Here is a 46,923-nt window from a genome sequence, read left to right on the forward strand (position 1 = left end):
CTCCGCACCGCGGCCGTCCTGGGCCACACCCCGACCCCGGACCGGGCCGTACTCCGGACGTACGTCGACGATCTGGGCCCCTGGCTCGCGGACGAGTACACGCGCGTGCACGGCACGAAGACCCCTAGATGAGCCCGTGCTCCTCCAGGTACTCCAGCTGAGCCCGCACCGACAGCTCGGCGGCGGGCCACAGGGAGCGGTCCACGTCCGCGTACACATGTTCTACGACGGCCTCGGGCGTCCGGTATCCGTTCTCCACGGCCGTCTCGACCTGGGCGAGCCGGTGGGCCCGGTGGGCGAGATAGAACTCGACGGCACCCTGGGCGTCCTCCAGGACGGGCCCGTGGCCGGGCAGGACGGTGTGGACGCCGTCGTCCACGGTCAGGGACCTCAGCCGTCGCAGGGAGTCCAGATAGTCGCCCAGGCGGCCGTCGGGATGGGCCACCACGGTCGTTCCGCGCCCCAGGACGGTGTCACCGGTCAGGACGGCCTGATCGGCCGGGAGATGGAAGCACAGCGAGTCGGCGGTGTGCCCCGGAGTCGGCACGACCCTCAGCTCCAGCCCGCCGACGCGCACCACGTCCCCGGCACCGAGCCCCTCCTCCCCCAGCCGCAGCGCCGGGTCGAGGGCCCGCACCTTGGTGCCGGTCAGCCCGGCGAAACGGACGGCGCCCTCGGCGTGGTCGGGGTGGCCGTGGGTGAGCAGTGTGAGCGCGACGCGCTTTCCGGCGGCCGCGGCGGTGTCGACGACGGCACGCAGATGCCCCTCGTCGAGCGGACCGGGATCGACCACGACCGCCAGCTCCGAGTCCGGCTCGGACAGGATCCAGGTGTTGGTCCCGTCCAGGGTCATCGCGGAGGCGTTGGGCGCGAGGACGTTGACGGCCCGTGCGGTGGCGGGGCCCGAGAGGGCTCCGCCCCGTGGCTGGCCGGGGAGGGCTGCGGCGTCGGTCATGCGGGGGCTCCACCGGTCGGGATGTGTTTGGTGAACTCGTCGTGCCCCGGCCAGGAGAGCACGATCTCGCCGTCCTCCAGCCGGGCCTGCGCGAGCACCGGGGTCAGGTCACACGCGGGCGCGGCGGCGAGCGCGTCGGAGGCGGTGCCGTACGCGGTGAGCTGCCTCAGCGTGGCAATGGTGGGCGGCATCATCAGCAGCTCGCCCTTGTCATAGCCGTCCGCCGCGTCCTGGGGCCGGATCCACACCGTACGGTCGGCCTCCGTGGAGGCGTTACGGGTGCGCTGCCCCTCCGGGAGGGCGGCGACGAAGAACCATGTGTCGTATCGCCGGGGTTCGAACTCGGGTGTGATCCAGCGTGTCCAGGCCCCGAGCAGATCCGACCGCAGCACGAGACCCCGGCGCTCCAGGAACTCCGCGAAGGACAGATCCCGCGCGACGAGAGCGGCACGGTCGGCCTCCCACTCCGCGCCCGTGGTGTCCCCGACCACCGACTCGGCCGTCGGCCCGGCGAGCAGCACGCCGGCCTCCTCGTACGTCTCCCGCACGGCCGCGCACACGATCGCCTGAGCCGTCGTCTCGTCCACGCCGAGCCTCTCGGCCCACCACGCGCGCGTGGGGCCCGCCCAGTGGATCTGGTGCTCGTCGTCACGGGGGTCGACGCCGCCGCCGGGGTAGGCGTACGCCCCTCCCGCGAACGCCATGGAGGCACGTCTGCGCAACATGTGCACGACGGTCCCGGTCGCCGTGTCCTTCAACAGCATCACGGTGGCGGCGCGTCTGGGCTCCGCGGGCTGCAGTGTGCCGTCCGCGAGCGCGCGGATACGGTCCGGCCATTCCGCTGGGTACCACTGCCCGTTTGCCATGGGCGGAGGCTAACTCGTGTGCTGCGGATGTTCGAGAGCCGGGCGCGTCAGGGGGTGCCGGGTGGGGTTGTCGGGCGGGTGCGGGTCGGTGAGGGCTGGTCGCACGGGCAGCTGCGCTGGGCTTGGGCCGGGCGCCTATCGGGGGTGCCGGGTTCGGTTGTTGGGCGGGTGCGGGTCAGTGGGGGCTGGTCGCGCAGTTCCCCGCGGACAGCTGCGCTGGGCTTGGGCCGGGCGCCCAGGGAAGTGCCTCGCGATGCCGTGTGGCGGCCGCGGCCCGGTGGGGGGCTGGTCGCGCAGTTCCCCGCGCCCCTAAGGGGTTGCAGCCGGCCTGCACCACAACGGACCGCCAACCACCTCGCGCACCACGCACCCTTCCCCGCTCCCCCGCCGCGACGGACCGTTCCCCGCCCCGCGCGCCACGATGGGCCGTCAGCCGCGTACGGCGGCAAGGGGACGGGGTGGGGGGTGTCCGCCCGCAGCGGCCGGCGTCCATCACAGAGCCCTGCTCAAGGAACCGAGCCGCCGGACCGAGGACGGATACCCCCCACCCCGGCCCCGACCCACCCACCGAACCCAACGCGCTACACACGCCCCCACCGAACCGCAACAGGCCGCCGCAGGCACCTCAGGGGCGCGGGGAACTGCGCACAACACCAGCCCCCACCGGCCCCGCACCCGCCCCACAACCGAACGCAGCCGAACCCCCTGGCCAGCCCCCACGCTCCCCTGGCAGGATCACCGCATGCCCAAGCCGTCCCGCCTCAGCCGCCGCCAGGCACAGGCGCTCCAGACCGCGGCCGCCACCCTCGTCGCCCTCGGTCTGCTCCTGTGGTGGCTGCTCCCCCTCGGCGAGGACCCCCCGAGCGGCACGATCACCTTCCGCACAGGCACCCGCGCAGGCGTCTACCAGAAGTACGGCGACCTCCTGCGCAAGGCGATCCACAAGGACATGCCAGACCTGAACGTGAAGCTGGAGACCAGCGCGGGCTCCCAGGAGAACGTCAAACTCGTGGCGAACGGACAGGCCGACTTCGCCATCGCCGCGGCCGACGCCGTAGAGACCTACCAGCAGAACGGCGCCCCCGGCGCCGACCAGCTCCGCGGAGTCGCCCGCCTCTACGACGACTACGTCCAGCTCATCGTCCCGGCCGACTCGGACATCCGATCCGTGAAGGACCTGAAGGGCAAGCGTGTCTCCATCGGCGCCGCCGACTCCGGCGTACGGCTGATAGCAGACCGCGTGCTCAAGGCCGCCGGCATCGACCCGGACAAGGACATCCGGCCGAGGGCCGAGGGCATCGACACCGGCCCCAAGCTCCTCGGCCACGGCCTGGACGCGTTCTTCTGGTCGGGCGGCCTGCCCACCGACGGCCTGACAGAGCTCGCCAAGCGTTTCGACTTCCGTTTCATCCCGATCGAGCCGTCCCTCGTGGCGAAACTGCACTCGGAGGGCGACTCCACCCGCTACTACCGCGCCACGAACATGCCGGCGTCGGCGTACCCGGCCGTCCAGGACAACAAGACCGTGCCGACGATGGCCGTCTCCAACCTGCTGATCACCCGCAAGGACATGGACCCCAGGCTCACCGAGTGGCTCACCCGGACCGTGATCAGAAGCAGGGACGGCATCGGCCACGACGTCCACTCCGCCCAGTTGGTCGACGTACGGACGGCGATCTACACCGACCCGGTCCCCCTCCACGACGGCGCCCGCAGCTACTACCGCTCGGTCAAGCCGTAGCAGCCTCAAGCCGTACCAGACCTCGGGCCGTACCAGACCTCCGTACCAGACCTCAGGCCGTACCAGACCTCAGTCCGTACTAGACCCCAGGCCACAGCAGACCTCAGCCCATGGGCCGACTACGAGGCACAGCCACCGTCACCACCAGCCCGTGCGGCTCGTGGTGACCGTACGAGATCGCCCCGCCGCCCGCCGCCAGCAGCGCCCGCGAGATGGACAGCCCGAGCCCGGACCCCTTGACGTTCTGATGCCGCCCGCTGCGCCAGAAGCGGTCCCCCACCCGCGAGAGTTCCTCATCGCTGAGGCCGGGCCCGTGGTCGGCCACCACAACCGTGGACGTGTCCCCGTCCGCCCCCACCGTCACCTGCACCGTCTCGTCCTGAGGCGTGAACTTGAGCGCGTTGTCGATGACCGCGTCGAGGGCGCTGGACAGGGTGACGGGGTCGGCCCAGGCGGTGGTGGGCGGGCAACTCCCCACCAGCCGCACCCCCTTGGCCTCGGCGGTCGGCGTCCAGGCGGCGACGCGCTCCGCGGTGAGCTCCCCGATGTCGGTGATCCTCAGATCCGCCTCGGTGTGCTCGGCGAGCGCGAGGTCGAGCAGGTCGTCGAGGACCTGGGCCAGCCGCTTGCCCTCGGCCTGCACGGAGGCGATCTCGGTGTTGCCCTCGGGGAGTTCGAAGGCGAGCAGCTCGATGCGCAGCAGCAGGGCGGCGAGCGGATTCCTCAACTGGTGTGAGGCGTCGGCGACGAAGGCCCGCTGCTGCTCCAGCACGTCCTCGACGTTGTCCGCCATCTCGTTGAACGACTTGGCCAGGCGCCGCAGTTCGGGCGGCCCTCCGGCGACGGCGACGCGGGACTTCAGGGCCCCGCTCGCGATCGAGTGCGTGGTGGCGTCGAGGACCCGCACGGGCCGGAGCACCCACCCGGTCAGCCGGAGCGCGGCGCCCACGGCCAGCAGCATGGCGGCGAGTTCGCCCGCGAAGATGACGAGCCAGCCCTGCAGAATGCGCGAACGCATGGGCCCGGTGGGCGAGTCGGTGACGACGACCGCGATGACGTCCCCGTCCCGGATCACCGGAGACGCGACGACCAGCTGGCCGCGCTGCCAGGGCCACACCTGCTTGGGGTCCTGGCTGCGGCGGCTGAGCAGCGCCTCACCGAACGCGTCGCGCACCTCACCCTGTTGGGGGACCCGCCACCCCCCGGGTGCCGTGGCCATCGGCAGCTCACCGTCGTAGAAGACACCGACACGAATGCCGTAGACCTTGTAGTAGCTGGTGAGTTCGGCCCTCAGGGTCTCCAGGCGCTCGTCGGAGGTGCTGGTGACGAACTGGGCGAGCGCGGCGAAGTGCGCGGTGTCGTCGATGCGGTCGACGACGACCTTCTGCTGCTGCGCCGCGGCCACGCCGACAGCGAGCGGTACGCCGAGGGCCATCAGCACGGCCGCCATCAGGACGATGAGCAACGGGAGAAGACGTGTCCGCACGGAATCCCCTACGACCCGGCCGACAGACCGCGCCGCGCCCGGACACTCGCGCCACCACTCCCTCGGACCCGAGCGTCACGGCTCACGCGGACACACGCGCCACCACTCCCGCGGGCAGCGCCGCTCCCGCACCCACCCGCCTTCACAGCCACCGTCCGTCCCTCTCCTCGCACCACTCGCCGGTCCCGGACCCCGCTCACGCCGCGGGAGCGACCAGGCGGTACCCGACGCCCCGCACGGTCTCGATCAGGGCCGGCATGCGCAGTTTGGCGCGCAGGGACGCCACATGCACCTCCAGCGTGCGGCCCGTCCCCTCCCAGCTGGTGCGCCAGACCTCGCTGATGATCTGCTCGCGCCGGAAGACCACGCCGGGCCGCTGGGCGAGCAGCGCGAGCAGGTCGAACTCCTTGCGGGTGAGCTGGACGACCGTACCGTCCACGGTGACCTGACGGGTCGGCAGCTCGATGCGCACGGTGCCGAGGAGCAGCGCGGTGTCCCCGCCGCCGGGGACGTCCTCGTGCGCGGTGCGCCGGCTGACGGCGTGGATGCGGGCGAGGAGCTCCCCCGTGTCGTACGGCTTGACCACGTAGTCGTCGGCGCCGAGGTTGAGGCCGTGGATGCGGGAGCGTACGTCGGAGCGCGCGGTGACCATGATGACCGGGGTGCTGGTGCGCTTGCGGATCTTGCCGCACACCTCGTAGCCGTCCTGGTCCGGCAGTCCGAGGTCCAGGAGCACGACCCCGAAGCCGTCGCTCTCCGGGACGAGCGCCTGAAGGGCCTCCTCGCCACTGCGGGCGTGCGTGACGTCGAAACCGTGCCGGGCCAGTACCGCGGACAGCGCGGCGGCCACGTGGTTGTCGTCCTCGACGAGGAGAAGTCTCACCCCGGCGCCCCCTTTGGTCCATCGGACGTACTATCTGAATATGTGGCGAACAGCCACAAATGCGCGTGTGCCTGCACGCATGCGCATCGTGCAGTCATGCTGATGGATGTGGACGGCGTCAAGGGCGTTCCGGTTGCGCCGCGGTTCCGTTACCCGGCCGATATGCGCACTGGTCACAACTGCTACGACACGTGTCCGATTGCTATCGGATCGTGATGCTCAGATTCCCCTCAATACTGATGACGCTGGTCGCATGGGGTTACTACTGTCCTCCGAAACCGAGGAGGACGGAGCCAGAGAGCGATGACCGAAGTATCGGTGGCCAAGGAAGACGCGGTCCCCACCGGCGAGCTGGTCGTCCTGAAGAGCGTCAACAAGCACTTCGGCGCGTTGCACGTACTCCAGGACATCGACCTGACGATTGCCCGCGGCGAAGTCGTCGTGGTCATCGGACCCTCGGGGTCCGGGAAGTCCACCCTGTGCCGCACCATCAACCGCCTGGAGACGATCGACACGGGGTCGATCGCCATCGACGGCAAGCCGCTGCCCCAGGAGGGCAAGGAGCTGGCCCGGCTGCGCGCCGACGTCGGCATGGTCTTCCAGTCGTTCAACCTCTTCGCGCACAAGACCGTGCTCGAGAACGTGATGCTGGGCCAGATCAAGGTCCGCAAGGCCGACAAGGCCAAGGCCGAGGAGAAGGCGCGCGCCCTGCTCGACCGGGTCGGCGTCACCACGCAGGCCGACAAGTACCCCGCCCAGCTGTCCGGCGGCCAGCAGCAGCGGGTCGCCATCGCGCGGGCCCTGGCGATGGACCCGAAGGTCATGCTCTTCGACGAGCCCACGTCGGCGCTCGACCCTGAGATGATCAACGAGGTGCTGGAGGTCATGCAGCAGCTTGCCCGCGACGGCATGACGATGATCGTCGTCACGCACGAGATGGGTTTCGCACGATCGGCCGCAAACCGCGTGGTGTTCATGGCGGACGGCCGGATCGTCGAGGAGGCTGCGCCCGACCAGTTCTTCAGCAACCCGCGCAGCGACCGTGCCAAGGACTTCCTGTCGAAGATCCTGCACCACTGACGTGCCACCCGGACCGACCACCGACGGCTCTCATCTCTTCACCACCCAAAGGATGTTCACCATGAAGCTCCGCAAGGTCACCGCCGCCTCGGCAGCCGTTCTCGCCCTCGCCCTGTCCGCGACCGCCTGCGGTGGGGACAGCAAGGACGACTCGAGCTCGAGTTCCAGTGGCGGCGGTGGCGGCAAGATCAAGATCGGTATCAAGTACGACCAGCCGGGCCTCGGTCTGAAGGAGCCCGACGGTTCCTTCTCGGGCTTCGACGTGGACGTGGCGACGTACGTGGCCAAGCAGCTGGGCTACGAGCCGAACCAGATCGAGTGGGTCGAGACCAAGAGCGCCGACCGTGAGAACGCGCTCGCCCGCAACGACGTGAAGCTCATCGCGGCCACCTACTCGATCACCGACGAGCGCAAGCAGAAGGTCGACTTCGCCGGCCCGTACCTGCTGGCCCACCAGGACCTGCTGGTCAAGAAGGACTCGAAGATCAGCGAGGCCACGGACCTCAACGGCGAGAACCTGTGCTCGGTGACCGGCTCCACCTCGGCGCAGAACGTCAAGGAGGACTTCGCCCCGAAGGCGAACCTGCGCGAGAACTCCGGTTACTCGGAGTGCGTCGCCGCCCTGCAGAGCGGTGCCGTCGACGCGCTGACCACGGACGACTCGATCCTCGCGGGCTTCGCCGCCCAGGACAAGTACAAGGGTCAGTTCAAGCTCGCCGGTCTCAAGCTGAGCAACGAGAACTACGGCATCGGCGTGAAGAAGGGCGACACGGCGACCGTGAACAAGGTCAACGCCGCCCTGGAGAAGATGGTCAGCGACGGCTCCTGGCAGAAGGCGGTCGACAAGAACTTCGGTCCGGCCGGCTACAAGAACGAGCCCGCCCCGAAGATCGGCGTGATCGTCAAGTAACGCAGGGTTCCACCGGCGCGCCGCCGCCCGCCGCGATCAGGGCGGCGGCGCGCCGCGCCCGTCCACAGGCCACACACCCGGAAGCGCGGGAGATCGTGTTCGACTTTCTTGAAGGCTACGACGTCCTCGGGGCGTTCTGGATGACGGTGAAACTCACCGCCCTGTCCGCCCTCGGTTCCCTGATCTGGGGCACCCTGCTGGCCGCGATGCGGGTCAGCCCGGTCCCGCTGATGCGCGGGTTCGGTACGGCCTACGTCAACATCGTCCGGAACATCCCCCTGACGGTCATCATCATCTTCACCTCGCTCGGTCTCGCCGACATCTTCGGTGTGACGATGGGCGCGTCCGACGACTTCAAGGTCCAGGGCTTTCGGCTGGCGGTTCTCGGTTTCGTCGTCTACACCGCCGCCTTCGTCTGCGAGGCGATCCGCTCCGGCATCAACACCGTGCCGCTCGGACAGGCCGAGGCGGCCCGCGCGATCGGGCTGAACTTCAGCCAGACCCTGCGTCTGATCGTGCTGCCCCAGGCGTTCCGCTCGGTCATCGGCCCGCTGGCCAACGTACTGATCGCGCTGACCAAGAACACCACCGTGGCCGCGGCGATCGGTGTCGCCGAGGCCGCGTACCTCATGAAGGAAATGATCGAGAACGAGGCTCAGACGCTGCTCATCGGCGTGGTCTTCGCCTTCGGTTTCGTGGTACTGACCCTGCCCATGGGCCTGCTCCTCGGCTGGCTGAGCAAGCGACTGGCGGTGAAGCGATGAGCTCGGTCCTCTACGACACTCCGGGACCCCGCGCCAAACGGCGCAACATCATCCTGTCGGTCGTCTTCACCCTTCTCCTCGCCCTCCTCCTGTGGTGGGTGTGGCAGAAGATGGACGACAAGAACCAGCTGGAGTGGAACCTCTGGGAACCCTTCACCACCAGCGAGGCCTGGACGACCTACCTCCTGCCCGGCCTCGGCAATACCCTGAAGGCCGCCGCGATCTCCATGGTGATCGCCCTTCCGCTGGGCGCGGTCTTCGGTATCGCCCGCATGTCCGACCACGCCTGGGTGCGGGGCGCGGCCGGAACGGTGGTCGAGTTCTTCCGGGCCATCCCGGTGCTGCTGCTGATGCTGTTCGCCAACGAGTTCTACGTCCGCTCCACGGACGTCTCCAGCGAACAGCGGCCCCTGTACGCCGTTGTCACCGGACTGGTGCTCTACAACGCGTCGGTGCTCGCCGAGATCGTCCGGGCCGGCATCCTCTCCCTGCCGCGGGGGCAGACGGAGGCGGCCTACGCGGTCGGTCTGCGCAAGGGCCAGACGATGACCAACATCCTGCTTCCGCAGGCCGTCACGGCGATGCTGCCGGCGATCGTCAGCCAGCTGGTCGTCATCGTGAAGGACACCGCGCTGGGCGGCGTGATGCTGGGCTTCACCGAACTGCTCAACTCCCGCAGCACGCTGGCGGCCAACTACGCCAACGTCATTCCCAGCTTCATCGTCGTGGCGGTCATCTTCATCGTCGTCAACTTCATCCTCACCAGCTTCGCGAGCTGGCTGGAGCAGAGGCTGCGGCGCAGCAAGAAGAGCACGGGCGCGGTGCTGGGCGCGGACGACGTGGACGACCTCAACGCGGCCGAGGTGGGCGGCGGCTACGGAACAGGGGCCTCTGCCTGACACTCCGTCAACTGGTGTGAGGCACACGGAGGGCAGCGGCATGATCGCCACTGCCCTCCGTCACTTGACGCAAGCACCGGCAATGGGTTGCATACGTTCTGTGATCGTGCACCCTGCCCCAACCTCCTGTTCACATACGTTCCCCAGGACTCCGCCGCGGGCAGGGGGCGCCACGTCGTGGACCCGGTGATCATCGTCGGAGCGGGGCCCGTCGGGCTCACGCTCGCCCTGGCGCTGGCGCGTCAGGAGGTCCCCTCCGTGGTCCTCGACGAGGGCCCCGGCAAGGACGAACCCCGCCTGGCCCGTACGGCCGTACTGCACGAGGACACCGCCGCCCTCATGACGCGACTGACCGGTGTGCCGGTCACGGGGCTGGGCGCGCACTGGGCCGGATGGCGGTCGATGCGCCGCAAGCAGGTGATGCGCGAGGTCGACTTCGAGGAGGCCGCGGACGCACCCCTGCACCTCGCCCAGCACGTCCTGACGAACGCCCTGCGCGCGGCCCTCACCGAGCAGCGGCTGGTCAAGCTCGCCACGGACAGCCGCCTCGACTCCATCGAGCAGGAGCCCTCCGGCGTCACCGCCCACACCCGCGGCGCCAAGGGCACCTGGTGGCGCGGCAGTTACCTGGTCGGCTGCGACGGCCCGCGCTCCACCGTGCGCAAGCTCCAGGACATCCGCTTCCCGGGCCGTACGGCGGTGGAGCGCCACGCGGTCGCCGCGCTGCGCACCGAACTCCCGTGGGAGGACCGCGCGTTGCTGCACCGGACGCCGCCCTGGCGGACGTCAGGGCCGTCGGCCGGGGAGATCACCGCCCGCCCGCTCCCCGAGGGCGTGTGGCGCCTGGACTGGCTGCTGCCGCCTGGCAAGGACCTGGTCACGCCCGAGCTCCTGGTGGCCCGCGTCCGGGAGACCCTCGCGGGCTGGACGGGTGGCTCGACACCGTCGTACGAACTCCTCGACACCGGTGTCCACACCGTGCACCACCGCCTCGCCCGCCGCTGGCGCGTGGGCCGGGTCTTCCTCGCCGGGGACGCGGCGCACTGTCTCGGGGCGCTCGGCACACAGGGGCTCGACGAGGGTCTCCGGGACGCCGACAACCTCGCCTGGAAGCTGGCCCTGGCCTGGCACCACGGGCCGCACGAAGCACTTCTGGACAGCTACCAGGCCGAGCGGCGCGCGGTCGTCGCCGGACGGCTGCGCGCCGCCGACCAGGCCCTGCCGCTGCTGCGCGGCGGCGGAGGCCTGCGCGCGGTCGTGCCCGGCTCGGCGCGCGGCCACGACACGTTGCTCACGGACGGTCACTTGGGGCGCGGCCCGCTCGGTGCGCCGGGGGCGTACGCCGACTCGCCCCTCGCGCCCCGGCACCTCGAAGGGGAGGTGCCCGTCGACACCCTGCCGGGTGCCTCGGTCGCCGATGTGCGGGTCACCGCCGAGGACGGCTCGTTCGTTCGGCTGCGCGAGCGCCTCGGCCGGGGCGCGCTGCTCGTCGTCCTGGTCGCGCCGGGTACCGGGGTGTGGGAGCGCAAGCACTGGGTGACCGCCGGAATCATGCCCCGGCTGGCCGCCGCGGTGACCGCGCTGCCGCACTCCGCCGAGCTCCTGGTCGCCGAGGAGTACCCGGGCGCGGCCCCGCACACGGTCCTTCTCGTACGGCCCGACGGTCACCTCGTCACGGCGCTGAGCGGAGTCCGCCCGGCCGACCTGTACTCGGCGGCCGAGACGGCGCTCGGCGGGCCACCGACCAAGGCGGAGGCGAGCGCGGGAGCCCGATCACGTTGACGTGCTCACTGTCACTCTGCGTCCACATAGTGACAGTGAGTTGAAACGGTCCTTGCGGTCATGGTGTACTCCGGATCGTGACCGACACCTGTGTGCGCCTGTGGCGGAGGGTCCATATGGACCTCGTCCGCTATGCGGGCTGCGTGTGTCGCCCGTCCTGCTGAATTCGCCTCTCTTCCCCTCTCCGCGAACCGCCCCCAGTGCGGCGGCGCGGTCCCGCGAACTCTTTTCAGGACGGTACCCGTGTCTGTCTCTCCCGCTGTCTCCACCGTCGCCCCACCCACGCAGGCCGAACTCCTCGACTTCGTCCGGCGTACGGCCGCCGACGCCGAGCTGATCGACTCGCTCCCGCTCGACCCCGAGGGCCGCACCTGGGTGCGCCTGGAGGGGCCCGGCGGCAGCGAGGCCTGGCTGATCGGCTGGCCGCCCGGCACCGGCACCGGCTGGCACGACCACGCCGAGTCGGTCGGCGCCTTCGTCACCGCCGCCGGCGAGCTCAAGGAGAACTCCCTCGCCGCCCGGCTGCCCTCCGTCGGCTGGAAGACCCTCGAACTCTCCGACGACGTGGACCGTGAGCGACGGCTGCCGGCCGGCAAGGGCCGCTCCTTCGGACAGCACCACGTCCACGAGGTGCTCAACGAGTCCACCGAGGCCCACGCGATCTCGGTGCACGCCTACTACCCGCCCCTGCCGCAGATCCGCCGCTACAGCCGCACGGCCCAGATCCTGCGGCTGGAGCACGTGGAGCGGCCGGAGGACTGGCAGTGAGCGCCCCGCCCGTCGGTCGTACGGCCGAACAGGCGCCCGGCATCGACGAGTTGCTGGAGCGGGTGCGCGCGGGCTACGAGCGGATCGGGGCCCGGGACGCGTACGACGCCGTACGGGCCGGTGACGCGCTGCTGGTGGACATCCGGTACGCGGCCCTGCGGGAGCGGGACGGGCTGATCCCCGGCGCCCTGGTCGTCGAGCGCAACGAACTGGAGTGGCGCCTCGACCCGCGGGGCAGCCACCGCCTCCCCGAGGCCACCGGCCATGATCTGCGGGTCGTGGTGGTCTGCGACGAGGGCTACGCCTCCAGTCTGGCGGCGGAGTCCCTGCACCGGCTGGGGCTGCACCGGGCCACGGACCTGGTGGGCGGCTTCCAGGCATGGCGGGCGGCGGGGCTGCCGGTCACCGCCGCATAGGCTGCCGGGACCTCAGCCGACGTCGGACGGGTAGCCCACGGAACATGGCTGGTGCAGGACACATGCCGGGTCGGCTCACCAGCCCGCTGAACCGCCAGGGACACCCCGTCCTGCCCCTCCTCCGAGCCCCCGCTCTCCACAAAACCCCGTTTCAGAACCCCTCGTCTCCGAGGAACTCCGTCTCCTCCCCCTCCTCCTCCAACGCCTGGCGGACCACCCGCAGGGCCATGCCCTCGGAGTAGCCCTTGCGGGCGAGCATGCCGGCGAGGCGGCGCAGTCGCTTGTCGCGGTCGAGGCCACGCGTGGCCCTCAGCTTGCGGTCGACCAGCTCGCGTGCCGTCGCCTCCTCCTGCTCGGAGTCGAGCTGCGAGACGGCCGCGTCGATCAGAGAGGAGTCGACGCCCTTGGTCCGCAGCTCCTGGGCGAGCGCTCGCCGGGCGAGCCCCCGACCGTGGTGCCGGGACTCCACCCAGGCGTCCGCGAACGCACTGTCGTTGATCAGCCCGACCTCCTCGAACCGCGACAGCACCTCCTCGGCGGCGTCGTCCGGGATCTCCCGCTTGCGCAGGGCGTCGGCGAGCTGCTTCCTCGTGCGCGGGGTCCCGGTGAGCAGGCGCAGACAGATCGCCCGCGCCCGCTCCACCGGGTCCGCCGGAGGCTCCCCCTTCTCGGCCCTCGACGAGGAGAGACCGCCTCCGTCCTCACCGGGCGACTCCCCGAAGCCGCGCCGACGCTGCCGCCGCCCTCGGGAGCGCCCCGCACCAGGGTCTCCGCCCCCACCGGTGCGCGCACCCCGGCCGACAGCTCCGGAGCCACTCACCGTCCCTTCGTCGCCGTACGAAGGACTATCGCCGTACGACGGACTGTCGCCGTACGACTCACCGTCGCCGCCGGAGCGACCGACGCGGTAGGGCCGACCGTCGCCATACGTCAGCGCACGACCGAACCCCCTGTCCTCGCCGCCCGTCGGCTCGTCACCGTGGGCCCGGCCCGCGCGGTGCGACACCGAACGGCCGTGTCCCCCGTCCGTTCCCCGCCCCGTTCCGTGCCTCGCAGCGTCCCCGTGTCCGTCGCCGCCGCCCGGCCCGGCAGAACCCCCGTCGCCCTTTCCGCCCCGCGCTCGCGGAGCGTCCTCGTACTCGGCCCAGTCGGTTCGCCATGTCTCTGAATCAGGCACGGTACGGGATCAGCTCTTGGCCGCCGGAGCCTTGGCCTTCGTCGCCTTCGCGGCCGCCGGAGCCGGCACCTTCGCGGCGTCGTCCGCGGCGGCGGACCCCGCGGCGTCCGTACCCGGCTCGGTGGCCGGCGCCTCGGGCCGCACGCCGACGCCCAGCTTCTCCTTGATCTTCTTCTCGATCTCGTTGGCCAGGTCGGGGTTGTCCTTCAGGAAGTTGCGCGCGTTCTCCTTGCCCTGGCCGAGCTGGTCGCCCTCGTACGTGTACCAGGCGCCGGCCTTGCGGACGAAGCCGTGCTCCACGCCCATGTCGATCAGACCGCCCTCGCGGCTGATGCCCTGGCCGTAGAGGATGTCGAACTCGGCCTGCTTGAAGGGCGGCGCGACCTTGTTCTTGACGACCTTGACGCGGGTGCGGTTGCCGACCGCGTCCGTGCCGTCCTTCAGGGTCTCGATGCGGCGGATGTCCATGCGCACCGAGGCGTAGAACTTCAGCGCCCGGCCACCGGTCGTGGTCTCCGGGGAGCCGAACATGACGCCGATCTTCTCGCGGAGCTGGTTGATGAAGATCGCCGTGGTCTTGGACTGGTTGAGCGCGCTGGTGATCTTCCGCAGGGCCTGGCTCATCAGACGGGCCTGCAGACCCACGTGGCTGTCGCCCATCTCGCCCTCGATCTCCGCGCGCGGGACGAGCGCGGCGACGGAGTCGATGACGATGAGGTCGAGGGCGCCGGAGCGGACCAGCATGTCCACGATCTCCAGAGCCTGCTCGCCGTTGTCGGGCTGGGACAGGATCAGGTTGTCGACGTCCACGCCGAGCTTGCGCGCGTACTCGGGGTCGAGGGCGTGCTCGGCGTCCACAAACGCCACCTGGCCGCCGGCCCGCTGTGCGTTGGCCACCGCGTGCAGCGTCAGGGTCGTCTTGCCGGAGGACTCCGGCCCGTACACCTCCACCACACGGCCACGCGGGATGCCGCCGACGCCGAGCGCGACGTCGAGCGCGGTCGACCCGGTGGGGATGACCTCGATGGGCTCGTTCGGCCGCTCGCCCATGCGCATGACCGCGCCCTTGCCGAACTGCCGTTCAATCTGTGCGAGCGCGGCGTCCAACGCCTTCTCGCGGTCGGTTCCTGCCATGGGTTCCACCCGATTTGCTTGAGTCGATCGCTTCACGTCAAAGACGCTAACGCCTGCCACTGACAATGCGCCCCGACGCCCGCCCAGCCTGTGGACAACTCGGGCACTTCTCCATGCAAACCATGTCGAAACGCCCGCCGTTGGCTCCGCCGGAACTTCCATGAGAATGGATGTTCGATTTTCGTGTCAAGCGCACCACGCGGCACCCGAGCCACTTCCTCCGAGGCCCCCGGACGCTTCCTCCGCCCCGCTCCGGCTACTTCCCGCGGCGTACTCCAGGTGCCTTCGGCGGTACGACGACCGGGCGGCCCGTTCTCGCGATTCTGGTGCCATGGAGACCACGACGAGCACCCGAGAACCGACCCCGACCACCCTCCACGGCGGCAGCGGGACGGCACGTACCCCGGCCGTGATCGCGACCCTGGCCGCACTGCTCCTGCTGGCCGCGTCCATCGCCGGCCAGATCGCCGCCGGCGCCGACTACCCCCTCGTCCCGCCCGGCCTCGTCATCCCCCTCGTGGCGGCGGGCCTGCTGCTCTGGCGCACCAGCCGCTGGACGACCGGCCTCTCCCTCGCCGTCGGCCTGTTCATCGGCGTGGGCGCGATCCTGACGCCCAACACCGGCGACCACCTCTCCTCGGGGGACACGGCGCTCATCGCCTCGACCGTCGCCGAGATCGTCGCCCTCGCCGCCCTGGTGATCGCCGGGGCCGCGGCCACCCTGGCCCGGAAGGGAGCACGGGCTTGACGGACCCGGTCCTGACGGAACAGCCCGCGGTGCCGACACGGACATCGGTGCCGCGGACTTCCCGCACACGCCGCGTGGAGCGCGTCTGCCACGCCACCGGGCTCCTCCTGGTCCTCTCCGGACTCGCTCACCTCGTGGTGTTCGCCGTGGACGGCGGTCCCTGGGAGGGGCCGGTCTCCTGGCGCAAGCCGGTGACGTTCGGGGTGTCCTTCGGGGTGACGCTGATGGCGGTCACCTGGGTGACGTCATATCTGCGCGTCGGCGCCCGACCGCGCACCCTGCTGCTCGCCGTGTTCGCGGCCGACTGCGTGGTGGAGGTCGGTGGCATCACTCTCCAGGCGTGGCGCGGGGTGCCCTCGCACCTCGACATGGAGACGCCCTTCGACACGGCGGTCTCCATGACGCTCGCGGTGGGCGGCGGTGTCCTCGTGGCACTGCTGAGCGTGTTCGCCGTGGCGTCGTTCCGATACCGGCCAACGGGCCCCGCGGGGATGGACCTCGCGGTGCGGTCCGGGTTCGCGATCCTGTTCGTCGCGCTCGCCTCCGGTGCCGCGATGATCGCGCGCGGGGTCGTCCTCACCCGCACGGGGCACCAGCAGGCGGCCTACCACTCGACCGCCCCGCTCAAGCCGCTGCACGGCGTGAGCCTGCACGCGGTCCTGGTCCTGCCCGCACTGGCGTGGCTGCTGTCCCGCACCACCTGGAGCGAGCCACTGCGCCGGCGGATCCTGTACGCGGCGATCGGCTGCTACGCCGCGGCCGTCGTCGGCGCCGGAGTGTGGGCCGTCCTCACGTACTGACCGGAGCACGGGCCCCCTCACCCACAGAACCTGACGTCCCTCAGGACGAGCCGTCGGTGGAGTCCCGCGTCCCCGGATGCCGCCGCTCCCACAGCGCACGCGCGCGCGTGACCGGCGAGGGCCCCTCGCCCCGCTTCCGGTGCCCGTGGACACGTGGGTCGTCGGTGACGTCGTACCGCTTCACGTACGCCCCCAGGAAGGCCTGCAGCGTGGCAACCGCCGGAATGGCGACCAGGGCACCGACCGCGCCGAGGAGGGCGGTGCCCGCGATGACCGAGCCGAAGGCGACCGCGGGATGGATGTCCACGGTCTTCGAGGTCAGCTTGGGCTGGAGCACGTAGTTCTCGAACTGCTGGTAGATCACCACGAAGACCAGCACCCACAGCGCGTACCAGGGATTGACGGTGAAGGCGATCAGCATGGGCAGGGCGCCCGCGAGATAGGTGCCGATGGTCGGGATGAACTGCGAGACCAGACCGACCCACACGGCGAGCACGGGCGCGTACGGCACGTCCATGGCCTGGAGCAGGACGAAGTGCGCCACCCCGGAGACGAGTGCCATCAGACCGCGCGAGTAGATGTAGCCGCCGGTCTTGTCGACGGCGATCTCCCACGCGCGCAGCACCTCTGCCTGCCGGGCCGGCGGCAGGACGGAGCAGATCGTCCGGCGCAGCCGAGGGCCGTCCGCGGCGAAGTAGAACGAGAACAGGGCAATGGTCAGGAGCTGGAAGAGCCCGCCGAGCACCTGCGCGGACACGTCCAGGACGCCGGTGGCGCTGTTCTGCACGTAGTTGCGCAGCCAGTCGGAGCGCAGCAGCCCCTCTTGGACGTCCACCCGCTTCAGCTCGGTGTGGAAATGTCCGTTGACCCAGGCGATAACGGAGTCGAGGTAGTTCGGAAAGTCCTCGACGATCTTGATGATCTGGCCCGCCAGCATCGAACCGAGCAGCGTGACGAAGCCGGCGGCCACGATCAGCACCGCGAAGAAGACGAGGAAGGTGGCGAGCCCCCTGCGCATGCCGCGCGCGGCCATCTTGCTCACTGCGGGCTCGATGGCCAGGGCCAGGAAGAACGCGATGAGGATGTTGATCAGCAGCCCGATGAGCTGGTGGAAGGCCCAGCTGCCCAGCTGGAACACGGCGATGAGGGCGAGCGCGAGCACCATGGCGCGCGGCAGCCAGCGCGGCATGCCGGCGTTCGGCCCGGCGCCGGCGGTCGGAGGCCGGGTGGGCGGCGTCGTGCCGAGCGGAGATGCGTGCTGGGCTGCCTGCCCGGACTCGTCTGTGGGTGCCACTGTGCAAGTCTCACCCACGTGACTGACAATCGGCTGCCGTCCTGCGATCTTCGTGACCGGTCAGTGCCTCTTTCGTGAGATGTTCACGCAGGGGCGGCACTTCTCCCCGGAACGTCCACGACCCTTCAGTGCCGCTCCGCCGGAACGCTCATGACGGTGCAGACCACGCGCCACACGTCCTTGGCGTCCCAGCCGTCGTCCAGCGCCTCGTGCACGGTGCGCCCGCCGAGCTCCGTCATCACATGATCGCGCGCGAAGGTGTCGGCGTACCCCGGACCGAAGTGTTCCGCCATCCGCTGCCAGAAGACCGTCAACCGCATGACTCCAGTATCCCGCCCCTGAGGGTGGGCCTCGGCCGGGACCGCTTGCCGAGACCGCTTTCCGCCCTACGGTCTGACGCATGCCCGAAACAGGAGCTTCCCCACTCCCCCAGACGCCACCGGCGCACTCCCCGCTCTTCCGCGCCGAGCACTTCGTCTGGCTCACCGCGCGTGTGCTGGAACAGCGTCTGTTCGCGTACCACTTCCTGAACGGCGGCCCCGACCCGGTGGAGACGGCTCTGGACGCCTACCGCAACACGGACGGCGGCTACGGCCACGCCCTGGAGCCCGATCTGCGCGGCCCGGTCAGCCAGCCCCTGCACACCGGTCACGCCCTGCGGGTCCTGGACGCGGTCGGGCGCTGCGGCGGACAACGTGTGGAGCGCGTGTGCCGCTATCTCACCTCCGTGTCCACCGCGGACGGCGCCCTTCCGGCGGTCACTCCCGCCCAGCGCGGCTATCCGACGGCCCCCTTCCTGCCGGTCGTGGACGCCCCGCCGAGCGAACTGCTCACCACCGGTCCCGTGGTCGGTCTGCTGCACCGCAACGAGGTATGGCACGCCTGGCTGTTCCGGGCCACGGACTTCTGCTGGCAGGCGGTGGAGTCCCTCCGGGTGTCCCACCCGCACGAGATCCGGGCGGCCCTGACCTTCCTGGACTCCGTCCCCGACCGCTCGCGCGCGGAGTCGACCGCCGACCGCCTCGGCCGCCTGGTGCGCGAGCAGCGGCTGGCCGTGCTGGACCCTTCGAACCTCGACGCGTTCCCCGTCGCCTCCGGTTACGCCCCGGGCGAGTACCACTTCCCGCACGACTACGCGAAGGCGCCGGACTCCCTCGCGCGCGCGTGGTTCACGGACGACGAGATGTCCCGTTCGCTGGACTTCCTCGCGGCCGAGCAGCAGGAGGACGGCGGCTGGCCGACCCGCCGACACCAGTGGTCACCGGCCACCGCCCTCGAAACCCGCCCCATGGTGACGATCGAGGCACTGCACACCCTGCGGGCGTACGGCTGCGGCGTCGGCTGAGCCGGTCCGACGGCGGCGCATTACGCCTCTCATGGCCGAAAGCACGCCACCGTCACGCACTCGACGCCCCGCGCCCCGCCGACAGACACCCGCGGCCCCCCGCACCCCCGCCGTCACGCACCCGCGGCCCGCACCCAAGTGTCCTCACGCACCGATGGCCCGCCCCGCCAGCACGCACTCGACAGCCCGCACCCCCACCAGCAGACACCGGATAGCCCGCCCCCCGCCGACAGACACCCGAAGCCCGCACCCCCGCCGTCACGCACCGATGGCCCGCCCCGCCAGCACGCACTCGACAGCCCGCACCCCCACCAGCAGACACCGGATGGCCCGCGCCCCGCCGACAGACACCCGAAGCCCGCACCCCCGCCGTCACGCACCGATGGCCCACACCCTCTCGGTCACGCCCCGATGGCCCGCACCCCCGCCGTCACGACCACCGCCGCCGCGACCACGAGCAAGAAGGGCGCGCGCAGGAGCAGCGCCACGGCGGCCGCGGCCAGCCCCGCGGCCCGCGCGTCGAGCACCGGCACCCGCCCGTCGGCGAAGGTCTGCTGCGCTGTGAGCGCGGCCAGCAGAGCCACCGGCAGCAGCGCGGCCAGACGCTTCACCAGGGGCCGGTCGAGGACACCCGCGGGCACAAGGAGCCCGACGAACTTCACGGCGTAGCAGCCGAGTGCGGTGACGCCGATCGCGATCCAGACGTTCACCGGCCCTCCTCCCCCGCCCGCTCACGACGCCCGCGCGCCCACAGGACGACAGGCGCAGCGAGAGCGGCCGCCAGTACCGGCACCCCGGCGGGCAGCACAGGGAGCAGACCGAGACCCAGAAGCACGGCCAGCCCGGCCACGGCCCGCTCGGTGCCGCTCTTCAGCATGGGCGCGAGAAGCGCCAGGAAGACGGCGGGCCCGGCCGCGTCCAGTCCCCACGCGCGTGTGTCACCGATCGCGTCGGCCCCCAGCGCACCCAGCAAGGTGGTGAGATTCCACAGCAGATACAGGCTCAGCCCCGTGACGGCGAACCCGATCCGCGCACTGCGCCGCGTGGGCTGCGCCAGCGAGACCGCCGCCGTCTCGTCGATGACCCACTGGGCGGCGAACGGCCGCATCGCGCGCGGAAGGGCGAGCAGCTGCGACAGCCGCAGCCCGTAGAACGCGTTGCGCACTCCGAGGAAGAAGGCCCCGGCAGCCGCCGTGAAAGGGCTCCCTCCGGCCGCAAGCGCTCCCACGAGCGCGAACTGGGACGCACCGGTGAACACCAGAAGGCTGAGCGCACAGGTCTGCGGCAGCGTGAGCCCGCTGCCGGCCGAGGTCACCCCGAAGGCGAAACCGGACAGTCCGACGGCCACCCCGACTCCGAGGGCGTCTCGTACGACGGCGGTGTCCGGCCGTCCTCCGTCGTCGGCGTGCGGGTCTGCGAGAGCGGTTTGTTCTGCCACGCCCAGGAACCTAGGAGCAGCCGCCCCGACGGGTCTTGTACGTTCTTGCGCTCCCGCTGATAGGCCCCCGGCGGGACACCGACGATCCGCGTGAAATGCCGGTTCAGATGAGGCTGGTCCGTGAACCCCACCTCCACGGCGGCCGAGGCCGGAGTGGCCCCCGCGTCCAGCAACCGCCGGGCCCGCCGCACCCTGGCATCCGTCAGCCATGTGTGCGGCGGCATCCCATAGACACCCCGAAAGGCCCGCAGCAGCGCGAACGGTCCGGTCCCGAGATCGGCGGCCAGCTGCTCCAGAGTCGGCGGTTCGGCCATCCGCTCCTCCAGCACGGCACGCGCGCGTACGGCGATTCGAGCACCCGCGGACCGTACGTCCCGCTCCGGCAGCCTCCCGCCGTTCAGCCGCAGCAACCGTGTCACGGCGACCCGCAACAACGTGTCGGCGGCGAGCGCGTTTCCCTCCTCGGCGGCCCGCAGCACCTCATGCACCAGCCCGACCGCATACGGATCGTCAAGCACCGGCCGCACGAACCCGGGAGTCCCCCGCAACGACGTCGTCTCGGCAGCGATCCCGGCGACGACCTCGGGCGAAGGGTAGACAGCCCCGTACCGCCACCCCTCGGGCACCCCGGCCCGCCCGGTATGGGGCGTATCGGGATTGACCAGCGCGAGAGCCCCGGCCCCCGCGTACTGATCGGCGCCCCGGTGGTGAAACACCTCCACCCCGTCGGCGATGGCGGCGATCACAAAGTTCTCGTGGGTATGCCGCACAAACGTCTTCCGCACATACCGGGCCCGCAGCAGATCGACCCCGGGCAACTCGGTAAACCGCCAGTGCCGCGCCCGCTCGCTGGATCCCATGCGTCCATTGTCACGCCGGGTCGGGCAGTTCCCGGCGCCCCTGAGGAGCTTCAATCGCAGACACTCCGACCCACCGAACCCGCAGCTGCGCCGCAGGCATCTCAGGGGCGCGGGGAACTGCGCAAAACACCAGCCTCCACCGAACCCGCACCCAACCCGACAACCGAGCCCCGCCAAACCACCGAACGCACCCGTTGTCAGTGCCCGGGTGCACGATGGACGCATGGTCAACCCAGCACACCAACCCCTGCACGGCTTCTCCCCCGCGACCCGCGGCTGGTTCACGGGGGCGTTCGACGCGCCCACCACCGCCCAGTCCGGCGCATGGCAGGCCATCGCGCAGGGCTCGGACGTGCTCGTCGTCGCCCCCACCGGCTCCGGCAAGACCCTGGCCGCCTTCCTGGCCGCCCTGGACCAGCTCGCCTCCACCCCCCCACCCGCGGACCCCAGGAAGCGCTGCCGGGTCCTGTACGTCTCCCCCCTCAAGGCCCTGGCCGTGGACGTGGAGCGCAACCTCCGCAGCCCCCTCACCGGCATCCGCCAGGAATCGGTCCGCCTCGGCCTCCCGGAACCCGAGGTCAAGGTGGGCATCCGCTCCGGCGACACCCCTCCCGCCGAGCGCCGCGCCCTCTCCACCCGCCCCCCGGACATCCTGATCACCACCCCGGAATCCCTGTTCCTGATGCTGACGTCGGCGACCCGCGACGCGCTCACCGGCATCGAGACAGTGATCCTCGACGAGGTCCACGCCGTGGCGGGCACCAAGCGTGGCGCCCACCTGGCCCTCTCCCTGGAGCGCCTGGACGAACTGCTCCCGAAGCCGGCCCGCCGCATCGGCCTGTCCGCCACCGTCCGCCCGGTCGACGAGATCGCCCGCTATCTCTCCCCCCACCGCAAGGTGGAGATCGTCCAGCCGAAGTCCGGCAAGGAGTTCGACCTCTCGGTGGTGGTCCCGGTGGAGGACCTGGGCGAACTGGGCGGCTCCCCGGTCTCCGAGGGCAACGAGGGAGCGGAGCGCCCCTCGATCTGGCCCCATGTCGAGGAGCGCATCGCCGACCTGGTCCAGTCCCACCGCTCCACCATCGTCTTCGCCAACTCCCGCCGTCTCGCCGAGCGCCTCTGCAACCGCCTCAACGAGATCGCCTACGAGCGGGCCACCGGCGAGCCCCTGGACGAACACCACGCCCCGGCCGAACTCATGGGCGGCTCCGGCGCGGCCCAGGGCGCGCCCCCGGTCATCGCCCGGGCCCACCACGGCTCGGTCTCCAAAGAACAGCGCGCCTTGGTCGAGGAGGACCTCAAGGCAGGCCGCCTCCCCGCGGTCGTCGCGACCTCCAGCCTCGAACTGGGCATCGACATGGGCGCGGTGGACCTGGTCGTCCAGGTCGAGTCCCCCCCGTCCGTGGCCTCCGGCCTGCAGCGCGTCGGCCGCGCGGGCCACCAGGTCGGCGCCGTCTCCACCGGCGTCGTCTTCCCGAAGTACCGCGGCGACCTGGTCCAGGCGGCGGTCGTCACGGAACGCATGCGCACCGGCTCCATCGAGTCCCTCAGGGTCCCCGCCAACCCCTTGGACGTCCTCGCCCAGCAGCTCGTCGCGATGACCGCGATGGACACCTGGCAACTGGACGACCTCCTCGCCACGGTCCGCAGGGCGGCCCCTTTCGCCTCCCTGCCCGAGTCCGCCTTCACCGCGGTCCTCGACATGCTCGCCGGCCGCTACCCCTCCGACGCCTTCGCCGAACTGCGCCCCCGCGTGGTCTGGGATCGCGTCGCCGGCACGATCACCGGCCGCCCCGGCGCCCAGCGCCTCGCCGTCACCTCCGGCGGCACCATCCCCGACCGCGGCCTCTTCGGCGTCTTCCTCGCCGGCGCCGACCCCAAGAAGGGCGGCGGCAGGGTCGGCGAGCTGGACGAGGAGATGGTCTACGAGTCGCGCGTGGGAGACGTCTTCACACTTGGCACCAGCTCCTGGCGCATCGAGGACATCACCCGCGACCGCGTCCTGGTCTCCCCCGCCCCCGGCGTCCCCGGCAGGCTCCCCTTCTGGAAGGGCGACCAGCTGGGCCGCCCGCTCGAACTGGGCCGCGCGGTGGGCGCGTTCCTGCGCGAAGTCGGCTCGCTCCCCAAGGAGGACGCCCGCCTGCGCCTCCTCGCCGCGGGCCTGGACGCCTGGGCGGCGGACAATGTCCTGTCCTACCTCGACGAGCAGCGCGAGGCCTGCGGTCACATCCCGGACGACCGCACCATCGTCGTGGAGCGCTTCCGCGACGAACTCGGCGACTGGCGGGTCGTCGTCCACTCCCCCTTCGGCGCCCAGGTCCACGCCCCCTGGGCCCTCGCCCTCGGCGCCAAGCTCTCCGAGCGCTACGGCATGGACGCCCAGGTCATGCACGCCGACGACGGCATCGTCCTACGGCTGCCCGACGCCGACCTGATGAGCCTGGACCTGCTCGACCAGGAACCGACCAGGATCGGCACGGAGTACGACGCCGAGCAGGCCCCTGTCGGCGCCGCGGACGTCGTCTTCGACAAGGGCGAGGTCGACCAGATGGTCACCGAACAGGTCGGCAGCTCGGCCCTGTTCGCCTCCCGCTTCCGCGAGTGCGCAGCCCGCGCGCTCCTGCTCCCCCGCCGCAACCCCGGCAAGCGCACCCCCCTGTGGCAGCAGCGCCAGCGCGCCTCCCAACTGCTCCAGGTGGCGAGCGAGTTCGGCTCGTTCCCGATCGTCCTGGAGGCGGTCCGCGAGTGCCTCCAGGACGTCTTCGACGTACCCGGTCTCGTCGAGCTGATGGGCGACCTGGAGTCCCGCAAGGTCCGCCTCGTCGAGGTGACCACCCCGGAGCCGTCCCCCTTCGCCCGCTCCCTCCTGTTCGGCTACGTCGCCCAGTTCCTCTACGAGGGCGACTCACCCCTCGCCGAACGCCGGGCCGCCGCCCTCTCACTGGACTCCCGTCTGCTGGCCGAGTTGCTCGGCCAGGCGGAGCTGCGCGAACTGCTCGACGCGGACGTGCTGACCGAGCTGGAGCGGGAGCTCCAGTGGCTCACCGAGGACCGCCGCGTCAAGGACGCCGAAGGTGTCGCGGACCTCCTTCGCCTCCTCGGCCCGCTCACGGACACCGAGTTGGCGGAGCGGGGCGCGGAGCCGCCGTGGGCACAGGACCTCGCCAAGGCCCGCCGCGCCATCAGGGTCCGTCTCGCCGGCGTCGAGCACTGGGCGGCGATCGAGGACGCGGGCCGCCTGCGCGATGCCCTCGGCACAGCGCTGCCGGTCGGTGTCCCGGAGGCCTTCACCGAGCCGGTCAAGGACCCCCTCGGCGACCTCCTCGCCCGCTACGCCCGCACCCACGGCCCGTTCACCTCGGCGACGGCCGCGGCCCGCTTCGGCCTGGGCGCGGCGGTCACCGAGGGCGCGTTGCAGCGCCTCGCCGCGAGCGGCCGGGTCGTACAGGGAGAGTTCCACCCTGCCGGCATCGGCCAGGAGTGGTGCGACGCGACCGTGCTCCGCCGCCTGCGCCGCCGCTCCCTGGCCGCTCTGCGGCACGAACTCGAACCGGTGCCCCCACCGGCCCTCGCCCAGTTCCTGCCGCAGTGGCAGCACATCGGCAAGGGCCATTCCCTGCGCGGCGTCGACGGTCTGGTGCGCGCGGTCGAGCAGTTGCAGGGCGCGTCCGTGCCCGCATCCGCCCTGGAGAAGCTCGTCCTGCCGTCCCGCGTCGCGAACTACACCCCGGCCATGCTGGACGAACTGACCGCCGCCGGAGAGATCGTCTGGGCCGGAGCGGGCGCGCTCCCCGGCAAGGACGGCTGGGTCTCCCTGTACCTCGCGGACGCGGCCCCGCTCCTCCTGCCGGCAGCGCATCCGCTGGAGTTGACGGCCCTCCACCAGTCCGTCCTGGATGTCCTCTCGGGCGGCTACGGCCTGTTCTTCCGTCAGATCGCCGACCACGTCCGCGCCACCACCCATCCCGACGCCACCGACCCCCAACTGGCCGACGCCGTATGGGACCTGGCCTGGTCCGGCCGACTCACCAACGACACCCTCACCCCCATGCGCTCCCTGCTGGGCTCGGGCCGCACCGCGGGCTCCACCGCCCACCGCGCCAAACGCACGGTCCCGCGGGGCCGCTACGGCTCCCTCACCACCGCCGCCCGCACCGCCTCCCGCACCGGCCCACCGACCGTCGCGGGCCGCTGGTCCCTGCTCCCCCAGCGCGAGCCCGACCCGACCGTGCGCGCCCATGCCCTGGCCCGCGCCCTCCTCGACCGCCATGGAGTGGTCACCCGCGGAGCCGTCGCGGCGGAGGGCGTGGAGGGCGGCTTCTCGGCCACGTACCGCATCCTGTCCGCCTTCGAGGACAGCGGCCAGGCCCGCCGCGGCTACGTCGTGGAGGGCCTCGGCGCCGCCCAGTTCGCCATGGACGGCGCGGTCGACCGCCTCCGCGCGGTGTCCAACGCCCGCGACCGAGGCGAGCGGGTACCGGAAAGCGACGGCTGGACACCGGGTGCCCTCGCCTCTCCGGAAAGCCCGTCGCACGACGGCCGCCACCCCGATGGCCCTGGGGACCCCGACGTCACACCAGAAGGTTTCGACTGGACAGACGCTTTCGGCCCCTTCGACCCACCCGCCGGACACGACGGCCACGAGGCCGCCCACAGCCCCGCTTTCGGAGACGCCGCCTTTGGCACCCCACCCACTCGGGCGTCCCGCGACGAGTACATCTCACCGCGCGACTACCCCCGCCCCGCATCCTGGGATCTCGCCCAGGCTTCCGGCTTCGCCGGCCGCAGGCCGGACACCTCCAGCACCTCCCGAGCGGTGGTCCTCGCCGCTGCCGACCCCGCCAACGCATACGGCGCCGCCCTCCCCTGGCCGGACCCCCCGACCGAGGCCGGACACAAGCCGGGCCGCAAGGCGGGCTCCCTGGTCGTCCTCGTCGACGGCGAGCTCACGCTCTACATGGAACGGGGCGGCAAGACCCTCCTGGCCTGGCCCGCCTCCCCCGACACCGCCCCCACCGACGACCCCCGCCTCCACTCGGCGGCCGAAGCCCTCGCCACCGCCGCCAAGGCTGGTTCCCTCGGCACAGTCACAGTGGAACGCATCAACGGCACCTCAGCCCTGACCTCCCCCGTGGGCACCATCCTGGAATCAGCGGGCTTCATCGCCACCCCAAGAGGCCTACGCCTACGCGCCTGACCCACCCCTCCAGCCCACCCGCAGCCGCCAACGGCGAGCACCCTCGCAAGGGCCACCCGCACCCGACCACGAACCCGCACGGGTGGTGCGGATGGGACCACCAAAGGCCGAAGGCGAAGCCGAGGCCGAACCGCCACCCCCCCATGCCACCCTGGACACATGCCCGAAGGAGACACGGTCTGGCAGTCCGCAAGACGCCTCCACAACGCCCTCGCCGGCAAAACACTGACCCGCACCGACCTCCGCGTCCCCAAATACGCCACCGCAGACCTCACAGACCGCACGGTCCTGGACGTCACCCCCCGCGGCAAACACCTCCTCACCCGCATCGAAGGCGGCCTCACCCTCCACTCCCACCTGCGGATGGACGGCTCCTGGAAGGTGTACGCCAACAACCAGCGCTGGACCGGCGGCCCCACCCACCAGATCCGCGCGATCCTCGGCAACACCGACCACACAGCCGTCGGTTACCGCCTCCCCGTCCTGGAACTCCTCCGCACCACCGACGAGCACAAGGCGGTAGGCCACCTGGGTCCCGACCTCCTGGGCCCGGACTGGAACCCGGAGCGCGCCCTCGCGAACCTCCTCCAGGACCCCGCCCGCCCCCTCGGCGAGGCCCTCCTCGACCAGCGAAACCTCGCCGGCATCGGCAACGTCTACAAGAGCGAGCTCTGCTTCCTGCTGGGCGCCACCCCCTGGCTCCCCATCGGCGCCCTCCCCGCGGACCGCGCCGCGCACCTCCCCGCGCTCGCCAAGAAGCTCCTGGAGGCCAACCGCGACCGCCCGGTCCGCAGCACGACCGGCCGCCGCGGCCAGGACCTGTTCGTCTACGGCCGCGCCCCCCGCCCCTGCCTCCGCTGCCACACCTCCATCCGCGTCGCCGACCAGGGCGACGGCTCCCGAGAGCGCCCCACGTACTGGTGCCCCCGCTGCCAGACCGGCCCGACCCCGAACCCACACCGCAGGGCCCCGGCCAAAGGCACCCACCAGAACGTCACACCGTACGACTAGTTGACGACCCGTCAGAAACGCTCGTACCGTCACGACATGGCCGTCAGCGCGTACGACCTCAGCGGACGCACCGCGTTCGTCACCGGCGCCGCGAGCGGTATCGGCCGCGCCTCCGCCGTCCTGCTCGCCGAGGCGGGCGCCACCGTCCACTGCGCCGATCTCGACGCGCAGGGCCTGCACGAGACGGCGACCCTCATCAAGGACGCCGGCGGCACCGCCCACACCCACCCGCTCGACGTCACCGACCGCGAACAGCTCCACCACGCCGTCGCCACCTGTGAGCATCTGGACGTTCTGGCCGCGGTCGCCGGAATCATGCACAGCACCCCGGTCCTGGAGACGAGGGACGAAGATCTCGACCGCGTCCTGAACGTCAACTTCAAGGGCGTGCTGTACGCCTGCCAGGAGGCGGCCCGTCTGATGGCCGACCGCGGGACGCGGGGCAGCATCGTCACGATGGCCTCGGGCGCCGTGGACACGGGCGCCCCCGGCCTGCTCTGCTACGGCGCGGCCAAGGCGGCGGTGGTCCAGCTGACGAAGACCCTGGCCACCGAGGTGGGCCGGTACGGCATCCGGGTCAACGCGGTCGCCCCGGGCTGGGTCCGCACCCCCATGACCGACCGCCACGACAACGAGGCACAGGCCCACACCGAGGCGCTGATGTCCCGTATGTCGCCGCTCAAGCGCGTCGGCGAACCCGAGGACATCGCCCACGCCGTGCTCTACCTGGCCTCGGACGCCTCGTCCTTCACGACGGGCCAGATCCTCCGGCCGAACGGCGGCGTGGCCATGCCCTGGTAGCCCGTTCCGCCGCTCCGCACCGGCTCAGCTCACTCGGACGGACCGCCGGCCGCACTGAAGCCGTCCTCGCCACCAGAAGGCCCCTCCGCACCGGAAGCGCGCCCCTCGGCGCTCCTTCCCGCCCGCCACGCCTGACGCCACCGCCCGGCGCCTACGGCCCCCACAGCCCGCGCCTTCGCCACACAGTGCACCGGCAGCAGGCTCAGCCCCCACCCACCGGCCGCGACCGCCCCTTCGAGCACCCCGGCGTCCGGAACCAGCACCAGCCGCGCCACAGCCCACCACCACAGCGCCCCGAGCCCGAGAGCCACCCCTCGGCGCACTGCCGGCCCCGTCATGCAGCCACCTCCAGCCCGGACGCCAGAACGCCGCCTCACCAGCCGACAAGGCGCACCGAGGGCACCACACACGGCACCCGGTACGGCCACGGCTCCAAAATGCACGAAAACCCCGACCGGCGCCTCTCCAGATCATTCGGAGAAGCCCGTCCGGGGCCTCGCACACTTCCCTCAGCGCACCGCCGACTCATGACGGCGCACACCTGACGTGAGCGTCACGCCGCCACGACGTCCACCGCTTCGCTGGGCGCCTTGATGGTCACCCGTTCCGGTGGCACACCCTTCACCGAGACGGAACCCAGCATCGGGCGCACAGCCGCCGGTACCGGCGCACTGGGCGTGGCCGCAGCAGACTGGGCCAGCTCGGCGAGGGCGAGCTCGTCGCTCACTTCCCGCATGAGCTCGGACATCCGTACGTCCAGCGCGTCGCAGATCGCGGACAGCAGCTCGGAGGAAGCCTCCTTCTGCCCCCGCTCCACCTCGGAGAGATAGCCGAGTGAGACTCGGGCGGACGAGGAGACTTCGCGCAGAGTACGGCCCTGGCGTTGGCGCTGCCGACGCAGCACGTCACCCAGTAGGCGACGGAGCAGAATCATCGGTGGCTCCCTCCTCGGACCGCGTAGCCGCATCCTTCACGCCCCACCGTACCGCCTTGCGCCGCGGCCGTGCGGGGAGCGATGTCGTGTTCACTCAGGGCTGCAAACATCAAAACCCCCCGTTCCGTTCCGTATCCTGTGCCCGCTCATTCCCGGTCTGTTCGCTCGTAAGCTCTTCCAGGAGCAGTGCGAGTACGCTCCGTACACTCTCCATACGAATTTCCGCGCGGTCGCCGTTCAACCGCAGCGCGGCCACTTTCTCGCCACCGATTGCCTCGGAAGCGCCCCCGGAGGGTCCGTCGACGGCCACGAAGACCGTGCCGACGGGCTTGCCGTCCTGCGGTTCCGGGCCCGCGACTCCGGTGGTCGCGATGCCCCAGTCGGCACCGAGCGCCTTGCGCACTCCGGCCGCCATCTGGGCCGCGACCTGCGGATCCACCGCACCTCGCTGGGCCAGCAGGGTGGCGTCGACACCCAGCAGCTCATGCTTCAGTTCGGTGGCATAGGCCGTCACCGACCCCCGGAACGCCTGGGACGCACCCGGGGCCGCTGTGATTTCCGCCGCAACCAGTCCGCCTGTGAGCGACTCGGCGACCGCGAGCGTCTGCTCCTTCACGGTGAGTAGTCGCACCACTTGGGCGGCCGGGGAATTCACGCTTCCGCCTCCTCCAACGCCGCCTCGCGCTCGGCGATTCCCTGCCTGCGCAGCACAATGGCCTGTCTCACATAGTCGAGCCCGGTCGCGACGGTCAGGACGACCGCCACAGCCATCACCCAGAACCGCGCGGTGGCCAACCACCCCGTCAGCGCCAGGATGTACATCCCTACGGCGATGCCCTGGCTGAGGGTCTTGAGCTTGCCGCCGCGGCTCGCCGGGATCACGCCGTACCGGATGACGAGGAAACGCAGCAGCGTGATCCCGAGTTCCCGGCCGAGGATGACGATCGTCACCCACCACGGCAGGTCGCCGAGTCCGGAGAGACAGATCAGCGCCGCTCCCATGATCGCCTTGTCGGCGATGGGGTCGGCGATCTTCCCGAAGTCCGTGACGAGGTTGTAGGTGCGCGCCAGGTGCCCGTCGAACAGGTCGGTGATCATGGCGACCGCGAAAGCGGCCCAGGCGAACGAGCGCCACGCCGGGTCGTACCCGCCGTCGGCCAGCATCAGGGCGACGAAGCCGGGCACGAGGACCAGCCGGAGCATGGTCAGCAGGTTGGCGATGTTCCAGACGCTGGCCTGGTTCACGGCGGCGGCAGCGATCTTCTTGCCCCGCGCGGGCTTCCCGCCCGAGTCGTCGCCGTCGTCCGAAGCCGTCCCGGGGACGACTCCCACGCCGGGGACGACAGCCGCCCCCGCCTCGGCGGCCGTAACCGGAACCGCACTGACCTGAGTCTCGCCTGCCGTACCGGAGACCGTGTCCGAAGGAGCGCTCGGCGCCGCGCCGGACGCGGCGCCCGAGACGCCGCCCGCCGGTCCGCCCTTCGCGGCGGAGGGGCCACCCGCAGCGGACGCCGGAACTCCGGTCACCTGCCCGCCTCCTCACTACACGCGAGCGAGCCCTGCAGCGGCTCGGCCACCAGGTCGACACCCTCCGTACCGACCACCTTCGCCTCGACCATACGACCGACACTCAGACCTTCGCCGCTCGTGAGCAGCACCTGGCCGTCGGTCTCGGGCGCCTGGTGCGCGCCACGGCCGTACACGCCCTCGTCGTCGACCGACTCGACCAGTACGTGCACGGTCTCGCCGAGGCGGTCCTCGGCGCGCTGCGAGACGAGTTCCTCGGCGAGCCGGGAGACATGTGCCAGCCGCTCGGCGACGACGTCCTCGTCCAGCTTGTTGTCGTACGTCGCCGCCTCGGTGCCCTCCTCGTCGGAGTACCCGAAGACGCCGATGGCGTCCAGTCGCGCGCCGTTCAGGAACCGCTCCAGCTCGGCGAGATCGGCCTCGGTCTCGCCGGGGAAGCCCACGATGAAGTTGGAGCGCACGCCGGCCTCGGGGGCCTTGCCCCGGATGGTGTCGAGGAGCTCCAGGAAGCGGTCGGTGTCGCCGAAGCGGCGCATCGCGCGCAGCACACCGGGGGCGGAGTGCTGGAAGGACAGGTCGAAGTAGGGCACGACCTTGGGCGTGGACGTCAGCACGTCGATCAGTCCGGGCCGCATCTCGGCGGGCTGGAGGTAGCTCACGCGCACGCGTTCAAGCCCCTCGACCTCGGCGAGCTCGGGCAGGAGGGACTCGAGCAGACGGATGTCGCCGAGGTCCTTGCCGTACGACGTGTTGTTCTCGGAGACCAGCATGATCTCCTTGACGCCCTGCTCGGCCAGCCAACGCGTCTCGTTGAGGACGTCCGAGGGCCGGCGCGAGATGAAGGAGCCGCGGAAGGACGGGATGGCGCAGAAGGAGCAGCGCCGGTCGCAGCCGGAGGCGAGCTTCACCGAGGCGACCGGGGCGCCGTCCAGACGGCGGCGCAGGGGCGCACGGGGGCCCGAGGCAGGCGCGAGGCCCTCCGGAAGGTCGGCGGGCGCGGGAACATCCTCCTCGGCCGGTCCGTGGCCCGGCAGCGCGACGGACGCCGCCGACTCCTGGCGCTGGGCGGGGCTGATCGGCAGCAGCTTGCGCCGGTCGCGCGGGGTGTGCGAGGCGTGGATGCCGCCGTTGAGGATCGTCTGAAGGCGGTCGGAGATGTCGGCGTAGTCGTCGAAGCCGAGCACGCCGTCGGCCTCGGGCAGGGCCTGGGCGAGGTCCTTGCCGTACCGCTCGGCCATGCAGCCCACCGCTACGACGGCCTGGGTTCTGCCGTGCCCCTTGAGGTCGTTGGCCTCCAGGAGGGCGTCGACGGAGTCCTTCTTGGCGGCCTCGACGAAGCCACAGGTGTTGACGACGGCGACGTCCGCGTCCGCGGCGTCCTCCACGAGATCCCAGCCGTCCGCCTCCAGACGGCCTGCGAGCTCCTCCGAGTCCACCTCGTTACGGGCGCAGCCAAGAGTGACGAGTGCGACGGTACGGCGTTCAGGCATGGGCTCAAGACTACTTCGTCCCACTGACGCCCCATGTCGAAGGGGCTGACCGATCCCGGCCAGCCCCTTCGCAACGGAAACCGAACAGATGCCTAGCCGACCTGCGGGTCGCCCTTGGTGTACGTCAGACGCTCCACGGCACCGGGCTGCCAGTCGTCCTCGATCTTCTTGCCGTTCACGTACAACTGGATCGCCCCGGCGTCGCCGAGAACGAGGTTGACCTTCTCGCTGTCCTGGAAGGTCTTGGTGTCACCCTGCTGGAGGAGCCCGTCGAACAGGATCCGTCCGTTGTGGTCCTTGGCGGAGATCCAGCTCTTTCCGTCGGCGGCGCTGACCTGGACGGTCACCTTGTCCTGGGGCGCCGCCGCGATGGCACTGTCGGACGGGGTCGGCTTCGGGTCCTTGGTGGTCTTGTCGGACTTGGGCGTGGGCGACTTGCTGGTGGCGGGTGTGGTGCCGTCGGCGACCTGTGCCGTCCCGCCGTCGTCGCCGCCCTTGAAGGCGGTGAACCCGACGAAGCCGACCACGGCGACGATCGCGGCGACCATGGCCGCGGTCCAGTTGGGCCCACGACGCTCCGGACGGATGCGTTCCGCCTCGAACAGCGGGGCGGCCGGGGTCGGAGCCGGACGTCCACCGCCGTGATCGGCGGCGAACTGGTCCAGAAGGGGGGCCGGATCCAGATGGACGGCCTTGGCCAGGGTCCGGATGTGACCCCGGGCGTACACATCGCCACCGCAGGGGGCGAAGTCGTCCGCCTCGATGGCATGCACGATGGCGATGCGGACCCTGGTGGCGTTGCTGACGTCGTCGACGGTCAGCCCAGCCGCGATCCGCGCCTGTTTCAGGGCGTGACCCACGGAGAGGCGGTCTTCCTGCCGGTCGTCTTCGAACGGACGCTCGTCTTCAGGGGAGTTGCCGATGGACACGGGGGCGCCTTTCGAGCGTTTTAGCCACCTGTGCTGGAGGTTCAGTCTAGGGGGGGTGCGAAAGGGTGGGGCAACCGGGAGGTGGGACTTTGTACGCCATCGGAATGGCCGGACACGCCGATGGTGGGGCAGCAGCGTTTCGCTTCCCTCAACTTGACGTACGCCGAAGGGAAACGGTTGCTCAATGATCCCTTACGGGTGAGTCACGATCGAACATCGGTGGCCGCACCCGCTCCGGACTCCTTTTAAGCCTCCCCGCGGATCACCGCGAGCACGCCGTCCAGCTCGTCAGCCTTCACAAGAACGTCACGAGCCTTCGAACCCTCGCTCGGTCCGACGATGCCCCGGGACTCCATGAGGTCCATGAGGCGCCCCGCCTTCGCGAATCCGACCCTCAGCTTGCGCTGGAGCATGGAGGTCGAGCCGAACTGCGTGGAGACCACCAGCTCGGCCGCCTGGCACAGCAGGTCGAGATCGTCGCCGATCTCCTCGTCGATCTCCTTCTTCTGCTTGGTGCCCACGACGACGTCGTCCCGGAAGACCGGCGCCATCTGGTCCTTGCAGTGCTGGACGACCGCCGCGACCTCGTCCTCGGTCACGAACGCGCCCTGCATACGGGTGGGCTTGTTGGCGCCCATCGGCAGGAACAGCCCGTCGCCCTTGCCGATCAGCTTCTCGGCGCCGGGCTGGTCGAGGATGACCCGCGAGTCGGCGAGCGAGGAGGTGGCGAAGGCGAGCCTCGAAGGCACGTTCGCCTTGATCAGACCGGTGACGACGTCAACCGAGGGCCGCTGCGTGGCGAGCACCAGGTGGATGCCGGCCGCGCGCGCGAGCTGCGTGATGCGCACGATCGCGTCCTCGACGTCCCTCGGCGCGACCATCATCAGGTCGGCGAGCTCGTCGACGATCACCAGCAGATACGGGTAGGGCTGGAGCTCGCGCTCACTGCCCTCGGGCAGCTTGACCTTGCCGTTCCTGATGGCCTCGTTGAAGTCGTCGATGTGCCGGAACCCGTACGCCGCCAGGTCGTCGTACCGGAGGTCCATCTCCCGTACGACCCACTGGAGGGCCTCGGCCGCCCGCTTCGGGTTGGTGATGATCGGCGTGATCAGGTGCGGAATGCCCTCGTAGGCCGTCAGCTCCACGCGCTTGGGGTCGACGAGGACCATGCGCACGTCCTCCGGGGTCGCGCGCACCATGATGGAAGTGATCAAGCAGTTAATGCACGACGACTTACCGGAACCGGTGGCTCCGGCGACCAGCACGTGCGGCATCTTCGCCAGGTTGGCCATCACATAGCCGCCCTCGACGTCCTTGCCGAGCGCGACCAGCATGGGGTGCTCGTCCTCGGCGGCCGCCGCGAGCCGCAGTACGTCGCCGAGGTTGACCATCTCGCGGTCGGTGTTCGGGATCTCGATGCCGACCGCCGACTTGCCGGGGATCGGGCTGATGATCCGCACGTCCGGGCTGGCGACGGCGTACGCGATGTTCTTGGCCAGCGCGGTGATCCGCTCGACCTTCACGGCGGGGCCGAGCTCGACCTCGTAGCGCGTGACCGTCGGCCCGCGCGTGAAGCCGGTGACGGCGGCGTCGACCTTGAACTCCGTGAAGACGTTGGTCAGCGAGGCGACGATGGCGTCGTTGGCCGCACTGCGCGCCTTGCCCGGGCCACCGCGCTCCAGCAGGTCGAGCGAGGGCAGCGAGTAGGTGATGTCACCGGACAGCTGGAGCTGCTCCGCGCGCGCGGGCAGGTCGCCGGGGGCCTCGGGAGCGGGCTTGGTGAGGTCGGCGACCTCGACCTTGAGCTTCTCCTGCTTGGGCCGTGCGTCCTGCTTGGGCCGCGCGGCAGGGACCGGCGTGGGTACCGGGGTCGTCTCGACCCGGTCGCCCACGCTCACGCCCTGCGTGAGGTCGGCGACTAGCGGCGAGGGCGGCAGGCCGTGCATGACGACACCGTCCAGGTCCGCCGCCGCGGCCGCGGCGATGTCCACGGCGTCCATCTGACGGTCCATCGCGGGCTGCGGCACCGCGGACCGCCTGGGGCGCCCACGGCGCTTCGAGAGGGCCTCCTGCTCGGCGCCGTCGGGGTCGTACGACTCGGGCGCGGAACCTCGCCTGCGCCCACGCGCGGGCAACGCCTCGCGCCACTGCTCGTCGTAGCGCTCGTCGTCCTCGCCGAACTCGTCCTCGGACGGGTCGTGCACGATGCCGAGGCGCACGCCCAGCTCCCGCAGCCGCCGAGGGATGGCGTTGACCGGGGTGGCCGTGACGACGAGCAGCCCGAAGACCGTCAGCAGGACGAGCAGCGGTACGGCCAGGACCTCACCCATGGTGTACGTCAGCGGCGTCGCCGCTCCCCAGCCGATGAGGCCGCCGGCGTCTCTTATCGCCTGCATGCCGTCACTGCGGGCGGGCGAGCCGCAGGCGATGTGGACCTGCCCGAGCACGCCGATGACGAGTGCCGACAGACCGATCACGATCCGCCCGTTGGCCTCGGGCTTCTCGGGGTGCCGGATGAACCGTACGGCGATGACCGCGAGCAGTATCGGCACGAGCAGATCGAGTCGGCCGAAGGCTCCGGTCACGATGATCTCGACCAGGTCGCCGACGGGTCCGCGCAGGTTCGACCAGGTGCCGGCGGCGACGATCAGTCCGAGGGCGAGCAGCAGAAGTGCCACGCCGTCCTTCCGGTGCGCGGGGTCGAGGTTCTTCGCGCCCTGCCCTATCCCGCGGAACACCGCGCCCACGGCGTGGGCGAGGCCGAGCCAGACCGCGCGGATGAGCCGGAGGACGCCTCCGGTCGGACTGGGCGCCGGCTTCGGCGGCGCCGCCTTCTTCGCGGCGGCCTTCTTGGCCGGTGCTTTCTTCGCGACGGCCTTCTTCGCCGGACCCTTCGCGGGAGCGGCAGCCTTCTTCGCGGGCTGCTTCTTGGCTGCGGAGGGACGTGAGGCCATAGGTGTGAGATTACCGGTGGAGACGACGACGGACACGTGTGCCCGGTGCTTCACCCGTTCGTGTCGCTCCTGGGGAGGTGCCGAACTGACGCGGACTCAACGGCACCTTCAGCGTGCGTCAGTTCGGCGAGGGCACCGACGGCGAACTCCCGGTGCCGGGCTCCAGCGCGTCGAGCGCCCGCCGCAATCCCGTGAGTTTGCGTTCGAGATGGGCCGCGGTGGCCACTGCCGCCGCGTCCGCCGACTCGTCGTCCAACTGCTTGGACAACGCCTCCGCCTGTTCCTCCACGGCCGCCAGCCGCGCCGACAGCTCGGCGAGCAGCCCCGCCGGCTCCTTCGCGTCGCCGACCGCTGCCTTGCCCGAGCCGCTGCCGCCCTCCAACTGGAGCCGCAGCAGCGCCGCCTGCTCACGCAGCTGGCAGTTCTTCATGTAGAGCTCGACGAACACCGAGACCTTCGCGCGCAGCACCCACGGGTCGAACGGCTTGGAGATGTAGTCCACCGCACCCGCCGCATAGCCCCTGAAGGTGTGGTGCGGACCGTGGTTGATCGCGGTCAGGAAGATGATCGGGATGTCCCGGGTCCGCTCCCGCCGCTTGATGTGCGCCGCGGTCTCGAATCCGTCCATGCCCGGCATCTGGACGTCCAGCAGAATGACCGCGAAGTCGTCCGTGAGCAGCGCTTTGAGCGCTTCCTCCCCGGACGATGCCCGAACCAGTGTCTGATCGAGCGCGGAGAGGATGGCCTCCAGCGCGAGCAGATTCTCCGGCCGGTCATCGACCAGGAGGATCTTGGCCTTCTGCACCATGGCCCGCCCTCCTCGCCCCGGATGTGCACCGGGCGCCGCCCCTGAGGACGACTCCCTTTCGCCGCCCGTCCTTGTGCCGGTCATCGTAGCCGCACCCTGTCTGTCGCCACACCCTGTCACCGCGATGTCACTGAGCACGTAGCAGAAACGTAGCGGGAGACCAGAAGGTTCCCCGAATCCCGTACTTCTACACGGCGTCGGGCACACTGAGTCAGCAACTCCGTGCCAACTGCACTGATTGCCATCACTCCTCCCGCATCCACTGTTCCATCACCGACAACAGGTGATCGGGATCGACCGGCTTGGTCACATAGTCGGAGGCGCCCGACTCGATGGCCTTCTCCCGGTCGCCCTTCATGGCCTTGGCGGTCAGCGCGATGATCGGAAGCCCCGCGAACTGCGGCATCCTGCGGATCGCCGTGGTCGTCGCGTACCCGTCCATCTCGGGCATCATGATGTCCATCAGGACGACCGCCACGTCCTCGTGCTGTTCCAGCACCTCGATGCCCTCACGGCCGTTCTCCGCGTACAGCACGGACAGCCCGTGCTGTTCGAGGACGCTGGTCAGCGCGAACACGTTGCGGATGTCGTCGTCGACGATCAGCACCTTCTCCCCCCCGAACCGGATGCCCCGGCGCGGCTGGTGCGCGCTCTGGTGCTCCACCGCCGACCACTGCTCCGGCTGTCCGATCCGTTGTTCGAGGGCGGGCGCGGTCCTGCGGCGGCGCCGGAAGAGGGCCGCGGCACCGTTCTGCGTCTCCTGGTACGACTTCACCTCGGCCGGCGTCTCGATGTGGACCTCGCCCCTGCCGTTCTCCGACGTGGACGCCACCAGGTCGCCCGCCTCCAGGGCGGGCATGGACTGCTGGTAGCCCTGCGGCGGCAGTTCGCTGGGATGCAGCGGCAAATACAGTGTGAACGTCGATCCGCGTCCCGGCTCGCTCTGCGCGTGGATCTCACCGCCCAGCAGTTGCGCGATCTCCCGCGAGATCGACAGCCCGAGACCGGTGCCGCCGTACTTGCGGCTGGTCGTGCCGTCGGCCTGCTTGAACGCCTCGAAGATCACCCGCATCTTGCTGCCCGCGATCCCGATACCGGTGTCGGTCACGGAGAACGCGATGAGATCGGCGTCCGCGTCCCGCAGTGAGCCGGCCTCCAGCAGCTGCTCCCGGATCGCCAGCGGCACATCCCGTCCAGCGGGCCTGATGACCAGCTCGACGGCTCCGGAGTCGGTGAACTTCACCGCGTTGGACAGCAGGTTGCGCAGCACCTGGAGCAGCCGCTGCTCGTCGGTGTGCAGCGTGGCGGGCAGCTCGGGCGAGACCCGCACGGACAGGTCCAGGCCCTTCTCCGCGGTCAGCGGCCGGAAGGTGGCCTCCACGTAGTCCACGAGCTGTACGAGCGCGATACGCGTCGGGGAGACATCCATCTTGCCCGCCTCGACCTTCGACAGGTCGAGGATGTCGTTGATCAGCTGGAGCAGGTCGGACCCCGCGCCATGGATGGTCTCGGCGAACTCGACCTGCTTCGGGGTGAGGTTGGAGTCCGCGTTGTCGGCGAGCAGCTTGGCGAGGATCAGCAGCGAGTTGAGCGGTGTCCGCAGCTCGTGCGACATGTTGGCCAGGAACTCGCTCTTGTACCGCATCGATACGGCAAGCTGCTCGGCGCGCTCCTCCAGAACCTGCCGCGCCTCCTCGATCTCGGTGTTCTTGACCTCGATGTCGCGGTTCTGCTGGGCCAGCAGCTCGGCCTTCTCCTCCAGTTCGGCGTTGGACGCCTGGAGGGCCTTCTGCCGGTTCTCCAACTCCGCCGACCGCTCCCTGAGTTGCTCGGTCAGCTCCTGCGACTGCTTCAGCAGCACCTCCGTCTTGGTGTTGACAGAGATGGTGTTGACGCTGGTCGCGATCATCTCGGCGATCTGGTTGAGGAAGTCCTTCTGGATCTGCGTAAAGGGTGTGAAGGACGCGAGCTCGATGACACCGAGCACCTTGCCCTCGAACAGCACCGGGAGGACGATCACTTGCGCGGGCGGTGCCTCTCCGAGGCCGGAGGAGATCTTCAGGTAGCCGCTGGGCGCGTTCTCCACCAGGATCGTGCGCTTCTCCTCGGCGGCCGTCCCGATGAGCGCCTCACCGGGACGGAACGACGTCGGCATGGAGCCCATCGAGTAGCCGTACGACCCGAGCATCCGCAGTTCGTACTGGTCCTCGGCCTCGGCGCTCAGGTCCTTGCCGTCGAGCAGCGGCATCGCGACGAAGAACGCGCCGTGCTGCGCGGTCACCACCGGCGTCAGCTCGCTCATGATCAGCGAGGCCACGTCCTCCAGGTCCCGGCGGCCCTGCATGAGCGCCGAGATACGGGCCAGGTTGCCCTTGAGCCAGTCCTGCTCCTTGTTGGCGATCGTGGTGTCGCGCAGGTTGGCGATCATCTTGTTGATGTAGTCCTGGAGCTCCTGGATCTCGCCGGACGCGTCCACGTCGATCTTCAGGTTCAGGTCGCCCCGGGTCACCGCGGTCGCCACACGCGCGATGGCTCGCACCTGACGGGTGAGGTTTCCTGCCATCTCGTTCACGGACTCGGTGAGGTCGCGCCAGGTGCCGTCGACGTCACGCACGCGTGCCTGGCCGCCGAGCTGTCCCTCCGTGCCCACCTCACGGGCGACCCGGGTGACCTCCTCGGCGAAGGAGGACAGCTGGTCGACCATCGTGTTGATGGTGGTCTTGAGTTCGAGGATCTCACCGCGCGCGTCGATGTCGATCTTCTTCGTCAGGTCACCCTTGGCGATGGCCGTCGTCACCATGGCGATGTTCCGCACCTGACCGGTCAGGTTGGACGCCATCTGGTTCACGGACTCGGTGAGGTCCTTCCAGGTGCCGGCCACACCCGGCACCCGCGCCTGCCCGCCCAGGATGCCGTCCGTGCCCACCTCACGGGCCACCTTGGTGACCTGGTCGGCGAACGAACTCAGCGTCTTCACCATGGTGTTGAAGGTGTCGGCGAGCTGCGCGACCTCGCCGCGCGCCTCGATCGTCACCGTCCGCGTGAGGTCGCCGTTGGCAACCGCGTTCGCGACCTGGGAGATGTTGCGCACCTGCATGGTCAGGTTGTTGGCCATCAGGTTGACGTTGTCGGTGAGGTCCTTCCAGATACCCGTGACGCCCGACGCGTGCGCCTGGCCGCCGAGGATGCCCTCGGTACCCACTTCACGAGCCACCCTCGTCACCTGCTCGGCGAAGGACGACAGCTGGTCGACCATCGTGTTGACGGTGGTGACGAGTTCGAGGATCTCGCCCTTCGCGTCGACGGTGATCTTCTTGGAGAGATCGCCCTTGGCGACCGCCGTGGTGACCTCGGCGATGTTGCGCACCTGAATGGTCAGGTTGTTCGCCATGAAGTTCACGGACTGCGTGAGGTCCTTCCAGGTGCCGGAGACGCCCTGCACCTCGGCCTGGCCGCCGAGGATGCCCTCGGTGCCCACCTCACGGGCCACCCGCGTCACCTGGTCGGCGAAGCTGGAGAGCTGGTCGACCATCGTGTTGAGGGTGTTCTTCAGCTCCAGGATCTCGCCCCGCGCGTCCACGTCGATCTTCTGCGACAGGTCACCCCGGGCCACCGCGGTGGCCACCTGGGCGATGTTGCGCACCTGGGCGGTGAGGTTTCCTGCCATTCCGTTCACGGAGTCGGTGAGGTCCCGCCACACACCGGCGACGCCGGGCACCTGCGCCTGTCCGCCGAGGCGTCCTTCGGTACCCACCTCACGGGCCACCCGGGTCACCTGGTCGGCGAAGGCGGAGAGCTGGTCGACCATCGTGTTGATGGTGTTCTTCAGCTCCAGGATCTCGCCCCGCGCGTCCACGTCGATCTTCTGCGACAGGTCACCCCGGGCCACCGCGGTCGTCACCTGGGCGATCTGCCGCACCTGAGAGGTGAGGTTGCCACCCATGAAGTTGACGGAGTCGGTGAGCTCCTTCCAGGTGCCGGAGACCCCCGGCACAACCGCCTGACCGCCCAGGCGGCCCTCGGTGCCCACGTCCCGGGCCATCCGCGTCACCTGGTCGGCGAAGGCCGACAGCTGGTCCACCATCGTGTTCACGGTGTTCTTCAGCTGGAGCATCTCACCGGAGACGTCCACGGTGACCTTCTGCGACAGGTCACCGTTGGCCACCGCCGTCGTCACCTGGGCGATGTTCCTCACCTGTCCGGTGAGGTTCCTGAACGCCGTGTTGACGGAGTCGGTCAGGTCCTTCCAGGTACCGGCAGCCCCGGGCACCTGCGCCTGCCCACCCAGCTCACCCTCGACACCGATCTCGCGCGCCACGCGCGTGACCTCGGCGCCGAACGCGGACAGCTGGTCCACCATCCCGTTGACGGTGTTCTTCAGCTCCAGCATCTCGCCGGCCACGTCGACGGTGACCTTCTGCGACAGGTCACCGTTGGCCACCGCCGTCGTCACCGCGGCGATGTCCCGCACCTGCGTGGTGAGGTTCCGGAAGACCGTGTTCACCGAGTCGGTGAGGTCCTTCCACGTTCCCGCCGCACCCGGCACGTTCGCCTGCCCGCCGAGCTGTCCCTCGGCGCCGACCTCGTTGGCCACGCGCGTGACCTCGTCCGCGAAGATCCGCAGCGTCTCGGTCATCTGGTTGATCGTGTCGGCGAGCTGGGCGACCTCGCCGCGTGCGGAGACCGTCACCTTCTGCGACAGGTCACCGTTGGCGACCGCCGTCGTCACCTGGGCGATCCCGCGCACCTGGGCCGTCAGATTGCCGGCCATGAGGTTCACCGAATCGGTGAGGTCCTTCCACACCCCGGCCACACCCGGCACCTGCGCCTGGCCGCCGAGCTCACCCTCGACGCCCACCTCGCGCGCGACGCGGGTCACCTCGGAGGAGAAGGAGGAGAGCTGGTCCACCATCGTGTTGACGGTGTTCTTCAGCTCCAGCATCTCGCCGGCCACGTGGACCGTGACCTTCCGGGACAGATCACCCTTGGCGACCGCCGTGGTCACCAGCGCGATGTCCCGCACCTGGGCCGTCAGCCGGTACGCCATGGTGTTGACGGACTCGGTCAGGTCCTTCCAGGAACCCGACATGCCACGCACGCGTGCCTGTCCGCCGAGCTTGCCCTCGGTACCGACCTCGCTGGCCACACGCGTGACCTCGTCGGTGAACGTGGACAACTGATCGACGAGGTTGTTCACCGTCCGCCCGACCTTCAGGAACTCCCCGCGCAGCGGATGCCCCGTCCCGTCCGGCGCCTGCGTCCTGAGCTCCATGCGGGGCGACAGATCGCCTTCCGCGACCGCGGACAGCACCCGGCCGACCTCGGAGACGGGTCGTACGAGATCGTCCACGAGCGCGTTGGAGGCGTCGATGGCGGCCGCCCAGGAGCCCTCACAGGCACCTGTTTCCAGCCGTTCCGTGAGCTTGCCCTCACGGCCCACCATGCGCCGCACCCGCGACAGCTCACCCGTCAGATGCAGGTTGCGGTCGGCCACCTCGTTGAAGACCGCCGCGATCTCCGACATCACACCGTCGCCGGACACCGTGAGCCGCTTGCGGAAGTTCCCGTCGCGCATCGAGACCAGCGCCGCCAGCAGCCGCTCCAGGGCAGCCGTGTCCACCGCGGTGGTCCCGCCCCGCGGTTTGCGCTGGCCGCTCGGGGACTGACCGCCCTTCGTGCGCGTCTTAGTGCCCCGCGTCGCTGCGCCAGACTCCACTGTGTCCCTCCCGCAGGGGTCGACCGTTACTGCTGTGCTCGGGTGGTACCGCGCGACACACCTGTTGGTGCCGCGTGCTTCTGCTTACTACAGCGATATTTCAACCAGGCACGCAGAGCCGCACCACGGGCTGCTGCCCGCCGTACACGTAAGCCACTCGGCCTGCCCGAACCTTCTTCAGGAGCCTGCCCAGTGTTTCACCCTGGTTGAACCCGGTCATAACAGTTCGGCAGCTTCGCACATCGTCCGCACACCCTCCGGACGGAAACACTGCAGACCGGCATCCGCATGGCCGTCGAAGGTAAGTAACCTTGCATGCGGCTGTCCAGCCGAGCCGGTCCGTCCGGCCTGGGCGGTGGCACGAGCACGAGCGGGCATCGGAGGGCGGCCGCACACATGACCACCGGACTGATCCCCGGGGGACAGAACCCGGACCCCCGGCCGACGGGCGGTCTGCCGCAGCAGCGGCACGCGCCGGTCGGCCAGGCAGCCCTGCACGTCGACAACCGGTCGAGGAGTTCTGTGATCACCGCGCGCGCGGCCGCCAGCTTCGAGCCTGTCGGACGATCGGTAGCGACCGCCCGCTCCTTCGTCCGCGACACCCTCCAGGGCTGGGGCTTCGCCGACATCGTCGACGACGCGGTGGTCCTCACCAGCGAACTGGTCACCAACGCCGTGGTCCACGCGGGCACATCCGCGGATGTTCTGTGCCTGCGCAGTGACGAAGGTGTGCGAATCGAGGTGGCAGACCGCTACCCCGATCGCGAGATCCCGCTCCAGGGCCAGGCCGTCAACATGGGCAACCTCGACCGCGAGGGCGGCCGGGGCCTCCAGCTCTGCGCCGCGCTCGCCGGCCGCTGGGGCGTCGAGTACACCCCCACCCACAAGCAGGTCTGGTTCCAACTCGCCCTCCCCGAACGACCGGTGGGCACCCGCACGGCGGGCCCGTCCCTGCCCGCGGACCTCCTCCCGCTGGCCGACGGCCGAGTCCGCGTCGCCGTCGTCCAGATCGACCGTACGTGCGCCATCTCCTCGTGGAACGAGGACGCCGAGGAGCTCTTCGGCTACGCCGCCGAACAGGTCATCGGCAAGCCCCTGACCGACCTCGCTGCCTGGCCGCACACCCCCGGCACCGGCACCGGAATCGCCGAGGCCCTCCAGCTCTCGCGCTGGGAAGGCAGTTACGGCATCAGGGCCGCCAACGGCCGCGTCACCTCGGTCTACGCCTCCCACCTGCGCGTCCGCGACACCGGCGGCGAGCCCTCCACGGTCTGCCTCCTGGTCCGCGACCACGAACGCGCCGTACTCCAGACGCCGTTGCGCGTCCCGGCCTCGGACACGACCACCTCCGCCGACGGGCAGAGCACCGATCCCTTCGAGGTGTTCATCGGCTCGCCGGCCCCGGACGACCTCGACGGCCTCCTCCAGCGCACGGTCGAACGCGCACGCGACATGCTCGACGGCGACTCCGCCTTCGTACTCCTCGCGACCGACGACGAGACGGAGTTGGAGGTCCGCGCCTCCACCGGCCTGCCCTCCGCCCGCCAGCGCTTCGCGCGCGTGCCGGTCGAAGCAGGCCCCGGCCGCTACGGCTCCGCCCGCATGCCGGCCGTCCACGACGACCTGTCGGCCGTACCGGGCGCGGTCCCGCTCCTGAACGGCACCGGGATGCGCTCGGTCGTCACCGTCCCGCTGAAGGTCGAGGGCCGCCTCACCGGCTCCCTCGGCGTGGCCGCCGAGGCCCCCGGCAGATACTCGAACGAAGAAGCCCTGCGCCTCCAGTTCGCCGCCGACCGCATCGCGTTGGCGGTCGAGTCGGCTCGTCTGGGTGAACTTGAGAAGCTGCGCCGCGGCTCACTGAGCTTCCTCGTCGAGGCCTCCGACCTTCTCGCCGGCACCCTGGACCGCGACCAGACCCTGGCCCTCATGGCCCAGATGACCGTCCCCACGCTGGCCACCTGGTGCGCCGTCTACACGATCGCCGACCAGTCCTCCGATCCCTACCTGTCGTACGTCCTGCACGAGGACGAGGAACTCATCGACGGCATCAAGTCGTTGCTGTCGAAGGTCCAGCCCCCGGACCCGGTGCCCACCCCCGGCGCCCGGGTCTGGTCGGCCCCCGGCGAGGCGGCCCACCAGGCGGCCCTGCGCAGCTCCATGCGCAGCCTCGGTCTCACCGGCGGCCAAACCCACCAGCTCGCCTCCGGAATCGGCCCCACGCTCGCCACGGCCTCCGCCGTCGGCGGCGAGACCGTCGTCCTCCCCCTGGTCGCCCGCAACCGCGTCATCGGCATGCTGACCCTCGGCAAGCCCACCGACGAACACTTCCGCCAGGAAATCCTGGAGCTGGCCGAGGACTTGTCCCGCCGGGCCGCCCTGGCCCTGGACAACGCCCGCCTCTACTCCGAGCGCACCGCGATCAGCCAGTCCCTCCAGCGCAGCCTCCTGCCGCCCGAGCTCCCCGAGATCGACGGCGTCGAAGTCGAGGTCATCTACCGCGCGGCCGGCGAGGGCAACGAGGTCGGCGGCGACTTCTACGACGTCTTCCCCATCAGCGACGGCTCCTACGGCTTCGCCATCGGCGACGTCTGCGGTACGGGCCCGAACGCGGCGGCTGTCACGGGCCTGGCCCGCCACGCCCTCCGCCTTCTGGCCAGGGAGGGCCTGAGCGGCCCCGCGGTCCTGGAGCGCCTGAACTCCGCGATCCTCGACGAGGGCGCCCGCAGCCGCTTCCTGACCCTCCTGTACGGCGAGCTGTGGCCCCAGGAGGACGGCAGCGCCCGCCTGAAGGTCGTCTGCGCCGGCCACCCGCTCCCCCTGCGCCTGCGCCAGGACGGCACCGTCGAACCGGCCGCCGAACCCCAGCCGCTCCTCGGCGTCATGGAGGACCTGGAGCTCTACGAGCAGACCGTCACCCTCGACCCGGGCGACGTCCTCCTCTGCGTCACGGACGGCGTCACCGAACGCCGCGAAGGCACCCGCATGCTGGGCGACGACGGCCTCGCGGATGTCCTCACCACCTGCACGGGCCTGACGGCCGGCGCGGTCGCGGCCCGCATTATGCGCGCGGTCGAGCGCTTCGCCTCCGACGCCCCGTCCGACGACATGGCGATCCTGACGATGCGCGTGCCGGGCCTCCACACAGACTGAGAGAGCACGAAAAAGGCCCCGCCCGAAATGGGCGGGGCCTTTTGGCTGGAGCCCCCTAACGGAATCGAACCGTTGACCTTCTCCTTACCATGGAGACGCTCTGCCGACTGAGCTAAGGGGGCCTGTCGCTTTCCGAGGTTTCCCTCGCGGCAACGGAATAGATCATACCCCGAACAGACCCGTGCTCCCAACTCGCTCAGAAAGCAGGCTGAAGCAGTCCCCCGAGCGCATTGCACGCGGCAACGACCCGCTGCATGTCCCGCTTGGTCAGCGAAGCGTCCACCGGCAGCGCAAGCGTCTCGTCGGCGGCCCGCTCGGTCTCCGGCAACGACACGCACCGCCGGAACTCCGGCAGCCGGTGCACAGGCGTCTTCACCGGCACCCGGCCCTCAACACCCTTGCTCCGCAGGGCCCGCGCGAACGCATCCCGGTCCGGCCGTCCGTTCCCCGGCACCCGCACGACGTACTGCTGGTAGGTGTGCCCGTCCCCACCATCGGGCGTGCGCACCCCGCGCAACTTCCCATCGAGGTAGCAGGCCCGCTCCCGACGCTGCGCGATCTCGTCGTACGGCGCCTCGGACTCACCCTCCTGCAACACCAACAGCCCGTGCCGCTGCCCGACTTCAAGCAGCCGCGCCATGTCCGCCGGTCGCCCGAACCGGTGTACGACGACGATGGCCGCCGTCCGCGGAGTCACGGCCGCTTCGACAGCGGAAGCATCAAGGCAGTAGCTCACCGGATGTATGTCCGCGAACACCGGCAGCGCACCCGCCAGTGTCACCGCCTCGGCGACTTCGACGTTCCCGAAGGCCGGTACGACGACCTCGTCACCGACTCCGACGCCGGCGGCCCTGAGCATTGCAGCAGTACCCATGCTTCGGATGCTGCTTGCGCAACGTGAACTTCAAGTGACGCACAACAAAAAAGGGTTGGACCCCGAACCGAAGTTCAGGATCCAACCCTTCCAATAATTGTTCGGCGGTGTCCTACTCTCCCACAGGGTCCCCCCTGCAGTACCATCGGCGCTGTAAGGCTTAGCTTCCGGGTTCGGAATGTAACC

Annotated in this window: 38 protein-coding genes, 1 tRNA gene and 1 rRNA gene (1 of these 40 cut by a window edge); 17 read left to right on the forward strand and 23 right to left on the reverse strand. The window is 70.4% G+C overall.

From position 1 onward, the window contains the following. On the forward strand, positions 1-132 hold the final stretch of the coding sequence (locus AB0D34_RS35875) for a nucleotidyltransferase domain-containing protein (RefSeq protein WP_362669444.1). It extends 693 nt beyond the left edge of the window; only the last 132 of its 825 coding nucleotides appear in the window; the start codon falls outside the window, past its left edge; its stop codon occupies positions 130-132. Here the strand turns inward: AB0D34_RS35875 and AB0D34_RS35880 are convergent. Together AB0D34_RS35880 and AB0D34_RS35885 are read right to left on the reverse strand one after the other, a co-directional pair. Continuing rightward, on the reverse strand, positions 125-955 hold the full coding sequence (locus AB0D34_RS35880) for an MBL fold metallo-hydrolase (protein WP_362669446.1): 831 nt from the start codon (positions 953-955) through the stop codon (positions 125-127). The genes AB0D34_RS35875 and AB0D34_RS35880 overlap by 8 nt on opposite strands. Beyond that, the gene (locus AB0D34_RS35885; protein WP_362669448.1) at positions 952-1,821 is read right to left on the reverse strand and encodes an NUDIX hydrolase; all 870 of its coding nucleotides are present in this window, start codon (positions 1,819-1,821) and stop codon (positions 952-954) included. The genes AB0D34_RS35880 and AB0D34_RS35885 overlap by 4 nt, the downstream gene beginning before the upstream one ends. Positions 1,822-2,563: 742 nt before the next feature. On the opposite strand from AB0D34_RS35885, the gene AB0D34_RS35890 reads away from it, so the two are divergent. Next, on the forward strand, positions 2,564-3,562 hold the full coding sequence (locus tag AB0D34_RS35890) for a TAXI family TRAP transporter solute-binding subunit (protein WP_362669451.1): 999 nt from the start codon (positions 2,564-2,566) through the stop codon (positions 3,560-3,562). A gap of 103 nt (positions 3,563-3,665) precedes the next feature. Here AB0D34_RS35890 and AB0D34_RS35895 read toward each other — a convergent pair whose 3' ends face one another. Beyond that, positions 3,666-5,048, reverse strand: coding sequence for a HAMP domain-containing sensor histidine kinase (locus AB0D34_RS35895; RefSeq protein WP_362669453.1), 1,383 nt, complete (start codon positions 5,046-5,048; stop codon positions 3,666-3,668). A gap of 196 nt (positions 5,049-5,244) precedes the next feature. Continuing rightward, complete coding sequence (locus AB0D34_RS35900; protein WP_362669455.1) at positions 5,245-5,931, reverse strand: response regulator transcription factor; 687 nt, start codon at positions 5,929-5,931, stop codon at positions 5,245-5,247. Between the two features lie 303 nt (positions 5,932-6,234). On the opposite strand from AB0D34_RS35900, the gene AB0D34_RS35905 reads away from it, so the two are divergent. From AB0D34_RS35905 to AB0D34_RS35940, 8 genes are all read left to right on the forward strand, one after another. Then, a complete protein-coding gene (locus AB0D34_RS35905; RefSeq protein ID WP_362669458.1) occupies positions 6,235-7,011 on the forward strand; it encodes an amino acid ABC transporter ATP-binding protein in 777 nt (258 codons plus the stop codon). Between the two features lie 61 nt (positions 7,012-7,072). Continuing rightward, entirely contained in the window at positions 7,073-7,921 is an 849-nt protein-coding gene (locus AB0D34_RS35910; RefSeq protein ID WP_362669461.1) for a glutamate ABC transporter substrate-binding protein, read from the forward strand. 95 nt (positions 7,922-8,016) lie between these two features. Then, on the forward strand, positions 8,017-8,685 hold the full coding sequence (locus AB0D34_RS35915) for an amino acid ABC transporter permease (RefSeq protein WP_362669463.1): 669 nt from the start codon (positions 8,017-8,019) through the stop codon (positions 8,683-8,685). Continuing rightward, positions 8,682-9,584, forward strand: coding sequence for an amino acid ABC transporter permease (locus AB0D34_RS35920; RefSeq protein ID WP_362669466.1), 903 nt, complete (start codon positions 8,682-8,684; stop codon positions 9,582-9,584). The genes AB0D34_RS35915 and AB0D34_RS35920 overlap by 4 nt, the downstream gene beginning before the upstream one ends. Positions 9,585-9,761: 177 nt before the next feature. Next, complete coding sequence (locus AB0D34_RS35925; protein WP_362669468.1) at positions 9,762-11,366, forward strand: FAD-dependent monooxygenase; 1,605 nt, start codon at positions 9,762-9,764, stop codon at positions 11,364-11,366. Positions 11,367-11,482: 116 nt separating this feature from the next. Beyond that, positions 11,483-11,530, forward strand: coding sequence for a hypothetical protein (locus AB0D34_RS35930; RefSeq protein WP_309506048.1), 48 nt, complete (start codon positions 11,483-11,485; stop codon positions 11,528-11,530). Positions 11,531-11,609: 79 nt separating this feature from the next. Beyond that, the gene (locus tag AB0D34_RS35935; RefSeq protein WP_362669470.1) at positions 11,610-12,134 is read left to right on the forward strand and encodes a cysteine dioxygenase; all 525 of its coding nucleotides are present in this window, start codon (positions 11,610-11,612) and stop codon (positions 12,132-12,134) included. Beyond that, the gene (locus tag AB0D34_RS35940; protein WP_362669472.1) at positions 12,131-12,550 is read left to right on the forward strand and encodes a rhodanese-like domain-containing protein; all 420 of its coding nucleotides are present in this window, start codon (positions 12,131-12,133) and stop codon (positions 12,548-12,550) included. The genes AB0D34_RS35935 and AB0D34_RS35940 overlap by 4 nt, the downstream gene beginning before the upstream one ends. A 151-nt stretch (positions 12,551-12,701) precedes the next feature. On the opposite strand, the gene recX is transcribed toward AB0D34_RS35940, so the two are convergent. Together recX and recA are read right to left on the reverse strand one after the other, a co-directional pair. Beyond that, complete coding sequence (gene recX / locus AB0D34_RS35945; protein WP_362669475.1) at positions 12,702-13,727, reverse strand: recombination regulator RecX; 1,026 nt, start codon at positions 13,725-13,727, stop codon at positions 12,702-12,704. A 9-nt stretch (positions 13,728-13,736) separates the two neighbouring features. Next, complete coding sequence (gene recA / locus AB0D34_RS35950) at positions 13,737-14,861, reverse strand: recombinase RecA (protein ID WP_362669477.1); 1,125 nt, start codon at positions 14,859-14,861, stop codon at positions 13,737-13,739. A 331-nt stretch (positions 14,862-15,192) separates the two neighbouring features. On the opposite strand from recA, the gene AB0D34_RS35955 reads away from it, so the two are divergent. Together AB0D34_RS35955 and AB0D34_RS35960 are read left to right on the forward strand one after the other, a co-directional pair. Continuing rightward, complete coding sequence (locus AB0D34_RS35955; protein WP_362669479.1) at positions 15,193-15,609, forward strand: hypothetical protein; 417 nt, start codon at positions 15,193-15,195, stop codon at positions 15,607-15,609. A gap of 47 nt (positions 15,610-15,656) precedes the next feature. Continuing rightward, positions 15,657-16,409: a hypothetical protein gene (locus tag AB0D34_RS35960; protein WP_362669533.1), complete on the forward strand. Its 753-nt coding sequence runs from the start codon at positions 15,657-15,659 to the stop codon at positions 16,407-16,409. Positions 16,410-16,449: 40 nt separating this feature from the next. On the opposite strand, the gene AB0D34_RS35965 is transcribed toward AB0D34_RS35960, so the two are convergent. Together AB0D34_RS35965 and AB0D34_RS35970 are read right to left on the reverse strand one after the other, a co-directional pair. Continuing rightward, positions 16,450-17,703: an AI-2E family transporter gene (locus AB0D34_RS35965; RefSeq protein ID WP_362669482.1), complete on the reverse strand. Its 1,254-nt coding sequence runs from the start codon at positions 17,701-17,703 to the stop codon at positions 16,450-16,452. Positions 17,704-17,828: 125 nt separating this feature from the next. Beyond that, positions 17,829-18,023 carry a DUF3046 domain-containing protein gene (locus AB0D34_RS35970; RefSeq protein ID WP_362669485.1) on the reverse strand — a complete coding sequence of 65 codons (195 nt, stop codon included), beginning with the start codon at positions 18,021-18,023 and terminating at the stop codon, positions 17,829-17,831. An 80-nt stretch (positions 18,024-18,103) separates the two neighbouring features. On the opposite strand from AB0D34_RS35970, the gene AB0D34_RS35975 reads away from it, so the two are divergent. Next, positions 18,104-19,048 carry a hypothetical protein gene (locus AB0D34_RS35975; protein WP_362669487.1) on the forward strand — a complete coding sequence of 315 codons (945 nt, stop codon included), beginning with the start codon at positions 18,104-18,106 and terminating at the stop codon, positions 19,046-19,048. A gap of 401 nt (positions 19,049-19,449) precedes the next feature. Here AB0D34_RS35975 and AB0D34_RS35980 read toward each other — a convergent pair whose 3' ends face one another. Genes AB0D34_RS35980 through AB0D34_RS35990 form a run of 3 tightly spaced genes read right to left on the reverse strand, consistent with a single transcriptional unit; the run spans position 19,450 to position 21,346 of the window. Beyond that, a complete protein-coding gene (locus tag AB0D34_RS35980; RefSeq protein WP_362669489.1) occupies positions 19,450-19,758 on the reverse strand; it encodes an AzlD domain-containing protein in 309 nt (102 codons plus the stop codon). Then, on the reverse strand, positions 19,755-20,396 hold the full coding sequence (locus AB0D34_RS35985; RefSeq protein WP_362669491.1) for an AzlC family ABC transporter permease: 642 nt from the start codon (positions 20,394-20,396) through the stop codon (positions 19,755-19,757). Before AB0D34_RS35985 ends, AB0D34_RS35980 begins: the two co-directional genes overlap by 4 nt. Continuing rightward, on the reverse strand, positions 20,360-21,346 hold the full coding sequence (locus AB0D34_RS35990) for an AraC family transcriptional regulator (protein ID WP_362669494.1): 987 nt from the start codon (positions 21,344-21,346) through the stop codon (positions 20,360-20,362). The genes AB0D34_RS35985 and AB0D34_RS35990 overlap by 37 nt, the downstream gene beginning before the upstream one ends. 223 nt (positions 21,347-21,569) lie before the next feature. Here AB0D34_RS35990 and AB0D34_RS35995 point away from each other — a divergent pair, with 223 nt between their 5' ends. From AB0D34_RS35995 to AB0D34_RS36005, 3 genes are all read left to right on the forward strand, one after another. Next, a complete protein-coding gene (locus tag AB0D34_RS35995; protein WP_362669497.1) occupies positions 21,570-26,543 on the forward strand; it encodes an ATP-dependent helicase in 4,974 nt (1,657 codons plus the stop codon). Between the two features lie 159 nt (positions 26,544-26,702). Continuing rightward, positions 26,703-27,554, forward strand: coding sequence for a DNA-formamidopyrimidine glycosylase family protein (locus AB0D34_RS36000; protein ID WP_362669499.1), 852 nt, complete (start codon positions 26,703-26,705; stop codon positions 27,552-27,554). 36 nt (positions 27,555-27,590) lie between these two features. After that, a complete protein-coding gene (locus tag AB0D34_RS36005) occupies positions 27,591-28,355 on the forward strand; it encodes an SDR family NAD(P)-dependent oxidoreductase (protein ID WP_362669502.1) in 765 nt (254 codons plus the stop codon). A gap of 29 nt (positions 28,356-28,384) precedes the next feature. Here AB0D34_RS36005 and AB0D34_RS36010 read toward each other — a convergent pair whose 3' ends face one another. The 9 genes from AB0D34_RS36010 to AB0D34_RS36050 form a co-directional block, all read right to left on the reverse strand. Continuing rightward, positions 28,385-28,693 carry a hypothetical protein gene (locus AB0D34_RS36010; RefSeq protein WP_362669504.1) on the reverse strand — a complete coding sequence of 103 codons (309 nt, stop codon included), beginning with the start codon at positions 28,691-28,693 and terminating at the stop codon, positions 28,385-28,387. A 215-nt stretch (positions 28,694-28,908) separates the two neighbouring features. Further along, positions 28,909-29,289: a helix-turn-helix transcriptional regulator gene (locus AB0D34_RS36015; protein WP_266558798.1), complete on the reverse strand. Its 381-nt coding sequence runs from the start codon at positions 29,287-29,289 to the stop codon at positions 28,909-28,911. 109 nt (positions 29,290-29,398) lie between these two features. Next, the gene (locus AB0D34_RS36020; protein ID WP_362669507.1) at positions 29,399-29,944 is read right to left on the reverse strand and encodes a CinA family protein; all 546 of its coding nucleotides are present in this window, start codon (positions 29,942-29,944) and stop codon (positions 29,399-29,401) included. After that, the gene (gene pgsA / locus AB0D34_RS36025; RefSeq protein ID WP_362669509.1) at positions 29,941-30,816 is read right to left on the reverse strand and encodes a CDP-diacylglycerol--glycerol-3-phosphate 3-phosphatidyltransferase; all 876 of its coding nucleotides are present in this window, start codon (positions 30,814-30,816) and stop codon (positions 29,941-29,943) included. The genes AB0D34_RS36020 and pgsA overlap by 4 nt, the downstream gene beginning before the upstream one ends. Then, positions 30,813-32,306, reverse strand: coding sequence for a 30S ribosomal protein S12 methylthiotransferase RimO (rimO, locus tag AB0D34_RS36030; RefSeq protein WP_362669511.1), 1,494 nt, complete (start codon positions 32,304-32,306; stop codon positions 30,813-30,815). Before rimO ends, pgsA begins: the two co-directional genes overlap by 4 nt. 92 nt (positions 32,307-32,398) lie before the next feature. Next, entirely contained in the window at positions 32,399-33,235 is an 837-nt protein-coding gene (locus AB0D34_RS36035) for a RodZ domain-containing protein (protein WP_362669513.1), read from the reverse strand. Between the two features lie 245 nt (positions 33,236-33,480). After that, positions 33,481-36,189 (reverse strand): DNA translocase FtsK, encoded by a 2,709-nt coding sequence (locus AB0D34_RS36040; protein WP_362669515.1) that lies wholly within the window; start codon positions 36,187-36,189, stop codon positions 33,481-33,483. A 118-nt stretch (positions 36,190-36,307) separates the two neighbouring features. Continuing rightward, positions 36,308-36,997, reverse strand: coding sequence for a response regulator (locus AB0D34_RS36045; RefSeq protein ID WP_362669518.1), 690 nt, complete (start codon positions 36,995-36,997; stop codon positions 36,308-36,310). 244 nt (positions 36,998-37,241) lie between these two features. Next, positions 37,242-42,713: a HAMP domain-containing protein gene (locus AB0D34_RS36050; RefSeq protein ID WP_362669520.1), complete on the reverse strand. Its 5,472-nt coding sequence runs from the start codon at positions 42,711-42,713 to the stop codon at positions 37,242-37,244. Between the two features lie 396 nt (positions 42,714-43,109). Between AB0D34_RS36050 and AB0D34_RS36055 the strand changes: the two genes are divergently transcribed. Then, entirely contained in the window at positions 43,110-45,863 is a 2,754-nt protein-coding gene (locus AB0D34_RS36055; RefSeq protein WP_362669522.1) for a SpoIIE family protein phosphatase, read from the forward strand. 46 nt (positions 45,864-45,909) lie between these two features. Here AB0D34_RS36055 and AB0D34_RS36060 read toward each other — a convergent pair. The 3 genes from AB0D34_RS36060 to rrf form a co-directional block, all read right to left on the reverse strand. Then, a tRNA-Thr gene (locus AB0D34_RS36060) sits at positions 45,910-45,985 on the reverse strand. Between the two features lie 74 nt (positions 45,986-46,059). Then, positions 46,060-46,722 (reverse strand): DegT/DnrJ/EryC1/StrS family aminotransferase, encoded by a 663-nt coding sequence (locus AB0D34_RS36065; protein WP_362669536.1) that lies wholly within the window; start codon positions 46,720-46,722, stop codon positions 46,060-46,062. Positions 46,723-46,836: 114 nt separating this feature from the next. Further along, positions 46,837-46,923, reverse strand: a 5S ribosomal RNA gene (gene rrf, locus AB0D34_RS36070); the annotation flags it as partial.

Source organism: Streptomyces sp. NPDC048420, from assembly GCF_040651535.1.
GTDB lineage: Bacteria > Actinomycetota > Actinomycetes > Streptomycetales > Streptomycetaceae > Streptomyces.

Bases quoted from the DNA above. Each gene is read 5' to 3' on its own strand.
- AB0D34_RS35970 (WP_362669485.1), bottom strand. From the start codon at position 18,023: ATGCGGTTGACGGTCTTCTGGCAGCGGATGGCGGAACACTTCGGTCCG.
- AB0D34_RS35975 (WP_362669487.1), top strand. From the start codon at position 18,104: ATGCCCGAAACAGGAGCTTCCCCACTCCCCCAGACGCCACCGGCGCAC.
- AB0D34_RS36000 (WP_362669499.1), top strand. From the start codon at position 26,703: ATGCCCGAAGGAGACACGGTCTGGCAGTCCGCAAGACGCCTCCACAAC.
- AB0D34_RS35880 (WP_362669446.1), bottom strand. From the start codon at position 955: ATGACCGACGCCGCAGCCCTCCCCGGCCAGCCACGGGGCGGAGCCCTC.
- AB0D34_RS35990 (WP_362669494.1), bottom strand. From the start codon at position 21,346: ATGGGATCCAGCGAGCGGGCGCGGCACTGGCGGTTTACCGAGTTGCCC.
- AB0D34_RS36005 (WP_362669502.1), top strand. From the start codon at position 27,591: ATGGCCGTCAGCGCGTACGACCTCAGCGGACGCACCGCGTTCGTCACC.
- recA (WP_362669477.1), bottom strand. From the start codon at position 14,861: ATGGCAGGAACCGACCGCGAGAAGGCGTTGGACGCCGCGCTCGCACAG.
- AB0D34_RS36015 (WP_266558798.1), bottom strand. From the start codon at position 29,289: ATGATTCTGCTCCGTCGCCTACTGGGTGACGTGCTGCGTCGGCAGCGC.
- AB0D34_RS36065 (WP_362669536.1), bottom strand. From the start codon at position 46,722: ATGCTCAGGGCCGCCGGCGTCGGAGTCGGTGACGAGGTCGTCGTACCG.
- AB0D34_RS35995 (WP_362669497.1), top strand. From the start codon at position 21,570: ATGGTCAACCCAGCACACCAACCCCTGCACGGCTTCTCCCCCGCGACC.
- AB0D34_RS35910 (WP_362669461.1), top strand. From the start codon at position 7,073: ATGAAGCTCCGCAAGGTCACCGCCGCCTCGGCAGCCGTTCTCGCCCTC.
- AB0D34_RS36045 (WP_362669518.1), bottom strand. From the start codon at position 36,997: ATGGTGCAGAAGGCCAAGATCCTCCTGGTCGATGACCGGCCGGAGAAT.
- AB0D34_RS35885 (WP_362669448.1), bottom strand. From the start codon at position 1,821: ATGGCAAACGGGCAGTGGTACCCAGCGGAATGGCCGGACCGTATCCGC.
- AB0D34_RS35905 (WP_362669458.1), top strand. From the start codon at position 6,235: ATGACCGAAGTATCGGTGGCCAAGGAAGACGCGGTCCCCACCGGCGAG.
- AB0D34_RS35955 (WP_362669479.1), top strand. From the start codon at position 15,193: ATGGAGACCACGACGAGCACCCGAGAACCGACCCCGACCACCCTCCAC.
- AB0D34_RS36055 (WP_362669522.1), top strand. From the start codon at position 43,110: ATGACCACCGGACTGATCCCCGGGGGACAGAACCCGGACCCCCGGCCG.
- AB0D34_RS35920 (WP_362669466.1), top strand. From the start codon at position 8,682: ATGAGCTCGGTCCTCTACGACACTCCGGGACCCCGCGCCAAACGGCGC.
- AB0D34_RS35890 (WP_362669451.1), top strand. From the start codon at position 2,564: ATGCCCAAGCCGTCCCGCCTCAGCCGCCGCCAGGCACAGGCGCTCCAG.
- AB0D34_RS36010 (WP_362669504.1), bottom strand. From the start codon at position 28,693: ATGACGGGGCCGGCAGTGCGCCGAGGGGTGGCTCTCGGGCTCGGGGCG.
- rimO (WP_362669511.1), bottom strand. From the start codon at position 32,306: ATGCCTGAACGCCGTACCGTCGCACTCGTCACTCTTGGCTGCGCCCGT.
- AB0D34_RS36040 (WP_362669515.1), bottom strand. From the start codon at position 36,189: ATGGCCTCACGTCCCTCCGCAGCCAAGAAGCAGCCCGCGAAGAAGGCT.